We start from the raw sequence: 56868 nt of genomic DNA, 5'->3' as shown, positions 1-56868 counted from the left end.
TGTCTCGCAGCGGCTTCCCCGGCATCGCGGCGACAATCGCCGAAGATGAGGCCGCCATCACGGTCGAGACCGCCTTCTACCGCATCCTGGTGCAGCGGGCGCCACTGCGGCTCGACTGGTTCTTCCGCCAGGAGACCGACGGAGCATGGCGGCAGGTGCTCGCCGATCGGCCGACGAGCGCCTATGTCTTCGACCGCCACGGACCACGCCTTGCGCACTATCTGGTGCGGCGGCGTGAGGAGCGCTATTACGGCTTCGGCGAGAAAAGCGGGGATGCGGACAAGCACGGCCGGCGCCTGCGCATGGGCACCATCGACGCCATGGGCTATGATGCCGAGCGTAGCGACCCGCTCTACAAGCACATCCCGTTCTATGCCACCGTGCGGCCCGATCGCGGCGGGGACAGCGTCGGCCTCTTCTACGACAATCTTGCCCGCGGCGCCTTCGACCTCGGTCAGGAGATCGACGCCTATCACGGCGACTACCGCAGCTTCGAGGCGGAGGATGGCGACCTCGACCTTTACGTCGTTTTCGGCCCGAGCCTTGCCGAGGTCACGGCCCGCTTCACGGCGCTGACCGGCCGCACGGCCCTGCCGCCGCGCTGGTCGCTCGCCTATTCGGGCTCGACCATGCAGTACACAGACGACGCCGACCCGCCGGCGCGGTTCGAGGAGTTCCTTGCCCTGCTCGCCGAGCACGGCATCCCATGCCGCTCGTTCCAGCTGTCGTCCGGCTACACCATGATCGGCGACAAGCGCTACGTCTTCCACTGGAACCGCGACAAGTTTCCGGATCCGGCCGGATTCGCGCGCCGGCTGCGCACGGCGGGGCTGGAGATCGCCGCCAATATCAAGCCTGCCCTTCTTACCGACCACCCGCTCTTTGCCGAGGTCGAGGCCTTTCGCGGCTTCGTGCGCGACAGCGAGGATGCGGCAAAGCCGCATCTTACGCAGTTCTGGGGCGGCACGGGCGCCTATCTCGACTTCACCAATCCGCGGACGTCGGCATGGTGGAGCGCCAAGGTGAAGACCAGCCTTCTCGACAACGGCATCGGTTCGACCTGGAACGATAACAACGAGTTCGAGATCTGGGACGATAAGGCAGGCTGCGACCTCGCTGGCGCCGGCACCACCATCGCCACGCTGCGCCCGGTGCAGACCAACCTGATGATGCGCGCCTCGCATAGGGCCCAGACGGCGCATGCCCCGGGCAAGCGGCCGTATCTCATCTCGCGCTCGGGCGGGCCGGGCATGCAGCGTTACGTGCAGACCTGGACGGGCGACAACCGCACCGCCTGGAAGACGCTGCGCTACAACCTGCGCATGGGCCACGGCCTGTCCATCTCAGGTCTCTTCAACTTCGGCCACGACATCGGCGGCTTCGCCGGACCGAAGCCGGAACCCGAGCTCTTCGTGCGCTGGATCGAGCACGGCATATTCTGGCCGCGCTTCACCATCCATTCCTGGAACGACGACGGCAGCGCCAACGAGCCGTGGATGTACCCGCAGGTGCTGCCACTCGTGCGCGCGGCGCTCGCCTTCCGCGAACGGCTGACGCCCCTTCTCTACACCCTCCTGTGGCGAGCGCATCGGGAACACGTGCCCCTGCTGCAGCCGACCTTCTTCGCCTTTCCGCACGACCCCCTGACCTACGAGGAGGACGACAGCTTCCTCCTCGGCGACGACCTCCTCGTCGCGCCCGTGGTCGATCCCGGCCTCACGGCGCGCACGGTCTATCTGCCGGCCGTGCCGGAGGGCTGGTTCGATTTCCATACGGGCGCGTGGCATCCCGGCGGCAGGCGCATCGAGGTGGCGGCGCCGCTCGGCCGCTGTCCCCTTCTCGTGCGCGGCGCCACCATCCTGCCGCTCGGCCCGGCGCCGGGCGAGCCCGCAACACTCGCGCTGCGGCTTTTCTCCCACCACGGCGGCCTTCGCCCGCGCGTCGTCTTCGACGACGACGGCGAGAGCATCCTCGATACGGCAAACCACGTTCTCCTCAATTGCGCTATGCTGCCCGATGGGCAGGTGGAGGTCCTGCGCCGCGGCCGCCATGCGCCGCGCTGGACGCATCTGCGCCTTGAGGACCATGCGGGGGCAACGCTCTCCGAACGGTCGATGACAGACGTGCGGATCGTATCCGAAACACCGTGATCCCGAGCCTCTTGACGAGGCGACGGCCCGGCTGTTGCGACAGGTGGGCGCCGGGAAGGTCCCGCGCCCGCCCGGCGTCGCGGACGGCGCAAACGCACCCATCAAGGTCCAATCGAGCCTCGTATCCAGCGCGGCTCCGAGACCCTTCGACGATCGGAGGATCGAACCGTTTGTCCGAGGCGGGCTGTTCGGGCTATACTTCTATTCCTACGGGTCGCGGCAGGTCTCGGTGCTGCCGGAAGTAGATGTCCGGCGGCGAGGGGCTGCGACGTCTCGAACTGCGGTTCGGGAGGGACGGATATGGCACGGCGAGCCACCGGGCGGTGTGGAGCCTCGGCCCTTGCGCGAGGTCTGCCGCGTGCGGTCCTGACATTGTTGGCAACCCTTGGCGCATTGATCGCCCTCTCGGAAGTCGCGGCCGCTCAGGACGCGGCCGCCGGCGAACGCGTCTTCGCCCAGTGCAAAGCCTGCCACCAGGTCGGGCCCAATGCGCGCAACGCCGTCGGGCCGGTGCTCAACGGTCTCTTCGGGCGCAAGACCGGCATGGTCGAGGGTTTCCAATATTCCGGCGCGAACAAGGGCGCCGATATCACCTGGACGGAAGAAACCTTCGCGGAATACATCCGCAATCCGCGCGAGAAGATTCCCGGCACCAAGATGGTCTTCGCCGGAGTGAAGGACGAGCAGAAGATCAAGGATCTCATTGCCTATCTGCACAAGTTCGACGAGGCGCCCGTCGCGCTGACGCAATAGGCCATGGGCGCGGCCGTGCGCCCGATGGAACCCGCGAGGTGAAGGGGCCATGTACGTCGCTCTCGCCTTGTTTGTCATCGCCATCGGCTCTGTGGTGTTCCATCTCCTGAGCCCATGGTGGTGGACGCCGATCGCCTCCAACTGGAGCTACATCGACCACACCATCACCATCACCTTCTGGATCACCGGGCTCGTCTTCGTCGCCGTCGTCCTCTTCATGGCCTGGTGCGTCTGGCGCTACCGCCACCGGCCGCAGCAGGCCGAGGTGCTCTACGAGCCGGAGAACAGGCGCCTCGAATGGTGGCTCACGGTCGTCACCGCCATCGGCGTCGCTGCCATGCTGGCGCCGGGGCTCTATGTCTGGCGCCAGTTCATTACCGTTCCGCCCGATGCCGACGAGGTGGAGATCGTCGCCCAGCAATGGCAGTGGAGCTACCGGCTGCCGGGGCCGGACGGCAGGCTGGGCGCCACGGCCATCCGGCATGTCTCCGATGACAACCCGCTCGGCCTCGACCCGGACGATCCGCGCGGGGCGGATGACGTCATGGTGCAGGGGGGAGAGCTTCACCTGCCCGTCGGCCGGCCCGTGAAGGCGGTGCTGCGCTCGCTCGACGTGCTGCACGACTTCTACGTGCCCGAGTTTCGCGCCAAGATGGACCTCATCCCGGGCATGGTCACCTATTTCTGGCTGACGCCGACGCGAACCGGCACCTTCGAGGTGCTGTGCGCCGAGATGTGCGGCGTCGGCCACGCTTTCATGCGCGGCTTCGTCGTGGTGGCCGAGGAAAGCGACTACCGCGCCTGGCTGGAACAGCAGCAGCCGGCGCGCCCGGCGGCGCAGCGGGCGGTGCCGGTGATAGCCGAGCGGTGAGATGCCGGCCGCGCGGCGGCCGGGCAAGGGCGGAGGGTTGAAGCGATGGCCGACGTTCCCCTCGACAGGGTGGCAGAAACCGCAGCGACCGAGGTGGAGGACCTCACCCTCCACCATCCGCACAGCTGGCTGACGCGATACGTCTTCAGCCAGGACGCCAAGACCATCTCCATCCAGTACACGGTGACGGCGCTGGCGATCGGCTTCATCGCGCTCTTCCTGTCGTGGCTGATGCGCCTGCAGCTCGGCTTTCCCGGCACCTTCGCCTTCATCGACGCCGCCGCCTATTACCAGCTCATCACCATGCACGGCATGATGATGATCGTGTACGTGCTCACCGCAGTGCTCCTCGGCGGCTTCGGCAATTACCTCATCCCGCTCATGGTCGGCGCGCGGGACATGGTCTTCCCCTACGCCAACATGCTGAGCTACTGGTTCTACCTGCTCGCCGTCGTCATCCTCCTCGCCAGCTTCTTCGCCCCTGGCGGCCCGACGGGGGCGGGCTGGACGCTCTATCCACCGCAGGCGATCCTTTCCGGCACGCCCGGCCAGGAGAGCGGCATCATCCTGATGCTGGTGTCGCTCATCGTGTTCATCGCCGGCTTCACCATGGGCGGCCTCAACTACGTGGTCACGGTGCTGCAGGGGCGCACCCGGGGCATGACGCTGATGCGCATGCCGCTGACGGTCTGGGGCATCTTCACGGCGAGCGTGATGGCGCTGCTCGCCTTCCCGGCCCTGTTCGTCGCCTCGGTGATGATGCTGTTCGACAAGATCTTCGGCACCAGCTTCTTCATGCCGTCGCTCATCGAGCTCGGCACGCGGCTCGACTACGGCGGCGGCAGCCCCATCCTCTTTCAGCACCTGTTCTGGTTCTTCGGCCACCCGGAGGTCTATATCGTTGCCCTGCCGGCCTTCGGCATCGTCTCCGATCTCATCGCCACGCACGCGCGGCGCAACATCTTCGGCTATCGCATGATGGTGTGGGCGATCCTCGCCATCGGCGCGCTCAGCTTCGTCGTCTGGGCGCACCACATGTACGTCAGCGGCATGAACCCGTGGTTCGGCTTCTTCTTCGCCACGACAACCCTTATCATCGCCGTGCCGACAGCGATCAAGGTCTACAACTGGATCTTGACCCTGTGGCGCGGCGACATTCATCTCACCGTGCCGATGCTCTTTGCCCTCGGCTTCATCGTCACCTTCGTCAACGGCGGCCTGTCTGGGCTCTTCCTCGGCAATGTGGTGGTCGATGTGCCCCTGTCGGACACCATGTTCGTCGTGGCGCATTTCCACATGGTGATGGGAATCGCGCCCGTGCTCGTCATCTTCGGCGCCATCTACCACTGGTATCCCAAGGTCACCGGGCGGATGATGAACGAAGTACTCGGCAAGCTGCACTTCTGGATCACCTTCCTCGGCACCTACGCCATCTTCTTCCCCATGCACTATCTCGGTCTCCTCGGCGTGCCGCGGCGCTACCACGAGATGGGGGAAGCCAGCTTCTTCCCGGCCTCGGCGCAGATGCTCAACGCCTACATCACCGTCCTCGCCCTCGTCGTCGGGGCGGCACAGCTCCTCTTCCTGTTCAACCTCATCTGGAGCATCCGGCACGGGCGCGAAGCCGGCGGCAATCCGTGGCGGGCGACAAGCCTCGAATGGCAGACGCCCGAAACGCCGCCGCCGCACGGCAACTGGGGCAGGGAACAGCCCACCGTCTACCGCTGGGCCTATGACTACAACGTGCCCGGCGTCGCCCAGGACTTCATTCCGCAGAACATGCCGCCGGAGGCCGTGCCATTGGGGCCCCGACCCGCGCCGGGAGGCATGTCGTGACCGCGGCTGTCGCCTTCCTCGTCCTCCTTGCCGCGCTCGCAGCCTGGTGGCTGTACGGCCAGCGGCTGATGAGCCGGCCGTGGCTGGCGGCCGGTATCGTCGAGGACACCGGCGGCCTCGCGCACATGCCGGCCGCCAAGGTGGGGCTCGGCGTCTTCCTCGCCGTCGTCGGCGCCCTGTTCTCGCTGTTTCTCAGCGCCTACACCATGCGCATGCAGCTGGCCGACTGGTCGGCCCTGCCGGTGCCGCGCATCCTGTGGGTGACCACCCTGCTCATCCTCCTCGCCAGCGCCGCCCTCGTCTGGGCCGTCCGGTCGGCCCGGCGCGGCGAGAAGGAGCGCGCGCTCGACGGGCTCCTCGCCGCCACGGGCTTCGGCTCAGCCTTCCTCGGCGGCCAGCTCATCGCCTGGGACGAACTCGCGGGCTCGGGCTACCGGCTGGCGGACAATGCCGCCAATTCCTTCTTCTACGTGCTCACCGGCCTGCATGGCGCGCACATCCTCGGCGGGCTCGTGGCGCTCGTCGCCGTGACGGTGAAGCTCTGGCGCAGCCCCGATGCCGCGGCGGCGCAGCTGCCCGTCGAGCTCTGTGCGCTCTATTGGCATTTCCTCGCCCTCGTCTGGCTCGTCCTCTTCGCCGTCATCACCGGCTGGGCGGGGGATTTCCTCGCCGTCTGCCGCCAGTTGCTGTCGTGAAAGGAAGGCGCGATGAACACCGCGTTCACCGAGCATCGCACCCGCGAACCCGAGAGCGGCCTGGCGACGATCGTCACCGACTTCTCCGCCGATCAGCGCGCCTTCCGCAACGTGTCGTGGGGGAAGGCCATGATGTGGATCTTCCTCCTCAGCGATACCTTCATCTTCGGCACCTTCCTCATCGGCTACATGACCGCGCGCATGTCGACCGCCGAGCCCTGGCCCAATGCCAGCGAGGTCTTCGCCCTCGAGATCGCCGGGCATCATCTGCCGCTCATCCTCATCGCCATCATGACTTTCGTGCTCATCTCGAGCAGCGGTACCATGGCCATGGCGGTGAACTACGGCTACCGCCGCCAGCGCCGGCCGACGGCGGCGCTTCTGGTGGTGACCGCCCTCCTCGGCGCCACCTTCGTCGGCATGCAGGCCTTCGAATGGACGAAGCTCATCAGCGAGGGGGTCAGGCCCTGGGGCAACCCGTGGGGGGCGGCGCAGTTCGGCTCCGCCTTCTTCATGATCACGGGTTTCCACGGCACGCACGTGACCATCGGCGTCATCTTTCTGCTGATCGTCGCCCGCAAGGTCATCCGCGGCGATTTCGACCACGGACGGCCGGGCTTCTTCACAGGCCGCAAGGGACGCTACGAAGCCGTCGAGATCATGGGCCTCTACTGGCACTTCGTCGATCTCGTCTGGGTCTTCATCTTCGCCTTCTTCTACCTCTGGTGAGGAGGACGCCATGAGTGAGATCGCCCGCAGCGACGCGGCTCACCGCATCGTCGTCAAGGCCCACCCCATCCGGCTCTATCTCGTCGTTTGGGGCTGGCTCTTCGTGCTGAGCGCCTTCTCCTATCTCGTAGACTACTTCCACCTCACGGGGACGCTGCGCTATTCGCTGATCCTGACCTTCATGATGCTGAAAGCGGGGCTCATCGTGGCCGTTTTCATGCACATGGCATGGGAGCGGCTCGCCCTCGTCTATGCCATCCTCGTGCCGATCGGCGCCATTCTCGCCTTCCTCGCCGCCATGGCCGTCGAGGCGGACTACACGTTGCTGACGCGGCTGGCCTTCTTCAGTGCGGGCCAGTAGGCCACCGGTCGACGGGCTCGCCGCCCCTCGGCCGGCATCCATCGCCTCTTCCCTATCGCGCCGCGCCGTCCGCCACGGCGCTTAGGATGGCGTGCGCGGCACGGACGCGGTCGGGGTTAGGATAGAACCGGTTGGCGAGGAGCACGATGCCGAGGCGCCTGCCCGGCACGACGGCGACATAGGCGCCGAAGCCGTTGGTGGACCCGGTCTTGTTGAGTAACACGTCCGGCCGTGGCAGCGCGGGCGGAACGAGCCAGGTGGCGGCCTTCCCCTTGCCGCTCGCCTGCGGTGTGTTGCCGGCGACCAGCGTCTCGAGCGACACGGGATAGTCGTATCGCTCCCAGCCGAGGCCTTGGGTCATCTCGCCGACGCGGACATAGCCCGTCTGCGTCGCGGCGATGGCCCGGCGCAGCCGCGCGTCCTGCGGCGGCGCGATGTTGGCGTCGAGAAACTTCAGGAGATCGGCCGCGCTCGTCCGCACGCCGTAGGCCGCCGCACCGAGCACGTCGAGGGAAATGCGCCGCGGCTTGCCTTCCCTCGTGTAGCCGAAGGCATAGTCTGCCATGCGCTCCGGCGGCACGCGGACATGGGTGCTCGCCATACCGAGGCTGGGCAGAATCGTGGCTTCAAGGATGTCCTCGTAGGAGCGGCCCATGCCGGCAGCGGCGAGATGGCCGAAAAGGCCGATGCTCGGGTTCGAGTAGACCCGCTGCGCTCCCGCCGGATAGGCGGGCTTCCAGCTGCGGAAGTAGGAGACCATGCTCGCCTCGTCCCTGACCTCGGGCGGGAACTGCAACGGCAGGCCCCCGGCCGTGTAGGTGGCGAGCTGCAACAGGGTGATCCTGTCGAAGCTGGAGCCGCGCAGCGCCGGCATGTAGCTGCTCGCCGGCGCCGTGAGCGAGACTTCGCCCTCCACGGCGCCCCAGGCACCCACCAGCCCCGCGAAGAGCTTGCTGACCGAGCCGACCTCGAACAGCGTCGTCTTCGTTACCGGATGCCCGCTTTCCTTCGACGCCACGCCATAGTTGAAAAAGTAATGCTTCCCGTCCACCGTGAGGCCGACGGCCATGCCGGGAACGGCATGCTCTCTCATGACCGGCTCGATGGCAACGTCGACGATGGCCTTCAGCAAGCCTCTATCCAGTTCTGCCGCACAAGCGCCCGCTGTCGCAAGAAAAATGGACGAGCACATGATGTATATGGATACGATATATTTGATTTTCATCGATTATGCTCCTATAAATCACATGCCTTTCTCGCAGATTAATCGCCTTTGTATGATTAATCGCGCGCGGGATAGTCGAAATACAATTCCATGACCGTCTCTCGCAAACGATAATATCTCGGGGGAGCCATTAGAAAATTTGGGGCCGCCATGGTCCGCCGCTATCTGCCACTCAATGCCTTGCGCGCCTTCGAGGCGTCGGCCCGCCACCTGAGCTTCACCAAGGCCGCCATCGAGCTGCGGGTCACGCAGGCAGCGGTGAGCCATCAGGTGAAACAGCTGGAGGCGCAGCTCGATGCGACGCTCTTTATCCGCCTGCCCCGCGGCCTGATGCTGACGAGCGAGGGCGAGACCCTGCTGCCGGTGCTGCAGGGCTCGTTCGACCGCATCGCCACGGCACTGGAGCGTTTCGAGGGCGGCGGCCGCGAGGTGCTGACCGTGGGCGCAGTCGGAACCTTCGCCGTCGGCTGGCTGCTGCCGCGGCTCGACGCCTTCCGCGCGCGCCATCCCTTCGTCGACCTGCGCCTCTCCACCAACAACAACCGCGTCGACATCGCCGCCGAGGGCCTCGACTACGCCATCCGCTTCGGCCAAGGCGCCTGGCACGGCATCGATGCCCTGCCGCTGCTGGAGGCTCCCCTGTCCGTTCTGTGCGCGCCGGAGGTCGCCCGGTGCCTGACAAAGCCGGAGGATGTGCTCGCGCACCGGCTGCTGCGCTCCTACCGCAGCGATGAATGGCCGCAATGGCTCGCCGCCGCGGGCGTCGGGGCCGGCCCGGCCGTGCCCGAGAGCGTCGTCTTCGATTCCTCCCTCGCCATGATGGAAGCCGCCCTGCAGGGTTTCGGCATCGCGCTCGCCCCGCCGCTCATGTTCGCGCGGCATCTCGAAACAGGTGCCCTGCGACAGCCCTTCCCCGTCACCGTGGCGACCGGCCGCTACTGGCTGACGCGGCTGCAGTCGCGCAGCGACACGACGGCCATGGCGACCTTCCGCAACTGGTTGCTGGATGAGATCGGCGTGGAAAAACCGGCCTCCGAATGAAAAGGGCCGGCTTGCGCCGGCCCCTCGTTCTTCACGGCAGGTTCCTGCGGCTCCGCTCAGATCTCCTCGTCGCCCCCGAAGAAGCCATCGAAGAAGCCGCCACCCTCGTCCGCCGCTGGCTCGGGCTCCGCCTCCGGCGTCGTAGCCTCGGCAGCCTGGGCCTCGTTGCCGCCGAACATGCCGGCGATGGCATTGCCCAGCAGGACGCCGCCGGCGACACCCATGGCGGTCTGCGCCGCGCCGGCGAGGAAGCCGCCACCGCGGCCGGGCTGCATCCCCGCCGGCGGCACCGCTGCAGGCGCCACGCCGCCCGGGGCGGCCGCACTGCGCGGCATCGGCGGAACGGAACCGGCGCGGCTCGTCTGCCCGCCGCCGAAGAGGCCCGACAAGAGGCCGCCGGCCGGGCGCGACGCCTGGCGCTCCAGCTCCTCGATGCGCCGCTGCGCCTCCCGCAGGGCGTAGTCCTGCATCACGATGGTCTGGGCCATGAAATAGGGCGCCCCCGGCTGCTGCGCCATGCGCTCGCGGATGAAGCTCTCGGCCGCCTGATCCCGCGGGCCCGCCTGGCGCTCGACCTCGCCGAGGCGGGCGAACAAACCCTCGATGGCCTGCCGGTCCTGATTGTCCATTGTCACGAAGCTCCGTTGCTCGAACGAATTCAGCCTTCCCGCTCGCCGGTGAAATTCAACAGCAGCTGGAAGATGTTGACGAAATTGAGATAGAGCGAGAAAGCGCCGAAGACAGCGAGCTTCTGCTGCGATTCCGCATCGAAGTTCTCGGCATAGCGCTCCTTGATCGCCTGCGTGTCCCACGCGGTCAGGCCGACGAAGACGAGGATGCCGATGACCGAGATGGCGAACTGCAGCGCGCTCGATCCGAGGAACAGGTTGACGATGCTCGCGATGATCACGCCGATGAGGCCCATGATCAGGAACGAGCCGAACTGCGACAGGTCCCGCCGCGTCGTGTAGCCGTAGAGGCTCGTCGCGCCGAACATCGCGGCAGCGATGAAGAAGGTGCGGGCGATGCTCGTGCCGGTGAAGACGAGGAAGATCGAGGCGAGCGACAGGCCCATGACGCCGCAGAAGGCCCAGAACAGGCCCTGCGCGCCGGCCGCCGACATGGTCTGGATGCGGAAGGAGAAGAACAGAACGAAGGCGAGCGGCGCCAGCATCACCACCCACTTGAGCGGCGTCGAGAAGATCGGCACGTAGAGCGCCGGCGTCGTGCCAACGATGAAGGCGACGACGCCCGTCAGCACGAGGCCGAGGGCCATGTAGTTGTAGACGCGCAGCATGTGCTGGCGCAGGCCCTCGTCGAAGAGTGCCCGATCGACGCGGGCACCGCCCGCCTGCCAGCCGTAGCCATAGTTCGGCATGTTCATCGCTTGGTTCTCCTGGGGTGGATCAGTTGCTTGGGTTTGCACTCAGTAGAGGGCTCGGACCAGCCGGTCGGCGGCCCGGTCGAGTTCCTTGGAATCGGCGCGCGCCACGAGCGCATAGGCGACCTCGCCCATCTGCCAGTAGGCGGCGGCGAGATCGCCGTGGTGAGCGACCGTCGCCGGCACGACATCGAAGGCGCCCGGTCGCACGGCAAAGAGCGACACCGTCCCGAGCGCCTCGGTGCGGATCGCCATCTCGACGCTCGGCCCGAAGGTGGAGGGGAAGATCTGCACGTCAGCGACGGACCAGCCCTCGGGCAGGGGCGGCAGGCCGATCGCCGTCGCCGAGCGGATCTCGGCCGGGTCGTAGCGCGGTACGGCGGGCTGCGACGCCATGCCGGCGCGTACCTCGGCCGTGCGGTGTGCCTGCATGGCATCCACCACATAGGCTGGCGGGATCGCCGAGGCGACGACCTCGCCGACGCGCAGGGCACCGAACTCGGCGTGGGCGAGCCAGCCGGTCCCAACGAGGACGGCGACAGCCGCCACCTTGCGCAGCTGGCGCAGGAAACGGTCGCGCGACAGCCCCCGCTCCAGCCGCAGGGCCGCTTCGGCCGTCGCGCTGCGCCCAACATAGGGCGGCCCGGCGAGGGCCAACCGCAACTCGTCGCGGATCTTGAGGTCCGTGATCACGCGGACCGCCTCGTCCGGATGCCGGACGAGGTGCGCTTCCACCTCGATCCGGCGGGCCACGGGCAACTGGTCCTCGACATAGGCCTCGAGATCGGCCTCGGTGATCGGATCAATGGGACGGTCCATCGGATCCTCCTACGATTTTGAGGTCTGGCGCCTTGCCCCGACGGGCGCCGGCTTCCCCCTCCTCGAGTGCCCGGAGCGCCGCGCGCGCCCGGGCAAGGCGCGACATCAGCGTGCCGGAGGGAATGCCGAGGGCTTTCGCGGCTTCGGCGAAGCTCATGCCCTCGATGGCGACGAGGTGAAGCGCCGCGCGCTGCTCGTCGGGCAGGTCCATGAAGGCGCGGCGCAGCTGGGCGAGGCGCAGCTGCTGGTCCTGGACCGCCGGCTGGTGCTCGGGATGGAGATCGGCCACGAGCGCCTTGCGGCGCTCGTCCGCCCGCCGGGCCCGCTGCCCGTCCACGAAAAGGTTGTGGAGGATGGAGAACAGCCATGCGCGCAAGCCGCGGCCGGCCTCGAAGCTGCCGCGCCGCTCGTAGGCGCGCAGCAAGGTATCGTGCACGAGGTCCTCGGCAGCGACATCATCGCGCGTCAGCGACCGCGCATAGCGGCGCAGCGCCGTGAGCTGTCCGAGGGTGTCGAAGCGGGACCGTTGCGACGTCATCAGCTCCATATACGGAGCCGCCGACCGAATTCGTCCCTTGGACGTCGAAATTTTTGCGGCCCCGCGCCCCCTACACCACGCCGGCGTCGACGATGAAGTTCTGGCCCGTGCACATGCGTGCCTCGCCCGACAGGAGGAAGACGATCATCGCCGCGACGTCCTCGGGCAGGATCTCGCCGGGCAGCGCCTGGCGCTCGGCCGCACGGGCGAGCCGCTCGGCGGTCGCGGCGGCGCGCTGACGCTCCGTCATCACCCAGCCGGGCGTGACGGCGTTGACGCGCACGCCGCCCGGCCCGAGTTCACGCGCCAGCGAGCGCGTGAAGCCGATGACGGCCGATTTCGCCGTCGTATAGGCGATGAGGTTGACCGCGCCCTGCATCCAGGAGGTGGAGGCGAGGTTGACGACCGCGCCGCGGCCGGCGCGCAGGCCCGGTGCCACCGCCTGGGTGACGAACATGAAGTGGCGCAGGTTCACGGCGAGGCGGTCGTCCCAATAGTCCGGCGTCACCTCGGTGAAGGCATGGCGCTCGTCATGGCCGGCGTTGTTGACGAGGAGCGCGACGGGGCCGGTCGCCTGCTCGCCGTCCCGGATCGCGGCAACCGTCGCCGCGACGTCGCGCAGGTCCGCCCGGCGGAAGACGACGCCCGGCGCCTCGGCCACGAGCCGCTCGCCCTTGTCCGCATCGATGTCGAGCACGAGGCAGCGGGCGCCCTGGCGCGCGAGCGCCATGACGGTTGCCCGGCCGATGCCGTCCGCGCCGCCGGTGACGAGCGCGACGCGGCCGGCGAGATCAGGGTAGAGCGCGCTCATCCCGCAAAAGCCGCCGTGGGCAGGCCCGGCACGGCGACCGGCAGCGCGAAGAGCCCGCCCGAGAACGGCGCCTCGGTGAGCACGCGCGAGGGCAGGCGCACGCGCGCGGAGGTGATAAAGAGTGTCTTCAGGTCGGCGCCGCCGAAGGCGACGCTCGTCGGCCGCGGCACGGGCAGGCCGACGTCCCGGTCGATCCGCCCGTCGGGCGCATAGCGGCGCACGCGCCAGCCGTCCCACAAAGCGCACCAGACGAAGCCGTCGCTGTCGACGGCAAGCCCGTCCGGCCTCCCCTCCTCGGGCGGCACCTCGGCGAAGACGCGCCGGTTCTCGACCGTGCCCGTCTCGGGATCGCAATCGAAGGCATAGATCCGGCCGGGCACGGAATCGACGAAATAGAGCGTGCGCCCGTCCGGGCTCCAGTCGAGCCCGTTGGCGGCGGTATAGCCGGAGGAGACGCGCCGCCAGGAAAGGTCCTTCTCGATGACATAGAGCGAGCCCGAGGTGCGGCTCGCGTCGAGGCGCATGCTGCCTGCCCACAGCCGCCCCCGCCGGTCGCACTTGCCGTCGTTGAAGCGGTTGTCAGGAATGTCCGCCTCGGGGTCGACGAGCGGCGTCGTCGCGCCCGTCGCGAAGTCGAGACCGACGAGGCCCGTCTGCGTGAGGGCCACGAGGCCCCCGCCACGGCGCGGCAGGAGCGCGCTGATGAGCTGCGGCAGGCGCAGTTCCTCGTTCTCGCCCGTCACCGGGTCGAAGCGGTTCGCCGAGGGAGCGAGGATGTCGACCCAGTAGAGCCGCTCGTGCCCGGCGATCCATACCGGCCCCTCGGCGAGATGGGCGCCCCACGGCAGGACGCACGCGACGGCGGGATCAGCGCCGTGGCCGGGACCGAGCTGGGAGGTGATGTTCATGGGCGCGGCGCCGACATTGCCCGAGACCTGCCGCGCCGCCGCCATGAGATCGCGGCCGAGCACGTGCAGGCGGTCGTTGGGAAGGCGCGCGCTCGGGCCGAAGACGCCCATCACCGCGATCGCCTTGCCGGTATGGTCGAAGATGGGCGCGGCGGCGGAGGAGACGCCCTCGACATGCTCGGACACCGAGATCGCATAGCCGCGGGCGCGGATCAGCGCGAGCTCCGCCGTCAGCGCCGCCTCGTCGGCGATGGTGTTCGCCGTGTGCCGGGTGAGCCGGATGCGGTCGAGGAGCGCCCGCTGCTCGTGCGGTGCGGCGAAGGCGAGGAGCGCCTTGCCGCCCGCCGTGCAATGGAGCGGCGCCCGGCGGCCGACCTCGATGCGAAAGCCGAAGGCACCGCCGCGGCTGCGCTGGTCGATATAGAGCACCTCGTCCGCATCGATGGTGGCGATGGCCACCGTCTCGGCGATCTCGTCGGCCAGGCGGTCGAGGACCGGAGCGGCCGCCCCGCGCAGGTCGAAGGATTCCCACACCCGGTGCGCCAGCTCGAAGAGCCGGTGGCCGAGCCGATAGGTGCTGTCACTCTCCTCGTGCCGCACGAGGCGGAAGAGGACGAGGGTGTTGAGCATGCGCGCCAGCGTGCCCTTGGGCAGGCCGGTCGCCGCCTGCAGGTCCTTGAAGCGCGGCGGCGTCTCCGCTTCGCCGATGACCTCGAGCAGGTAGAGCCCCTTGGCGAGTGCGGCCGCGCCGGTGGGGACGTCCCGCTCCTCCGGCCTTACGACCGCTGCCGCGCGCTGCGCGCCGCGACCGCCTCGTCGATCATGCGCTCGATGGTCCATGTCGGCGTAAATCCCAGTCGTTCCCGGATCTTGCGGTTGGCCGTCCGATAGTGGACGCCCGGCCCCGGCAGGTTGACCTCGCGCAGAGGCAGGCCCGTGCGTTCGGCCATGAGCGGCAGGGCGCGCGCGAAGTCAACCGGCTCGCTCGCCCCGAGGTTGAAGACCTCCCTGGCCGCGGCCGGATGGCGCAAGGCGAGCAGGATGCCCTCCACCATGTCGCGCGTGTCGGTGATGTGCATGGCGAAGGGCCGGCCGTTCTCGTTGCGCGACAGGACGAGCGCCTCGCGCCCGTCGTCCACCGCCTCGAGCGCCGCGACCGCCGCCGCGTTGCCGAAGGCCTCCTGCTGGCGGATCTTGGGGTGCAGGAAGAAGCGCGGACCGGAGAAGAAGCTGTCGGGATCGAGCAGCTCGGCCGCATCCTGCGTGTGCGAGAAGCGCAGGATCACCGTCTCCATGGCGCCCGTGCGGCCGAGAAAGCGCACGATCTCCTCGCCGAGGAGCTTGGTGAGGCCGTAGGGCGTGCGGGGCGCAAGCGGATGGTCCTCGTCGATGGGCTGATAGGCCGGCACGTTCTCGGGATAGACCTCGCCGGACGAGGCGAAGACGAAACGCCGGCAGCCGGCGGCCGCGGCCGCCTCGGCCACCATGCGCGTGCCGGTGACGTTCGCCTCCCAGAGTCTGTCGGCATCCTCGCGCCGCCACGACATCAAGGCGCCGAGATGAAGAACGGCCTTAGCGCCCTCCGCCGCCTGCCGTGCGGCGGCCGGGTCCGAAAAGGCGCCGATGACCTCGCGGTAGCGGGGATGATCGATGCCGGCCGGGCGCAGGTCGAAGCCGACGACCGCCTCGCCTTCGTCGAGGAGGCGGCGCGCGACCCGCGATCCGATACGGCCGGCACTGCCGGTGACGACGATGCTCATCGGAGGATCCTCATGGGACGATGCTCATGGCGAAACCTCAGCGGATGGCCCGGTGCGTGTCGGCGTCGAAGACGTGCAGGCGCGCCGGGTCGAAGGACAAGGTGATGGGCTCGCCCGTGGCCACCGCGCCGGCATCGACCAGCCGGGCGATGAGGGCGTCGCCCCGGCGCTCGTCGTCGGCGCCCTTGGCGTCCGCCGGTGCGCCGCGGTTCTCGTGCGGCAGGTCGACATAGATGTATTTCTCGCTCCCCAGGCTCTCGACCAGCCGCGGCCTCACGGCGAAGGAGACGGGGCCGTGCGCCGGCCCGATGTGCTCGGGACGCAGGCCGAGGATGACCGGCCGGCCGGCGATGCCGGGCACCGCCGCGAGCGGCACCGGCAGGGAGACGTCCTGCCCGAAGAGGCTGACGCGCGCGCCGCGCTCGTCGGCGGTAACGTTGCCGAGCAGGAAGTTCATGCCGGGCGAGCCGATGAAGCCGGCGACGAAGAGATTCTCGGGCCGGGCGAACATGGTGTCGGGATCGGCGATCTGCTGGATCTCCCCGTCACGCATGATGACGATGCGGTCGGCCATCGTCATGGCCTCGATCTGGTCGTGGGTGACGTAGATGGTGGTGACGCCGAGGCGCTTGTGCAGGGCGCTGATCTCGGCGCGCATGTGCACCCTGAGCTTCGCGTCGAGGTTCGAGAGCGGCTCGTCCATGAGGAAGGCCTGCGGCTCGCGCACGATGGCGCGGCCGAGGGCGACGCGCTGGCGCTGGCCGCCGGAGAGCTCCTTCGGCCGCCGGTCGAGCAGGTGGTCGACGGCGAGGATCTTCGCCGCCTCCTTCACGCGCCGGTCGATCTCGCCCCGGTCCATGCCGCGCATCTTGAGGCCGAAGCCCATGTTGCGGGCGACGGTGAGGTGGGGATAGAGCGCGTAGTTCTGGAACACCATGGCGATGTCGCGGTCGCCGGGCGCGAGGTCCGTCACGTCCCGCTCGCCGATGAGGACGCGGCCGCCGCTCGCCTCCTCGAGGCCGGCGAGGATCTTCAGCATGGTCGACTTGCCGCAGCCCGACGGACCGACGAAGACGACGAACTCGCCGTCGGCAATGTCGAGATTGAAGTCCCTGAGCACCGTGACGGCGCCGTAGGACTTGCGGACGTTCTCGATGCGGATACCGGCCATAAATCGCTGCTCCGGATTACTTCTCCGCGCCGGCGGTCAGGCCGCCGACGAGATAGCGTTCGAGGAAGAGGTAGATGACGAGGATGGGCAGGGCGACGAAGACCGCCGCGGCCGAGATCTCGTTCCAGTCGGTGACGTATTCGCCCTTCATGGTCGTGATGCCGAGGTTGGCCGTCCAGCTCTGCTGGGCATTGGTCAGGAAGGTGCGGGCATAGGCATAGTCCGACCAGGACAGCACGAAGCCGTAGAGGGCGGTGGCCGCGAGCCCCGGCGTCGCCACGGGCAGGATGACGCGGAAGAGCGCGCCGAGCGGCGAGCAGCCGTCGACCATCGCCGCCTGCTCGAGCTCGCGCGGGATGGTGTCGAAATAGCCCTTCAGCATCCAGGTGGTGAAGGGCACGATCAGCGTCGCGTGGGCGAGCACCACCGACCAGAGGCTGCCGATGAGCCCGACAGAGCGGAAGATGCCGAAGAGCGGGATGACGAGCAGCGTCGCCGGCAGCATCTTCGCCGTGAGGATGAAGAGGCCGAGGGACTGGCCGCCGCGCACCCTGAAGCGCGACAGCGCGTAGCCGGCAAAGACCGATACTGTCATCGACAGGGCGACCGAGCCGAGCGCCGCGAGCGTCGAGTTGGTCAGCCACAGGAGCATCGGCCGCTCCTCGGCGATCCGCGAGAAGACCTGCCATTGCGGCACGTCCGGCCAGAAGCGCGGCGGCAGCGAGCGCAGGTCCGCCGGCGGCGAGATGGCCGTCACGAACAGCCAGTAGATCGGGAACAGCAGCACGGCGCAGGTGGCGGCGACGCCGAGATAGAGCGCGATGCGCGAGGACCGGAGCTTCATCGCCGCCTCCTCAGTACATGGCTTCGGCGCGGCGGCCGACCATGAGAAGGCTCGCCAGCACGCACAGGACGAGCGTGACGATGCCCACGGCCGAGGCGTAGCCCATCTTGAAGAAGCCGAAGGCCTGCTCGTAGGTCATGATCGACAGCGTCTGCGTCGCCTTGAGCGGCCCGCCGCCGGTCAGCACGTAGATGATGGAGAAGTCGCGGAACACCCACAGCATGACGAGCACGATGGTGACGCCGAGCACCGGCATCAGCGTCGGGATGGTGATGTTGGTGAAGCGCTGCCAGGCATTGGCCCCGTCCACCTTCGCCGCATTGTAGAAATCCTCCGGGATCGACTGCAGGCCGGCGAGCGCCATGATGGAGACGAAGGGATAGCCCTTCCAGATCATGGTGATCGCCACCACGGCGAAGGCGGCGTCGGGGTCCGAAAACCAGTTGATCGTCTGGCTCGTCAGCCCGAGCGTGATGAAGAGCCAGTTCATCAGCCCGAAGGAGGAATCGAAGATCCAGGCGAAGATGACGACGGCGATCACCTCCGGCACGGCCCACGGCAGGGCGACGAAGAGCCGGGCGATGCTGCGGCCGCGGAACCTGTTGTTGACCAGCAGCGCCGTCGCGAGCCCGAGCACGAAACAGGCGCCGGTGACGATGACGAGCAGCTTGAACGTCACCCAGCAGGCCATCCAGAACTCGGCCGAGGTGAAGAGGCGCTCGTAATTCGCCAGCGTGAAGGGCCGCCGCGGCTGGTCGAGCCGGGCGATGCCGACGTTCTGGAACGACAGATCGAGCGAGATGAAGAGCGGATAGACGATGATGAGCGCGATCAGCAGCACGGCCGGCGCGAGCAGGAGATAGCCGAGCCAGTGCCGCCGGCTGGGACGCGCGAGATCGAGGCCGAAGCGGCGACGACGGCCCGGCGCGCGGGCGGCAAGCGGCTGCGCGGGGATGGACTGCGTGGACATGACGATAACCTTCTCACCGCGCCCGGGGTGCGGGAGCCCGCCGGCGAGGCCGGCGGGCCGGTGCTCGACCTGAGGCCTTTACTGTTTCTGGATCGCCTCGGCCTTCGCCTGCATCGTCGCGGCGACGGCCTTGGGGTCGAGGTCCTGGATGATCATGCGCTGGGCCTCTTCCATGACCATCTTGGCGAATTCGTTGTACTGGATCTCGAGCCCGGTCGGGATGCGGTCGACGCCTGCCTTGGCGGCCGCCTGGGCCGCCTCGACGAGCAGGTCGAAATGCGGCGTCTCGCCCTTGGCGCCCGAGACGTCGGCCCGCGGGCTCGGTGGCGTCGAGGCGGCCATGGTGGCGTATTTCGTCTGGAAGTCGTCCGAGGTCGCGAGGGCGATGAAGTCCCACACGAGCGCCTTGCGGTCGTCGGAGATCTCGCTCGCCATGCCGAGCACGTTGGACGAGCCGCCGACCGGCGGATCGAAGGGCACCATGGCGAGCTTCAGCTTATCCTTGGCCGCCCCCTTCTGCATGATGGGATAGAGCCAGGGGCCGTCGAACTTCATGGCGATCTTGCCGTCGGCGAAGAGCTGGCGCACCTCGCCCGCCGAGAGGTCGCGCGGCGTGAGGTTATCCTTCACCACCGCCTTCCAGCGGGTGAGGCCCTCGACCATCTCCGGCGTGTCGATGGTCACCTTGCCGTTGGCGTCGGTCCAGCGCCCGCCGGCATCGAGGACATAGTTCAGCATCTCGGAGAGATACTGCCCGCCGCCGCCCTTGGTCTCGTGGCCGGTGCCGAACTGGTCGAGGATGCCGTCGCCGTTGAGATCCTTCGTGGTCTTGCGGGCCGCGGCGATGAACTCATCCCAGGTCCTGGGAACGGCGAGCCCCTCCTTCTGCAAGAGCTCCTCGTTGTAGCCCATGACGTAGCCGAAATAGAGCATCATGATGCAGACGGTGTCGCCCTGCCATTCGCAGGTCTTCTGGCCGGCCCAGCCGTCGAGGTTGAGCTTCGCCTTCTCGATCCAGGGATCGAGGTTCTCCAGCCAGCCGTTGTCGGCGAATTTCTGGAACTCGAAGGAGGCGAGATGGACGATGTCCGGCGGCGAGCCGCCGGCGAACAGCGTCGTCATCGTATCCGAATAGGCGCCGCGCTCGACCTTCGTCCACTCGATCTTGACGCCCGGGTGCTTCTCCTCGAAGGCCTTGATGAGCGCACCCCACCAGTCGCCGACGCCCCGCTCGTCCTTCTGCCAGGAGACGAATTTCAGGGTCGTGTCGGCCGCGGCGGGGACGATGGTGCCGGTCGCCAGAAGGGCGCCGGCCGCCGCGGCAAGGCCCAGGGCTTTCAGTCTCTTCGTCAGATGCATGGCTTCCTCCCGTGGTCGCCTTGGGTCTGTTTCTTATGATCGCAACAGGTCGAGTGCCTCGCTGGACGGCTCGACGCCGAGCCCCGGCCCCGTCGGCAGGGTGTAGAACCCGTCCGCGCAGTCCATGTCGCCGGTGAGCAGGCGGCGGTTGGGCTCGAAGATGGAATGCTGGAACTCGTGGCAGTCGACGGCGGCGAGCGCCGCGCTCGCGTGCAGGCTCGCCGCGAGGAACAGCCCGATGCCGATGGTCGCGTGGGGAATGACCTTGAGGTGATGCGCCTCAGCATAGCCGCCGATGCGCATGAACTCGGTCACGCCGGTGTGGCCCATCTCCGGCTGGACGATGCCGCAGGCCCGGCGCTCGACGCGCGGCACGAGATCAAAGACCGTGCGCCACTCCTCGCCGGCCGCGATCGTCGTCGACACCTGCGCGGCGACGCGGGCGAGACCGGCAACGTCCTCCGTATGCACCGGCGCCTCGGCGAACCACAGGTCGTGCGGCTCCATGGCCCGGATGAGGCGGATCGCCTCCTCCGCCGTATGGGCCCAGTGCATGTCGCAGGCGATGCGCGCCTCCTCGCCGAGGCGCTCGCGCAGCGTCGCCATTTCCCTCGCCAGGCCATCGTCGGCGACCGGCGCGGCGAACTTGAAGGAGGAAAATCCCCTCTTCTGCCAATGCGCGGCGAGATCCGCACGGGCGGCGCGCGTTCGCTCCGGCAGGCCGGAGACATAGGCCGGGATGCGCTCGCGCCGCTGGCCGCCGAGCAGCTTGACGAGGGGCAGGCCGGCGAGCTTGCCGGCAAGGTCCCACAGCGCGATGTCGATGGCGGCGAGCGCATCGAGATAGAAGCCGCCGGTATAGCCGCGCACGCGCATGAGGTCGTAGAGGTCGTCGTGGATGACGGCCGCGTCGAGCGGGTCGCGTCCGACGACGAAGGGACCGAGCAGGTCTTCCACCAGCGCCAGCACCGTGCCCGGCGCGACGATGCCGTAGGTCTCGCCCCAGCCGACGGCCCCGCCCGTCGTCTCGATGCGCAGGACGACGCTGCGATCGACGGTGGGATAGACCGTGCGGTTGCCCTTGCGCACGATGTAGCCGCGTGCGCTCGTCTCCTCTCCCGGCCGCAGCGCGCCGAGATAGGGCGTCTCCCGCGGCAGGGTGATGGTGTGGGCGGTGACGGAAGCGACGCGCTCGGCCATCAGCGCGCTCCCACGGCTTCAGCCGCCGCTGGCAGCATGACGGTGAGAAGATCCGTCACCTCCTCGAACCAGCCGTCGATATCGGCCGTGCTCCACGGGTCGAGCTCCGGCGTCGGCGCGCGCACCTCGGCGTTGTCGAGGACGCCGCGCCGGGTCAGCACGTGTTTCGTCAGGCGCATGCGATAGAGCGCCTGCAGGGCGAGGAGCGGCAGGCTGCGCATGTAGAGGCTGCGGGCGCGGATGCGGTCCCCCGCCTGCCAGGCACGGTCGAGCGCCACGTGCAGGTCCGCGAGCTCCAGCGCCGGCATGGCGCCGCAGGCGCCGCGGGCATATTCGTCGAGGATGTAGCGCGCGCCGCCGCCACCGATGACGCCAGCCAGATGCGCCGGCGCCTCGGCGAGGATCGCGGTGATGGCCGGACCGGAGGGCAGCGTCTCCTCCTTGACCCAGCGCACCGCCGGCACATCCCGCACGACCGCGAGGATCGTTCGCGGGTCGAGATCCGAGCCGCGCGGGGCCGGCGCGTTCTGCAGGACGATCTCGGGGCCCGGCACTGCCTCGGCGACGCCGCGAAAGAAGGCGGTGACCGCCTCGCGGTCCGCGCCGATGCCCCGCGGCGCCTGGATCATCACGCTGCCGACGCCGGCAGCCAGCGCATCCCGGCAATGGGCGATCGTCTCTTCGAGCGAAGCTGCGCTCGCCCCCGCGACGACCGGGACGTGCCCTGCAACGGCATCGACGACAACGGCAAGGAGACGCCGCCGCTCCTCGCCGGAGAGGCTCTCCACCTCGCTGGCGAAGCCCGGGAAGACGACCCCGTCCACCCCGCTCCGCAGCGCGAAGGCGACGAGGCGGCGCATGGCGGCTTCGTCGATGGCGCCATCGGCCCGGAACGGCGTCGGCAGGACAGGCAGGATACCCCTCAGCACAGCGCTACTCCCATTCGATCCATATATTGGATCATTTGTTGCTTATTGTGGATCATATGTCCGGGTGCTAAGCAGTGTCAACCAAGAGAGACGGGAGGAGGTCCTGGAATGGGCGCTGACGCCGCGAAACGTGAGCCGAAGAGTGAGCCCAACGTCGTCCTCGATTGGGGACCGGCGCAATTCCGCGCCCTGCTGATCGGCCCGGACGGAGAAGAGAGTGAGCGCATCGAGACGCCGCAAGGTATCCAGTCGATGGTGGACGGCGATTTCTCCGGGCTCCTTGCGCGCACCCTCACACCGTGGCGGCAACGACGTGGCCCCTTGTCCATCGTCGCCGCCGGCATGATCGGCAGCCGCAACGGCTGGTTGGAGATGCCTTACGTGCCGACGCCGGCGAGTCCGGCGGATCTCGCGGCCGCGGCACGGCGCCTCGAACTCGAAGGGGGCGACACCGTCACTTTCCTGCCCGGGCTCACCCATCGGGCGGCCCGGCCCTATCCGGATGTCATGCGGGGCGAGGAGACACAACTCGTCGGCTTCGGCCTCGGGCGTGACATGACCGTCGTCCTGCCGGGCACCCACGCCAAATGGGCGCGCATCGCCGGGGGGCGCATCGAACGCTTCCAGACCTTCGTGACCGGCGAGATCTTCGCGACCCTGTCGCGCCACTCCTTCCTCGCCAAGGTCGCGGCGCGGCCCGCCGTCCCCGACCGCCAGGCTTTCGCGCGCGGCCTCGCCGCAGCGCGCGACGCGCAGCCGGACGCCGGCGGTCTCCTGACCCGCCTCTTTTCCGTCCGCACGGGGTGGCTCGCCGGAAAGATCACGCCGGGCGAGATGGTCGACTACCTCTCCGGCCTCGTCATCGGCTGGGAATTCGTCGAGGCCGAGCGCGGCGGCTGGTGCAGGGCCGGTGACACGGTCGCCGTCGTCGGCGACGACGACCTCGTCGATCTCTACCGCCGCGCCGCCGAGGCGAGCGGGCTCGCGGTCGTCATGGGTCCCGAGGACGCCGCCGTGCGCGGGGCGCTCGCCATCACCGCGCTTGTGTGATCTAGCCGCGGCCCGGCCGGCGCCCGCCCGACAGGGCGATGACGGCGATGATGATGAGGCCGGTGAGGATGAGGCGGACGCCGGCCCCGACGCCGAAGGTGTTGAGCATGGTCACGAGCAGGTAGAGAAACAGTGACGCGCCCCAGATGCCCGGCACGTTGGAGAAGCCGCCGGCGACCGAGGTGCCCCCGATGACGACGACCGCAATGGAGGCGAGCAGGAACTCCTCGCCCATGTTGAGCGAGGCCCCGCCCGAAAAGCCGGCGAGCAGCGCCCCGCAGAAGCTCGCGAAGACGGCGCTGAGGACATAGGTGGCGAAGCGCACGCGCGCGACGCGGATGCCGGCGAGCCCCGCCGCCCGCGCATTCTGCCCGATGGCGAGCACCGAGCGGCCGTAGACCGTGCGGCGCAGCACGAGTGCCATCGCCGCCGCGACCAGGATGGCGATGATGGCGAGGATCGGCACGCCGAGAACGCGCCCCGTCGCAAGCTCGGCGAAGATCGGCGGCGGCTTGATGCGCAGGCCGCGGCCATAGGCGATCGCCGTCGACTGCACGAGGAAGCTCGCCGACAGCGTCGCGATGATGGGCGGGATGGAGAGGATGCGGATCAGCGCGAAATTGAAGCAGCCGATGGCGAGCCCGACGGCGGCGACGGCGGCGAGCCCCGGCACGATCATCGCGTTGCTGCCGTCCATCACCTTCATGGCCACGGCCCCGGCGAGCGCGATATTGGCGGGGATCGACAGGTCGACATTGCCGGGTCCCGTCGTGATGACGAACATCTGGCCGATGCCGACGATGACGTAGAAGGTGGCGAAGGTGAGCGCCGCCGTCAGCACGTCGCCGCCGCCCTTGCCGCTGGTGAAGGCGGTCGTCGCGAGGAAGATGAGGCCCGCGCCGACGAAGGACCACAGCCAGGGCCGCTCAGCGGACCAGTCGGCGAGGCGGGAGAAGGCGCTTTGCCGCATCAGCGCCTCCGCTCGAGCCGGTTGACGAGGGCGCGCAGCGCCAGGACGACGATGAGGATGGCGCCCTGGGCGCCGATCTGCCAGTCGGGCGAGATGCGCAGGAAGGACAGGAGCGAGCCCGCGAGCGTCAGCGTCATGGCGCCGAGGACCGCGCCGACGGGCGAGACGCGCCCGCCGACGAACTCGCCCCCGCCGAGGATGACGCCGGCGATGGACAGGAGCGTGTAGCGGATGGCGATGTTGGCGTCCGCCGAGGTGGTGAGGCCGACGAGCGACAGGCCGCTGAGGACGCCGAAGAAGCCGGCGAGCGCAAACATCGTCACCTTGGTGCGCAGCAGCGACCAGCCGGCCCGCGCCACCGCCACCGGATTGCCGCCCGCCCCGCGCAGGATCGCCCCCCAGGCCGAGCGCATGAGGCCGACATGGACGACGAGCGCCAGGGCGGCGCTGACGAGGATGGCGAACGGCACCAGGGGCGTCCTGACCTTCACGAGCGCCGCGAGCCAGGCCGGCGCGCTGCCGCCCGGCGAAGGCAGGAGCAGCACCGAGCAGCCCAGCCAGAAGAAGGACATGCCGAGCGTGACCACGATCGACGGCAGGTTGCGCAGGTGGATCAGCGCGCCGACGAGGGCATAGACGACGACCGCGCCGAGGAGCACCGCGACCCCGAGAAGCGGGGTCGCATTGAGCCAGGTGGCGCCGACGCAGGCGACGAAGCTGACGAAGGCGCCGATGGAGAGATCGAGGTCGTTGACCGTGATGACGCAGAGCTGCGCGATGGTCGCGAAGGCGATCGGCATCGCGAGGTTCAGCATCAGGTTGAAGCCGAAATAGCTGATGGCCCGCGGCTGCACGAACCAGATGGCGACGAGGAGCGCCGCGAGCGACAGGGCTGGCAGCGCCGCCCTGACGAGGCGCGGCGAAGGCATCAGAGCGTTCATGCCGCCTCCTCGGCGAAGGACGACTGCAGCACCCGTTCTTCCGTGATCTCGTTGGCGGCCAGTTCGGCGACGATGGCGCCGGCGCGGAAGACGTAGACGCGGTCGCAGTGGCGCAATTCGTCGAACTCCGTCGTGTACCAGAGGAAGGTGCGCCCGCGCGCCGCCTCCGCCCGGATCATGCCGTAGACTTCCTGCTTGGTGCCGACATCGACACCGCGCATGGGATCGTCCATCAGCACGATGCCGGCATCAGAGGCGAGCGCCCGCGCGAACAGCGCCTTCTGCTGGTTGCCGCCGGAGAGCGAGAGGATGCCGTTGCCCATGTCGGGCGTGCGGATGGCGATACGCTGGCGCCATTCCTCGGCCATGCGCGCCTCCGCCGCACGGTCGATGAGCCCGAACCGGCGCAGGCCCCCGAGGGACCGTATCGTGATGTTCTCCGCGATGCTCCACAGCGGGAACACGCCATCCGACTGGCGGTCGCCGGCGACGAAGGCGACCGCGCCGGCAACGCGCGCGTGCGGCTCGCGCCCCTGAGCCGCGGCATTGATGCGCACGAGAAGATCGGTCTGGCCGTGGCCGGCAAGCCCGGCGAGGCCGACGATCTCACCCCGGCGCGCGCGAAGGCTCCGCCCGTCCGCCTGCCGCGCGGGACGCGCCTCGACCACGACCTCGCCCGCCCGCTGCGCCGCCGCCGCCCGCTTTTCATCCTCCCGTGCCGCGACGGAGCCCATGGCGGCGACGAGGCTATCGCGCGTGAAGTCGCGGGCAGGGCGGGTCTCGACGACGCGTCCGTCCTTCATGACCACGACACGGTCGCTGGTCGCGAGAATTTCGCCGAGCAGGTGCGAGATGAGGATGACGCTGCCGCCCCGGGCGACGAAGCGGCGCACGAAGGCCATGAGCTGCTCGGCCACCACCTGGTCGAGCGAGGAGGTCGGTTCGTCGAGGATGACGAGGCGCAGCGGCTCGTCGGTGACGAGGAAGGCGCGGGCGATCTCCACCATCTGCCGACGGGCGATGGAAAGGTCCGCCACCACGTCCGCCGGATCGATGCCGTGGCGCGGGAAGATGTCGTCGAGCATGGCCGCCATGGCCGCGCCGGCGCGCTTGCGCCAGCCGAAGCCCCGGAAGGCGCGGTGCATGACGCGGGCGTTCTCGGCCACCGTCAGGTTGGGGCACAGCGACAGTTCCTGGAAAACGCAGACGACGCCGTGTGCCCGGGCCGCAGCCACGCCGGCGCTCGCGGTGATGTCGTCGCCCGCGACCACGAGCCGACCCTCGTCGGCGGCGAGCGTACCGGCGAGCACCTGCATCAATGTCGACTTGCCGGCCCCATTGTGGCCGACGAGGCCAAGGCATTCGCCAGCCCGCACGTCGAGGTCGACGCCGGCGAGCGCGCGCACGGCGCCGAAACTCTTGCGCACACCCTCGAGCTGCACGATGGCAGAAGCCGACGGAGCGTCCATGGACCTGTCCCGTTCGATGCCCGCGGAAGAGACGGGAAGCCGCCCGGCCTTGTCCGCCGGACGGCTCCGATCGAGGCCGTTTCGGTCTACTTGCCAGCGACGACGGCCTTGGCCTCGTCAAGCGTATATTCCTTGTTGGCGACACCACCCGGCTCGGTCGCCTCGAGAGAGGCCTCGAGGTTGTCCTGGTCGATGCGCAGGAAGGGCACCACGAGGTCCTTCGGCACGTCCTGGCCGTCGAGGATCTGCTGGGCCACCCAGAAGGCGAGCGTCGACACGCCCGGGGCGATCGAGACCGACATGGTCTCGTAGCCGTTCGCGTCCTTCTGCTGCTTCCACCAGGTCAACTCGTCATGGCGGTTGCCCATGATGATGATCGGCGTCGGGCGCCCGGCCGCCTTGAAGGCCTCGGCCGCGCCGTAGCCATCGCCGCCTTGCGTCACGACGGCAGCGATCTCAGGCAGGCTCGGCAGGATGCCCGCCACCGCCTTCTGTGCGACGGTTTGCGCCCAATCGCCATTGACGGAGCCAACGACCTTGAACTTCGGATGCTTGGCGACGCCCGCGACGATCCCCGAATGGATCTCCTCGTCCACAGAGACGCCGGCGAGGCCCCGGATCTCGAGCAGATTGCCGCCGTCGGGCAGGCGCTCGGCGAGATAGTCGAGTTGGTCCGACCCCATCTTCTTGAAATCGACCGCAATGCGCCAAGCGCAAGGCTCGGTGACGATGCCGTCGAAGGAGACGACGACGATACCCGCATCGCAAGCCTCCTTCACCGCGCCGTTGAGCGCCGTGGGCGAGGCCGCGTTGACGACAATGGCATCATAGCCCTGGAGGACGAGGTTCTGGATCTGCGCCGCCTGCTCCGTCGCCTGGTTCTCGGCGGTGGTGAAGGCGTCCGCGGCCGCCACCACCTTGTCGGCCACGGCCTGGGAGGTGACCTTCTGCCAGCTCTTCAGCATGGCCTGACGCCAGGAATTGCCGGCGTAGTTGTTGGACAGGGCGATCTTCTTGTCCGCCGTATCGGCGAGGGCCTGCGGCGCGGCGAGAAGCCCAAGCGTGGCCGAGGCAAGCAGCAACCTTGCGATTTTCATCGTTTCACTCCCCTTGACGTAACGCCCCGTTCATCGGGATCTTTGGCCGCGCGGCAACGCCGCGATCTAACCGATTTATGCCGGTGACGTAACCAGCGGTTGCAAGAACTGTCAACTCACTGCAGTCTCGATTACGAAGGGACCGAGGCCGTCACGGCCAGCTCAAGCTCACCATGCAGACGGGCGCTGCGCAAGACGGCTCGTCCGCGTGCTGTAGCTGGATAGCGGAGGCTGAACGAAGCCGAGCCTCCGGCGTTGAAGGATGGCGGCACCCGCCGGTCGCTGCGCTCCCCGACGGACAGGGACCAGACGATGAGTGAACGCGAGCATCCCCTTCGCCCGTCTCCTTGGGCGCGCGCGGCCATCGCCGTGCTGCCAGTCATCGCCGCCTCACTCCTGGGCCAGCTCGTGACCTTTCCGAGCCTGGTGCCCTGGTACGCGGGGCTCGCCAAGCCGCCATTCAATCCGCCGAACTGGATCTTCGGTCCCGTCTGGACCGCGCTCTACGCGCTCATGGCCCTTGCCGCCTGGCGCATTCTGGGCTTGCCGCCCAACACCCCGGGCAGAAGGGTCGCCCTCACGCTCTTCTTCGCCCAGCTCGCGCTCAACATCCTGTGGTCCTGGCTCTTCTTCAGGCTTCACAGCCCGCTGGCCGGGCTCTTGAACATCATGCCGCAGCTGTTGATCATCCTGGCAACGATCGATCGCTTCCGCCGTCTCGACGCGATCGCGGCCTATTGCCTGTGGCCGCTCGCCGCCTGGGTAGCCTTCGCCACGGTGCTCAACCTCGAGATCTGGCGCCTGAATGGCTGAGAGCCGGCAAAACCCCGCGAGACACGATCCCTCCGAACCCGGCCGACCGGTCATCGTCTGGTTCCGGGACGATCTGCGCCTTGCCGACAATCCGGCGCTGGCGGAAGCGGCGAGGACCCAGCAACCGCTCGTCTGCGTCTTCTGCCATGACGAGGCGAGCCCGGGCCTGAGACCGTTAGGCGGTGCCGCGCGCTGGTGGCTGCACGGCTCGCTCGCTGCGCTCGACCAAGCGCTGCGCAAGTTGGGAGGGCAGCTCGTCATGCTGCGCGGTCCTGCGCGCGAGATCATCGAGCAGCTGGCAAGCGCTTGCAACGCCGGCGCGGTCTACTGGAACCGCCGCTATGGCGCGGCGGAACGCTCCATCGACGAGTCGGTGAAAACCGCCTTGCGCGCGAAGGGCATCGAGGCCGCCAGCTTCAATGGCCATCTGCTGCACGAGCCCTGGACCGTACGCAGCCGGACGGGCCAGCCGTTCCGCGTCTTCTCCGCTTTCTGGCGCACGGCCTCGGCACTCGGCACCCCACCCCGACCCCTGGCGGCCCCACACCGACTGTCCTTCCACGCCCTCGACGTCGCGCAACTGCCGGCCGTCGGCCTCACCGATCTTCAGCTCGAGCCGTCCAACCCGGACTGGGCCGGCGGCTTGCGCGAGGCCTGGATCCGCGGCGAGCCCGGTGCCCGGCCCGCACTCGACCGCTTCCTGGAGACGGCCCTGACCGGCTACGCGGAGCGGCGCGACCGGCCCGACCGGGCGGCAACGTCGCGCCTGTCGGCTTATCTGCGCTTCGGCAACATCTCGGTGCGGCAGGTCTGGCACGCGGCCTCGGCGGCAGCGGCAGCGCAGGCGCCCGCGGCCCAGCGAGGACTCGAGAAGTTCCTCGCCGAGCTTGGCTGGCGCGAGTTCTCCTATCATCTCCTGTTCCACAATCCCGAACTGGCCTGCCGCAACCTGCAACCCCGCTTTGACGGCATGCCATGGCGACACGATCCGCACGCCCTCGCCGCCTGGCAGCGCGGGCAGACGGGCTACCCGCTCGTCGACGCCGGCATGCGTGAACTCTGGGCCACCGGTTATATGCACAACCGCGTGCGCATGATCGCGGCCTCCTTCCTCGTCAAGCACCTCCTCATCGACTGGCGTGAGGGCGAGGCCTGGTTCTGGGACACGCTCATCGATGCCGATCCCGCGAACAATGCCGCAAGCTGGCAATGGGTGGCGGGATCTGGCGCGGACGCGGCCCCCTTCTTCCGCATCTTCAACCCGGTCCTGCAGGGCGAACGCTTCGATCCCGATGGCGCCTATGTGAAGCAATGGCTGCCGGAGCTGGCGTCCCTGCCGGCTTCCCGGATCCATCGCCCGTGGGAGGCTGGCGAAGAGGCGCTGGCCAAGCGCTATCCGCCACGCCTCGTCCTGCATGACGCCGCCCGCGAGCGGGCCCTCGCTGCCTTCCGCTCCCTGGGCTGATGCGGATTGGGCAGGCGGATGCGCCACGGATCGGGTGCGGCATCGCACATCGCACCTGTTGCGCCTCTTGACGAAGGCGAGCCGGCACGATTCCAGTGGTGTGGCTGCTGCGTCGCCGAATCCGGCACCGTCCTGTCGATGAGGCCCGTCGATGTGTCGCTTTCTCGCCTACCAGGGGGAGCCGATCTTCCTCGAAACGCTCGTGTGCGCATCGGAACATTCGCTGGTGCACCAGTCGCTGCACGCGGCCGAGTGCAAGACGGCAACCAACGGCGACGGCTTCGGCATCGGCTGGTACGGCGAGCGCGACATTCCCGGCCTGTTCCGCGACCTGCGCCCGGCCTGGTCCGACGAGAACCTGCGCTCCGTGTGCACACAGGTGCGCTCTGGCCAATTCTTCGCCCATGTGCGCGCGGCGACGGGTACCGTGACCAGCCGTGCCAACTGCCATCCCTTCGCTCACGGCCGCTGGATGTTCATGCACAACGGGCAGATCGGCGGCTATGCGCAGATCAAGCGCCGGCTCGAAGCCGCCCTGCCCGACGAGTTCTATCACGCACGGCAGGGCACGACCGATTCCGAGGTCCTCTTCCTGCTCGCCCTGGCCGAGATCGCGAAAGGCAGTCCGCCGCCCGAGGCGGTTGCCGCCACACTCGGCTTCACCAAGATGCTGATGCGCGACGCCAGTGTCGACGAGGCGCTGCGCTTCACCGCCGCGCTGACGGATGGCGAGACGCTCTACTGTTTCCGCGTCGCCTGCGACGATCGGCCGGCGAGCCTCTATTTCAGCGAGCAGCCCGGCGCAGTGACCGTTGCGTCCGAGCCGGTGGACCGGGGTGGCGATCACTGGCAGGCGGTGCCGCGCGGCGCCTTCATCACGGTGCGGCGCGGCACGGCAACGACGGTCGCCCCATTTCCCTGGGCGGCGGAAGCCGTGGCGGCCTGAGCACGGCGACCGGTCCGGTCAGACGGGTGTTCCGTCGTCTGCGGCCAACCTCGGCTTGCAATGCAGCCACCTCATCTGTGCACCGCGTTTCTCGGCCAGCATGGCACACAGCAGCGCGCGTTGGCGCTCCGTCCGGGCGAGGCGCGCCGCGGCGGTCGTCGCGACTTGCGGAGAGCAGGCCGAAACGAGGGTCTGGGCGTGGCTGCGGGCGAAACGCGCCTGCAACATGGCCGTCACGCCGGGCACGAACATCTCGTGCAGTTCGACGAGGATTTCCGTCCGCCGGAGTGCCGGCACCTGCGCCGGATCGAGAAGATCCGCCTCCGCCCCCTCCACATCCATCAACAAGAAGGCATCCGCCGTTGCGGCCAATGCCGTCTCGAGCGTCTCGGGCGTGCACGCACCGCGGACGTCGACGGCGGCATCGAGCCCGTTGAGGCTGCGATAGCGCGTGAGAAGAGCAGCGCGGGTGGCGTCCATCTCGTAGGCGATCACCGGCACGCCCGGCAAGCGGTACGCAAGGCCGAGGGCATAGTAGCCGTAGGCGGCGCCCACATCGATGACGGCCGCCGGCGCGCGCGCGATGACATCTTCGATGACCGGCACCAGCGCAGCCTCATAGCTGCCGACGAGCTGGGCATAGTACGATCCGCCGATGCCGCTGTCCGGGAAGCGCAGGCCTGCGAAGGGGCCGCCCATGATGCGGCCGCCGGCATGCCGCTCCACCGCCGCCGCCATCGCCCCGTAGCGCAGACGGTGCGCACGGCGGCGCATGGCCCGCCAGGGCCCCATCAGAAAGGGCGCATGTTGCTTGAGGGTGGCACGGATCATGGTGTGACCCCGGCTGTGCTGGTTGCGAGACGCCGGTCGGCGCCGGCGAGAATGGCGGTGACCCGTTCGCGAACGGGCGACGACTGCCGCGCCACTGCCCGGTCGACGACGGAATGCACCGGTGGAACTCAGGCCCCGCCATCGGCGCTCCCAATGCCGCAACAGTACCGGTAGCCCTCCGTCGTCACCTTCGAGAGGACGGCGCCGATCACGCGATCGGCATCGGCCGCGAGCGTGCGGATCGCCGCCTGCGCGGCGGCAGGATCGATCCTGCCCCATTCGACCACCAGCAGGGCGCCGTCGACACGGCCGATGATGGCGCGGCTGTCGACCACGGGCAGCAGCGGCGCCGCATCGACGATGACACGGTCGAAGGCCAGCCGCAGCCGCTCGAGCACGGCGTCGAAATGGTGGGTTTCGACGAGCTCGGCGGCATCGGCCACCGCTCCGGTCCGTACGGTCGGCAGGAACGTGAGCCCCGTCGCCTTGTCCTCCATGAGGATGGCGTCCAGCGGCTGCTCCCCGCGCAGGACCTCGATGAGACCCTGCTCGGCGTGTGGCGCCAGGACGCGGGTAAGCGCCGGATTGCGCAGGTCGCCGTCCACCAGCACCACGCGTTCGCCCGCGACTTTCAGGGCAAGGGCCAGATTGGCGGCGATCGTCGACTTACCCTCCCCCGGCAGGGCCGAGACGACGACGAGCACCCGGACACCGCCGCCTTCGGCTGAGCGCAGGCCGACGCGGACCTTGCGTACGGCTTCCGCGAAAGCCGACAGCGGCTGCTCCACGAGAATGCGCATGAGCGCATCCGCTGGCCGGTTCGCTGACCACAGCCATGATCGGGAGGCGTCTCGCCCGGCTGCCTGCGGCGCCAACGGCATCGGCCGCGGCCGTTCCTGGACGACGGGCAGAACGCCGAGGCATGGCACGCCGAGACAGGCCTCGACCTGCCCGATGCTGCGGAAGCCGACGTCGAGATGCTCGAGCGCGAAGGCGAGCGACAGGCCGGCAAGGATGCTGCCGGCACAGGCCACCGCAAGCACCAGCCCCGTCCGCGGGTAGCTCGGCCGCGTCGGCACGATGGCCGGAGCGACGATCTCCGCATCGGCGATCTGCAGGCTCTCCTGCTCCAGCGTTTCCTTGGAACGTGTCAGGAATTGCTCGTAGACGGAGCGCAGGGCCATGGCCTCGCGCTCGAGCTCGCGCAGCCTCACCGTCGACTCGCCCCAGCGGGCGGCCTCCTTCTTCAGTTCGGCGAGGCTCGCCTCGAGCGATGCCTCGCGCCCGACGGCAACCTCGTATTCGTTGCGCACGCCGGCCAGAATGCGCGCGAGCTCGGCGTCGATCTGGCGCTGCAGGTCATCCACCTGCGCCCTGGCGGCCGTGACGCTCGGGTGCTGGCTGCCGTAGCGTGCGCCGAGCTCCGCAGTACGGCGCGCGGCTTCGGCGAACTGCGTGCGCAAGTTGGTGACGACGAGGGAGCCGAGCGCCTCCGCGATCCCTGGCTCTCCAACCCCGGCGCTGGCCGCTTCGCGGATCTGCGCGAATTTCGCCCGCGCCTCGGCGGTCCTGGCCCGCGCGAGGATCATCTGCTGGCTGATCTCGGCAATCTGCTGCTCGAGAAGGTTGTCACCGGACCCGACGGAGACGAGGTTGTGCTCCGCCTTGTAGTGCTCGACCGCCCGCTCGGCGCCATACACCTGCTCGCGCAACGCCTCGAGGCGCCCCCCGAGCCACTGGGAGGCACGCTCCGTCGCCCGATACTTGGCGGCGAGCTGGCCGGCCACATATTCGTCCGCCACTGCATTGGCGAGCCGTGCGGCCTTCTGTGCGCTCTGCGACACGACCGAGATCTCGAGGACGTAGGTTCGCCCACGCCTCTTCACCTGCATGCGCTCGCGCAGGGCATCCAGCACCGCCGCACGCCGGAAGTCCGCCTCGTCATGGACGGGAGAATGTCGACCGACGGACACCTGCTCCAGAAGACGGAGGAGGAATCCCCGCTCGGCGAATTCGGGATCGCCCTCGAGCTTCTCGCGCGCGATCACGCGCAGGGCCAGTGTCGACGATTCGATGACCTCGACCTGGCTCTCGACAGCGGCCGCGTCCGATCCGATCCCCGAAAGCACCGCCTCGGCGGAGATCACGCGCTGCTGGCGCGGATCGATCAGCACCACGGCGGTCGCGCTGTAGCGCGGCTCGATCAGCGCCAGGGTCATGACGGTGATGGCGAGAACAAGACAGACGGTCGCCGCCACCATGCCTCCGCGACGGCGCAGCACGAGCCACAAACCGCGCAGATCGAGGATATCGCCCGACGCCGGGCCGTGGGCCTCTCCCGCCGGGACCGCCGGCAGCCCCGCGCCCTCGCTGGAACGTCGCGTCAACATCGAGATCCAGGCGCGTTCTGGAACGATTGAGAAGCGAACGGTTCGCGCTGCCGGGCGTGCGACTGCCGCCGCGAGCGGACGAGGGGCGCCCGTGGAGGCAGGCACCGGTCGCGCCGCGGGGCCGGAACGGTGCCGCTGGGGGCGGCACCGTCAGGACCTCGACGGGCTGACGATTCTCGCAGCGCGCACATGGGCGCCTCCCAGGGTGATCGGAGCGGGAGCACAACCGGCGGAAGGGAAGTCCGGCGCCCTTGCATTATGCGCGGCCTTGCATGTGCACCTCGCCATCTCAAGCAGCGTAACGGCTGGAAGAAAGATCTCGACATGGCAATGCCCTCGCAGCCGTCGCCGGCCGGGTGGCCGACACCCAAGTGTCAGATATATATTTTAACTTGCATTATACTGATAATACAATTTTAAGGCGTTGCCGTCGATGAAGCAATGTGGTGGCCGGCACTTTGGTCTAGCGTCCCGTGCGGGTCATCAGCACCACGGCGGCATGGAGACTGGTGGTCGCGTAGCGGCGCAGGAGTCGCCGCGGCTCGAGCCCAAGGCGGTACAGCCATTCGAGGCCGCAGGCCTGCATCCAGACCGGTGCCCGGCTGTGGCGTCCCGCCAAGAAGTCGAAGAGTCCGCCGCTCGTCTTGAGCAGCCCCACCCGGTGCAGACGGTCGCGATTGCGGACGCAGAACAGCTGCTCGCGGGGAACGCCCATCGATACCCACACGATGTCCGGCGCCAGTGCATTGATATGCCGCGCCAACGCCTCTTCCTCGTGCTCGGCAAAAAAGCCGTGGTGGGTGCCGACGATGGTCAGCCGCGGATAAAGGGCCGCGACCTGGCGCGCCGCAGCGGCGCAGGTCTCGACCGTGCCGCCGAGAAGGAAAAAGCTCAGGCCCTCGTCCTGCGCATGGCGGGCAACGTCATGGAACAGGTCCGTCGTCGCGACTCGTTCCGGAAAGGGCGTGCGGCTCAGGAGCCGCGAGGCGAAGACGGCCGACATGCCGTCAACTGCAAGCCCGCCGCAGCGGCGGAACAGCGCGCGCACCGCTGCCTCGCGATGATAGCGCGAGATGGTCTGGCCATTGATCGACGAGAAGAACGGCGGTGGTGCCTCGCCGCGCGGACGGCAGCGGCATATCGCCCCGAACAGTTCGGCCCATTGCCGGCGGGTGAGGCGCTCCCCCGGCAGGCCGCCGACGGTCAGGCGCGGCAGGCGGCCGGCGGCAAAGGCCTCGTAAAGCGCTTCGGTATCGCTGAAAGTAACGACCGGTGGACGCGCGCTGAGGCTGCTGGACAGTCGCATCCCGACCTCTCGATAGCATGATGGAGGTTCAATAGGCGTCATGACGCCATATCTGCGCGAATGTCATCTGCAATATCTTCATATCGAGTCCGAAAGACCAGTTGTCGGCATAGAACAGATCGAGCTCTATTCTCCTGCGCATCTTCTCGATCGTATCCGTCTCGCCGCGGCAGCCGTTGACCTGGGCCCAGCCGGTGATGCCGGGCCTGACATTGTGGCGGCGGGCATAGGACCGGATCAGGGCGTCGTAGTAGTCGTCGTGGGCGAGAGCATGGGGACGAGGGCCGACGAGCGACATGTCTCCGCGCAGGACGTTGTAGAGCTGCGGAAGCTCGTCGAGGCTCGTGCGGCGCAGAAAGCGCCCGACCCGCGTCACGCGCGGATCGTGACGGCGGGCCTGACGGATGTTGCGACCATCGTCCATCACCGTCATCGTGCGGAACTTGTAGATGACGAAGCTAGACCGGTTGAAGCCGTGCCGGCGCTGCCGGAACAACGCGGGGCCCGGGCTGTCGAGACGCACGGCCACGGCGATGACGAGAAGCAGCGGCGCCAGGAGAACAAGCACCGTGGCCGCCACCACGACGTCGAAGCAGCGCTTGACGATAACCTCGCTGCTGTCGAGCGGCGGACGCGCCAGCTGCAGGAAGGCGGCACCGTCGAGAAGGCGCAATCGCGCTTCGGCGAGGCGACTGGTGATGCGGTCGGGGCACAGATGCACCGCCACGGGCAGTTCGGCCAAGCCGCGCAGGATGCGGGCGATGCGCTCGTCGTCTGTCCACGGCAGCGCGACGAAGACCTCCTCCACTGCCTGCCGGCGCGCGAAGTCGAGCACGCTCGCACGGCAGGCCGGACCCGCGTCGAACAGTGCCGCATCGACATGGCCAACCACCTCGAGGCCAAAGGCTTCCGCGTCGAACGCGGCGGCGAAGCCGGTCATGCGCCCCTGCTCGCCCACCAGCATGATGCGACTGCGGGCGAGATAGCCCGAAGCCTGCGCAAAGCGGGCGACGGCAGCGAATAGCCGGTTGGTCATCGCCAGAACACCAAGGCCAACCAGGGCGATGATGCAGGCCGCGGCCCGCGAGAGATCGCCGCCGAGCTTGGTGGCAAAGGCGATGACGATGGCGGCCACCATCACGCCGAGCCAGATGCGGCGACGCATCCGCGCCTGACCGGCAGCCGTCAGGCCGGGCATTTCATAGCCGCGGCGCTCGAAGATGAGGACAGCGGTCGTACCAGCAACGGCCGCGCAGAAGACGAGCGCCACATCGGCCGGATAGGGCGTCGCCAGCCACCAGGCATGATAGCCCCGGTAGACCGCCGTTGCAGCGACATGCAACGCCCAGAAGTCGACGAGTGCGAACAGCATGGCCAGGATCAGGCGATCGAGCGCCAGCGTGCGCCGCTTCGGCAAGGCTTTGCCGACGCGCATCGCGACGACGGGACGGCGGCGGTCCGTGCGGGGCTGGTGCAACATCGCTTCAATGGGCAATCGAGGGAGAAACCCGGCGCTTCCCCGCAGAACGGCCAATTGCGGACAGCCTGTGGACAGCCGGCATATTCGAATTCTGCGTCCTGCAGATGCGCCGTTCAATGCATGCACTGTAAGGTTGTGACGCAATTGCTGACCGGCCGGTCAGCCGAGGCGGCAATCGCCGAGGAGTCGTTCGTAGGCGGCGGCCATCGCATCAGGGCTGTAGCGTCGTTCGAGGCGCCGGCCCGTCGCGGCCAGCCGCGCCGATGCGGCGGCGTCGCAGAGCAACGACGTCGCGGCTGCACCGAAAGCGCGCTCGTCCCGCGCGTCGGCAAAGAGCCCGCAGGGCTCGCCGTCGACCTGCAGCACCTCTCGCAGCACCGGCAGGTCATGGGCAAGGACCGGGACGCCCGCCGCCGCCGCCTCGACGACGGCGAGTCCGAAGGTCTCGGCCAATGAGGGAAAGACGAAGAGATCAAGCCCGGCGAGAATATCGCCGATCGCCTCGGCGGGCTGCTCGCCAAGCAGGTGCAGACGCTCGTCGCAGCCGAGTTCGCGCGCAAGCGCGACGAGCGCCTCCCGCTCCGGCCCCTGCCCGACGAGGACGAGATGCCGCCTGGCGTCGCCCGGCAGCAATCGCACCGCCGCCGGGAGGTTCTTGAGCGCGTGCAGCCGCGACACGCAGCCGAGAACCGACGCTTCCGCGCCGAGGCCGAGCCGGGCCCGCAGGGCCTCGCGCGCCGCGTCCGGCGGCAGGCAGCCGGTGCGCGGTCGAAAGCCGTGGTCGATGCGCACGATGCGGCGGCGATAGGCGGCGGGGTGGCTGTCGTATTCGCGCGCGACCTCTCCGGAATTGACGACGATGCGTGAATAGAAGCCCAGCACGCCGAGCACCTCGTCGAGCGCGGCCAATACGGGCCGCATGGCGAGGGTGGCGGAGGTGCGGTTGGCGAGGACGCAACGGACGCCGGTCACCCGCGCGATGGGCGCGGCGATCACGTTGCCCCAGTGCTGGAAGGTAACCGCCGCATGCGGCCGCACCCTGCGCAGATGGCGCAGGAGCGCGATGAGAAGCCGCAAGAGCGCGACGGCATCGCGTGGACGGCTGGCGGCACAGTAATGCACGCGCGGCAGGCCGTCGTAGTAGCCCGTGCGCCGGTAGAGAAAGCAGTGATGAACCTCGAACCCCCGCTCCGCGAGCTTCTCGCCGAGCAGACGCGCCAGCTCCTGGGCGCCGGCACCTTCGGCCTGAGGCTGAACGAACAGCAGTCGGAGGGGGCCGTCAGCCATGTCGTTCACCTGTTTGCATGCCGCAGGAGCGCGATGACCGACGGGTCGATGCCCAGCCGGCGTCGGCACAGGCTGTTGAGGATGACGGCCTGGAGGGACGCCATAAAGGCCACCGCTGCCGCCGCGCCGACGGCGCCGAAGGTGCTGCCCAGGACGAGGACGAGCACCATCCGCAGAACGAGGACCGCGATGCCCGCCATCGGATAGGCGCGCTCGTGACCGCACAGCAGCAACAGGTGCGGCGCCGGTCCCGCGAGAAGCGAAACGGCCGCCCCCAGGGCGAGGAGGCGGAGAATCGGCGCGAAATCCCGGTAGCCGTCGCCGAAAATCGCGAGCAGCGCCGCGCCCCATACCGCAACCACGGCGAGGCCGGTGACCGCCCCGACTGCCGCAAGCGACTGGAGCCGGGCCAGCAGGCTCTGCAGCCGCTGCCTCCGGCCGGTCGGGAAGAGCGCGGCAATTTGGCCGGAGGCATAGTTGGCGAGCCCCCCGGCGAGGATCGGGAAGATCGCCGCGACGCGAGCGGCGGCGAAATAACCGGCCGCGGCCGACGGATCGAGCAGCAGCCCGATGAGCACCACATCGAGATACTGATGGCCGGCGTCGAGGATGGCTGCGAGCCACATGCCACCCATCTGCCGCCGCCAGCCGCGCCGGTCGGCAGCAACCGGGCCAGCACCGCCCCGCATGCTGGACGAGAGCCGGCGCCATTGCCAGGTGGCGCTTGCGACCATGCAAAAGGCTGCCACGGCGAGGAAGGCCTCCGGCACGAACGGCCACCCGCCGGAGAGGCACGCGATGGCGGTGCCGGCGGCCGCCAGCCGCCAGACGACCTCCCGATGCCCCTCGGCCACGCCTATGCCGAGGCCCACGCGGCTCGCATGAGAGGTCAGATGCAGCATCGCCTGCGCCACGAGAAAGGCGCCGGCAGCAGCGGCGAGGCCCGGCGACGGATCGAGACCGGCTGCATGGGTAACCGTGAGCGCCACCACGAAGAACGCAAGCGCCGCCGCGATCATGTTGCCGAGCGCGAACCGCATGAGGCCATGCCGGCAGGCGACGGTCCCGGTCGCCCAGACCTTGAGAATGAGTGTTTCCTGGCCGCACAACGCGGCGACAGCCAGAAAGGACATGGCGTTGAACCAGATGCCGAGTCGGCCGAAGGCCTCGGCATCCAAGGTGCGGGCCGTCACGGCGAACATGCCGAAAGCTGCGGCCGCCCCTGCAAACTTGAGCGCCAGCACCGGGCCTGCCCCGGCGAGAATGGCACGCACCGGCCGTGCACCGTCCATCACGGGTGCCCCTCGTACGGCGGCTGCCCGGCACGAGAGGCTTGCTGCCGCACGGCACGGCCGATTGCGAGGCCGGTCACAAGCATCAAGGCCCCCATGGCGAGCGGCGCGAACAGCGCCTCCTCCTGAAAGGCCCCGTTGACCAGCAGCGCCGGCACGGCAACAGCGACGGCAGCGACGAACGGCCCGCCCCCCGCCCGATGGAGCCGCAGGGCCGTTCCGGCGATGACGACATAGCCCACCAGAAGCGCGAGACCGCCGATCCCCATCTGGTGCAGCAGTACGCCGAGCGCGCTCTCGACCGCCTGGCCGGCCGTGCCCAGGGCCTGCGCGCGCTGCCAGTCGCGCTCCGCCGGGTCGACGGCGAGGTTGCCGCCGCTGCCGAGGCCGTGGCCGAGCGGATTGGCTGTGAAGCTCTCGAACCCTGCGACGAGGCCGAGCACGTGGTAGTCGCGCTGCTCCAACCCGACGACGAAGGCCGCCGCAGCATAGATCATGAGCAGCAGCAGGAACGTCGGCACCGCGAGCCGCGGCAGGCGGCGCAGCAGCCAGAAGCCCGCCAGCGCCATGAGCACGAACACGACGGCGCCCTTCGAGCCGATGACAGCGAGAAGGGGCACGGTTGCGACGAGATAAAGGGGGCGGCCCGCGGCAAGGAGAACGAAGGACAGGATCCCGAGCAGATAGGCGAAGCTGATCGGATGGAAGTTCGGACCGTTGAGGCGGTGCAACATCGGGCCGAAGTCGGCGAACCAAGGCACGTTGAACGGGTTGATCAGCAGCATGTCGCGCTCGTCACGCAGCACGCGGCCGCCCGCTTCGACGGCTTTCAGCCACAAGCCGCTGTCGATCATGCGCCGGAAGCGCAGGGCGATATAGCCATCGGCATTGACGAGCGCCGCCAACGCGTCATAGGCGAGGAGCTCGGCATAGCCGAAGGCGAGCACCATCAGGGTGAGAGCCGGCAGGAAACGCTTGGGCGGCACCGCCAGGCGGGCACCGGCGACGAGGCCGATCTGGAACAGCATCACCGGAAGGGCGATGTTGCGCAGGTAGACGAGGGCGGCGCGCGGGTCGGCGATCGCACCAAGGACACAATAGCCACCAGCGGCGGCGATCATCGCGAAGGAGAGCGCCATCAGGCGTCTCGCCAACGGTGGGGCGCCCGCGCACCCCCTGAGATGGAAGGCGGCAAAGCCGGCCCACAGGAGCGCGGCGGTCAGGAAGCTGTAGCCCCGCACCGTGTCGAGCTCCTCCCTGTCGGGAAGCAGCGGCAGCAGCATCGCGACGAAACTGTTCTGAAAAGTGAAGACGAAGAGGAGCAGCGGCGGCACCATCCCGGGTCCGCCCTGCAGGAGACAGAGCGCCAGGGCGAGAGACATGACCGGGCCGAGCGCCGGAAAAGCCAGATGTCCCGCCACCGGCAGCGCAGCCGCCAGCGACGCTACGGCCAGGAAGACGCACAGCATCGGGTCGGGTCGCGCCGCTGCATCCCAAGACTTGGCAACATCCCGCAGATGAATTCTTATCGATTGCAAACTTCTCTCATATATTTCTGATTTAAAATTCCCAAAACTATCTTCATAATATCCTCATCGTCTTCATTCAAAATATTATCTAGAGTTTTCATCTTGCAATCCGCGAAGGATGAACGGCGAACGGCGCCATCCCAGTGGGTCGGCACGGCCAGAGGCCGCGGGACTGTATCGTGGAGCGGACCGGCGGGCCCAGCCCTCACGCTTCTTCGCGGCGCGGCACCGGCCATGTTCGGCTCCAAAAGCCCGACGGGTTCTTGCTCTGCTCACCGGCCTGTGCCTGCTGGGCCTCGCCTGCAACGGCGCCGTAAGGCTGGGTATGGCAGCAGCCGTCCGCTTCCTCGTGCCGGCCGTCGCGCTCGGGGTGGATGGGCTCGTCGACTTCAGTCGGCAGACCCCCGCCGTCGCCATGACCTATGCCGTCCTTCCCGGCGCCGGCTGCGCCCCTCGCATCCGCTGCGTTCCGTTCCTGACACCGCTCAGAGGCCGTTGATGGTTTCGTTCCCGCGCTCCACGCCGCCTGTCCGCAATCCCGCCGCTCGCCCTGCCTCAGCGCCTGCGCTTGCGCTGGCAGCCCTTCTGTCCGGCTGCTTCGCCCCCGCTGCGAACGACGGCGGGCCGTCGGCGGCACTTTCTCCGACGGCAGCCGGCGCGACAGACGCAACGATCTCCCGGCCCGACCAGCCGGCCCCGTCGAGCTATCGCTACCGCCTCGGTATCGGCGACCGCATCCGGGTGACGGTATTCGGCGAGGAGGCGCTCTCCGGACAGTTCGAGATCGACGGCGGCGGCGCGGTCACGCTGCCCCTCATCGGCGCAGTACCGGCCGAGAACCAAACCCTCGCCGACCTGCAGGACACGCTGACCAGGCGCTTCCGTGGCGGCCTCCTGCGCAATCCCCGCATCGTCGTCGAGATCCTCGCCTACCGGCCCATCTTCGTGCTCGGCGAGGTGCGCAACAGCGGCGAGTACAAGTTCCGCCCCGGGCTGTCGGCCTTCGAGGCCGTGGCGCTTGCTGGCGGCTTCACCCCGCGGGCCGATCAGCGGCGCATCTACATCCGCCGGCGCGGCGAAAGCGAGGAGCGGGCCCATGACATGGCCCGCCCCGTGCCTGTCTTTCCGGGCGACAACCTGCGCGTCGACGAGCGCTACTTCTAGAGCTCCATTCGGATCAGATTGCATCGCAATTTGCCGGGCCGCGGCCGGCTCGCCGCCATTGCCCACGATTTGCCACAAGGCAGGAGAAATGCTTGGGGCCCGTCTGCGGCGCGTCCGGGCCTCTTCGGCCGGTCGCGCCGGGAACGTTCGACTTCCGGCGCTGTTCGGGCCCCGGACCGTTGTCGAGGCCTTCAGCGTCCAGACTGCCGTGCCCGGAGGGACGGCCGCTGCGCAGGCGTCGAAGCTGCGCGGTTCATTGTCGATGCTTCGCTCGCATGAGGAGGTTTTGCCGATGAAGGCCCTGCCGATGAAGATCGCCCAGATCGCCCCGCTCGCCGAGAGCTGCCCACCGCGCCTTTATGGCGGCACGGAGCGCATCGTTTCCCATTTGACGGAAGAACTTGTCCGCCAGGGGCACGAGGTGACGCTCTTTGCCAGCGGCGACACCCGCACGAGCGCCGAACTCGTCCGATGCTCGGACATCGCCTTGCGGCTCAACCCGGCCGTGCGCGATCACGTGCCCTACCACGTTGCGATGCTGGATCGCGTGCGCGCGCTCGCCGACAGGTTCGACGTGCTGCATTTCCACATCGACATCCTGCATTTTCCTCTGATCCGCGATTTCGCCGACCGCACCGTGACGACCCTGCACGGCCGGCTGGACCTGCCGGACCTGAAGCCCTTCTATGCCGCCTTTGCCGACATCCCGCTCGTCTCGATCTCGGATGATCAACGCCGGCCGATGCCACCGGTCAACTGGGTCGGCACGGTCCATCATGGCCTGCCGCGGGACCTCCTGCCGTTCAACGACCGGCCGAAGGGCGGCTATCTGGCTTTCCTCGGGCGCATCTCGCCGGAGAAGCGGCCGGATCTTGCCATAGCGATTGCGGCGCGGACGGGTCTGCCGCTGAAGATCGCCGCGAAGATCGACAAGGTCGACGAGGCCTACTGGAGCGAGCAGATCGCCCCCATGGTCGCGGCGACGCCGAACGTCACCTACCTGGGCGAGATCGGCGACGCCGAGAAGGCTGAGTTCCTCGGCAATGCCGCCGCTCTCCTCTTCCCGATCGACTGGCCGGAGCCCTTCGGCCTCGTTATGATCGAGGCCATGGCGTGCGGCACCCCGGTCATCGCCATGCGCCGCGGCTCGGTGCCGGAGGTCATCGAGCACGGCGTGTCCGGCTTCATCGTCGATGACGTCGACCAAGCGGTCGCGGCCGTCGGCCGGCTCGGCCTCATCCACCGGTCGGCCGTGCGGGCAGCTTTCGAGCGGCGCTTCACGGTCGAGCGCATGGCCGAGGATTATGTCGAAATCTACCGCACGCTGCCGGGGGTCAAGGCGCGCTCGCCGCTCCTTTACGTGGCAGGTGGCGAGACCGGCCTGCAGGTCGTCGCCTGACGGCCGCGCGGCCCCGGTCCATCGGCTGACGAGAACGGGATTTGCGACATGCAGACGATCGGCGCAGAAGCTGTTCCGCATGCACCGGCTCCTGCAGGGCCCGGGGCAGCGCAGATCGCGCAGTTCTTCATTCCGGCCTCCGCCTCCTTGCAGGAGCGGCGGCCGCGCACCCTGAAGCACGGCGACACCTTCGCGGTCTTCGACCACAACGGCGATGCGCTCTCCGGGCCGGGCAGCCCGGAGGGCATCTTCCACCGCGACACCCGCCATCTCTCGCATCTCTACCTCACCATTGACGGCGCACGGCCGATGCTGCTCAGCTCGACCCTGCGCGACGACAATGCCACCCTGACCTGCGACCTCACCAATCCGGACCTGTTCGACGAGAAGGGGCGGCTCGTCCTCGGCCACGACCTCATCCATCTGCGCCGGTCCCGCTTCCTGTGGAACGCCGGCTGCTTCGAGCGGCTCGTGTTGCGCAACTTCGATGCCGAGACGCGGCGCCTTTCGGTCGAAATCGCCTTCGCAGCCGATTTCGCCGACCTTTTCGAGGTGCGCGGTTCGCACCGCGAACGGCGCGGCACGCATCACCCGCCCGACATCGGCGACAACCGGGTGGTGCTGTCTTACACCGGGCTTGACGGGCACCGCCGTGCCACGACGCTCGCCTTCGATCCCGCTCCGGCACGGCTATCCGGTAGCTCCGCGATTTTCATCCTCGACCTGCCACCGCGCGAGAGCATCTCTTTGTTCCTCGAAATCAACTGCGGCTTCGAGGGCGCCAACCAGCCGCCGCGGCGAGCCTTCTTCAGCGCGTTGCGCGACGCGCGGCGCGCGCTGCGCCAGTCCGCTGCGCGCGCGGCCTCCATCGCGACGTCGAACGACATCTTCAACGAATCGGTACGTCGCAGCGTCTCCGATCTCTACATGCTGATCACCGACACCCCCGAAGGGCCATATCCCTACGCGGGCATTCCGTGGTTCAGCACGGTCTTCGGCCGGGATGCACTCATCACCGCGCTCTGCACGTTGTGGCTCGATCCGACCATTGCCAGGGGCGTGCTCGGCTATCTCGCCGCCAACCAGGCAACGACCTTCGATCCGCTTGCTGATGCCGAGCCGGGCAAGATCCTGCACGAAGTACGCCACGGCGAGATGGCCGAGCTCGGCGAGGTGCCGTTCCGCCGCTATTACGGCAGCATCGACTCGACGCCGCTGTTCGTCATGCTCGCTGGTGCCTATCTGAAGCGCACCGGCGACCTCGCCACGGTCGAGCGCCTGTGGCCGCACATCGAGGCGGCCCTCGGCTGGATCGACAGCCATGGCGACAGGGACGGCGACGGCTTCGTCGAATACGGGCGGCGCACCGATGAGGGCCTCGTCAACCAGGGCTGGAAGGACAGCCACGACTCCGTCTTCCACGACGACGGAAGCATCGCGGAGGGTCCGATCGCCCTCGCGGAAGTGCAGGCCTATGTCTATGGTGCCTGGCGGGGGGTGGCGGCGATGCTGCGCCGCATGGGCCGCCCCAAGGAGGCCGAGGTTTACGGCGCCCGGGCCGATGCCCTGCGCCGCCGCTTCGACGACGCCTTCTTCGATGCGGCGCTCGGCACCTACGTCATCGCTCTCGACGGCGCCAAGCGCCCGTGCCGCGTCCGCTCCTCGAATGCCGGGCACGTGCTCTTCACCGGACTCGCCGAGCCGGAGCGAGCGGAAGCGGTGATGCACACGCTGATGGGGAGCTCCTCCTATTGCGGCTGGGGGGTGCGGACCATCGCGGATACGGAAGCGCGCTACAATCCGATGAGCTACCACAACGGCTCGGTCTGGCCGCACGATAACGCCCTGATCGCCGCCGGCTTCGCCCGCTATGGCCATCGCGGCGCGGCGGCCCGCCTTTTCCAGGGGCTGTTCGAGGCCTCCACCTACATCGACATGCGGCGCCTGCCCGAGCTGTTCTGCGGCTTCGCGCGCCAGCGCACGCAGGGACCGACCTTCTATCCCGTGGCTTGTGCGCCGCAGGCCTGGGCCGCGGCCGCGCCGCTGTCGCTGCTCCAGTCCTGTCTAGGCCTCGGTTTCGATCCGGACGGGATGAAGATCACCTTCGACCATCCGGTGCTGCCGGATTTCCTCGACCACGTCACCCTGCGGCGGCTGTCGCTCGCCGGCAGCGTCGTCGACATCGCCCTGCGCCGGTCCCGCGCCCAGGTGGTCGTGGAGGTGCTCAACCGCTCGGGGCCGGTCCGCGTGCTGACGACGAACTGAGCGGCAAGCTGGCGGGCGACGGGTGCCCGCAACGTCCCGCAGGGTGACGGGAGGGCAAGGCGGCGTCTCCCCTCCCCGGCCGCCCCCGTCAGGTACGACTGATCGAAACCCCGCCGTCGACGAGCACCGCCGCGCCGGTCACGAAACTCGCCGCATCCGAAGCAAGATGCAGCACGCAGCGGGCGATCTCCTCCGGTTGCGCCATCCGCTTCAGGGCGTGGAGGCCCTCGACGAAGGCGAGCAGCTCGGGCTTCGCGTCAGGCGCATTGGTGATGGCAGCGGGCGTATCCGTGCCGCCCGGCAGGATGGCGTTGGCGCGCACCCCCCTGGCGCCGAATTCGGCCGCGATCACCTTCATGAGGCCGATCATGCCCGCCTTGCTGGCCGCATAGGCGGACATGCCCGGCATGCCGACCGTGTGGCCGACGAAGGTGGAGGTGAAGATGAGCGATCCCCCGCCCCGTGCCAGCATCGCGGGAACCTGCCGGCGCGCGCCGAGAAACGCCCCCGTCAGGTTGATGTCGAGGATCGTCCGCCACGCATCGGCCGAAAGCTGATCGAGCGGTGCCATGTCTCCGACGACGCCGGCGTTGTTGAAGGCGATGTCGAGGCCGCCGAAGCGCTCGACCGCCGCCGCGACGGCTGCCTCGTGCAATGCCTCCTGGCGCACATCGCCGTCGACGGCGCAAGCTTCGCCGCCGGCGGCAGCGATCTCCTCCACGAGGGCCTCGAGCATCTGCCTGCGGCGGGCCGTCACGACGACCTTCGCGCCCTCGCGCGCGAAGAGCAGGGCGGTGGCGCGCCCGATACCGGAGCTTGCACCCGTGACGATGGCAACCTTGTCCTTGAGCATGTTCATCTGCAAACCCTTCGAAATGACCGCCGGGCGGCCGGAAGGGCTGCAACCTCGCAGGCGCCGGGCCGGCAGGCACTCCGCTTCTTGCGCCTGAAATGGAACGTGCCGACGTCGCTCAGCGCTCGTAGGTACCCACCAGGGTCGCTTCCTCGAGCAGGTGCTTTCTCGCCTTTTTCCATACGTCCGCCACGCCGACGTCGCCGAGGATGCCGAGGCGCGGCTCGGAGATCGCCGCAAGGCGGAAATAGTAGTGATGCACCCCGTGGCCGGGCGGCGGCTGCGGGCCGTCATAGGCCGTGTTGCCGAAGTCGTTGCGGGCAAAGCGAAAGCTCTCGCCCGCCCCCGGGTCTGCCCCCTGCGACAGGCCGCTCTGGTCCGAAGGGATGTCGTAGATGCCGAGGTGACGGAACGTGCCGCGCGGCGCGTCGGGATCCTCCATCACCAGCACGAGGCTGCGCGTGCCTGCCGGTACGCCCGCCCAGCGCAAGGGCGGCAGCAGGTTCTCGCCGTCGCGGGCGAAAGTGCGGGGGATTTTCTCGCCGTCGGCGAAAGCAGGGCTCGTGAGCGTCAGGGCCATCGCCTCCTCCCGGGATTGTCGGCCATCCTGCGCTGGCGAACGGGAACCGCAGCGGATTGTTCCCGCGCTATTCTCATTGTCCCCTATTCGAGGCGACGGCGGAAGAGCCAGGCGGCAGACATCAGAGCCGCGGCGGCGATCAGCGCGAGCGGCAAGGTCTGGGCCACGACCTCCGCCACCGGCAGGTCCTTCAGAAACACGCCCCGGACGATGACGAGGAAGTAGCGCAGTGGATTGACGATCGTGACCGGCTGGAGCCACGCGGGCATGTTCTCGATGGGTGTCGCAAAGCCGGAGAGAAGCGTGGCCGGCACGAGGAGCAGGAAGGCTCCGAGGATGGCCTGCTGCTGGGTGGCCGCCAGCGCCGAGATGAAGAGGCCGAGGCCGGCGACGGACAGGAGATAGAACAGGGCGCTGCCATAGAGCAGGCCGATCGAGCCGCGCAGCGGAACGCCGAAGACGACAACGGCCGCCAGCACGTATAGCGTCAGGTGTACCGTGCCGACGAGCATCGGCGGGATGACCTTGCCGATGAGGATCTCGTGTGTGCGCAGCGGCGAGACCATCAGCTGGTCGAAAGTGCCGAGCTCGCGCTCGCGCGCGATCGACAGCGCGGTGACGATGAGGCCGATAAGCAACGCGATGCTGGCGACGAGGTTCGGCACCATGAACCACTGATAGATGAGATTGGGGTTGAACCAATTGCGCGCCACCACATCGACCGGCGGCGGCGCCCGTCCGCTGACGGCGATCTCCGCGCCAAGACCCTGGATGATGCGGGAGATGTAGCCGGCCACGATCTGCGACGCGTTGGATCGGCGCCCGTCGAGGATGACCTGCACCTTGGCCGGCACGCCGGCCGCGATGTCGCGCGAGAAGGTCGGCCCGATGGAGATGGCGGCGATCGCCTCCTGCCGGTCGATGGCCGCAGCAAGCGCCGCCTCGCTCTCCACCGGCACGACGCGGCGGAAGTCCGGCGCGCCTTCGAGCCGCTGCACCAGCTCCCGGCTCGCCGCGCCGGCATCCCTGTCGAGCACGACGAGGTCGATGTTGGTGACGTCGAGCGTCGCCGCATAGGAGAAGACGAGGAGCTGCACGAGCGGCGGGCCGACGAGGATGAGCCGCGCCTTCGGATCGCGCAGCAGCGCAAGCAGTTCCTTGACGATAAGGGCCTTGAGGCGCGTCCACCACATGTCAGGCAATCCGCTTTGCGGTGTTGCGCGCGGCGAGCGCGAAGAGGACGAGGCCCATCCCCGCCATGACGGCGATGGCGGGCAGGAACATCGACCAGATATCGCCGGCGAGGAACACGCTCTGCAGGCTCGGGATCAGGTAGCGCGCCGGCACGATCAAGGTCAGCCACCCGATCGGCGCCGGCATGGAATTGATCTCGAAGAGGAAGCCCGACAGGAGGAACGCCGGCAGAAAGCCGGACATGAGCGCCAGCTGCGAGGCGAGGAACTGGTTCTTGGTCACCGCCGAGATGAGGAGCCCCTGCCCAAGCGCCGGCATGAGGAAGGCGGCCGAGAGCCCATAGAGAGCGACGAGCGAGCCGCGGAAGGGCACGCCGAAGAGGAAGACGGCGAGGCCGACACAGAGCGTCATCGCGGCAAGCGCCAGCACGAAATAGGGCAGGATCTTGCCCATCAGCAGCTCCGCCGCGCTCACCGGCGTCGCCATCAGCGCCTCCATGGTACCGCGCTCCCATTCGCGCGCGATGACGAGCGATGTCAGCAGGGTGCCGACCAGCGTCATGACGATGGCGATGGCACCCGGTACCAGGAAGTAGCGGCTGGCGAGCTCCGGGTTGAACCAGAAGCGCTGCTCGACAGCGATGCCGACCGGGGCCGATGCGGTCTCGCTCGCCCGCACGGCTGCCCAGGTGGCGACGACACCGCGCGCGTAGTTCTGCACGAAGCTTGCGGTATTGGGCTCGGCTCCGTCGACGAGCACCTGGATGGCGGCAGGGCGGCGGCCGGCGAGATCGGTGGCGAAGGTCGACGGGATGACGACGATACCACGCACGCGGCCGAGCACCAGCGCCTCCTCGAATTCACGTCGGTCATGCCCGTCGATGACATCGAAATAGCGCGAGGCGCGGAAACTCGCCGCCAGATCCTGCGCCGACGGCGTCGTCTCCTCGACGACGAGGCCGATGCGGGTGCGTGTCGTGTCGAGCGATACGCCGTAGCCGAAGAGGAAGATGAGGATGAACGGCAGCACGAAGGCGATGAGGATGCTGCTCGGATCGCGCACGATCTGCAGCGCCTCCTTGCGCACGAGCGCCCCGAGCCGCCTGAGACGGCCGGTGCAGTCCGTGCTGTTGCCTTTGCTCGTCATGCCGCCTCGACCAGACGTGATCGCTCGATGAGGGCGATGAAGGCATCTTCCATTGTGGGATCGGGCCGCTCGGGGCATGCAACGCTCGCCCGCAGCGCGTCCGGCGAGCCGAGCGCGATGGCCCGCCCGCGATAGATGAGCGCGATGCGATCGCAGTATTCCGCCTCGTCCATGAAATGGGTGGTGACGAGGACCGTCACGCCCTTCTCGACGAGGCCGTTGATATGGGTCCAGAACTCCCGGCGCGTGACCGGATCGACGCCGGACGTCGGCTCGTCGAGGAACAGCGCGGCCGGATCGTGCATGACAGCACAGGCAAGCGCGAGGCGCTGCTTGAACCCCAGCGGCAGATCCTTCGCCGATATGCCGGACTGGGGGGACAGGGCGAAGACCTCCTTCATCAGCGCGATGCGCTCACGGCGACGCGGACCGGCGAGTCCGTAGGCCCCGGCGAAGAAGGCGAGGTTCTGATCGACGCTGAGATCGCCGTAGAGTGAGAATTTCTGCGCCATGTAACCGAGCTGGTTGCGCGCCTCGGCCGACTCGCGTCGAAGATCGAAGCCGGCGACCCGGCCTTCGCCGCTCGTCGGCTTCAGGAGGCCGCAGAGCATCTTGAAGGTGGTCGACTTGCCGGCCCCGTTCGGGCCGAGCAGGCCGAAGATCTGGCCGCGCGGGATGGAGAAGCTGATGTCGTCGGCCGCGGTGAAATCGCCGAAACGTTTGGTGAGCCCCCGCGCCTCGATGACGGCCTCGTCGCCGCCAGCGGCCCGCATCGGGCTCGCCTCCGCCAGTTGCGAGCGCCCGCCGGGCCCGCCGCCGAGCATGTCGATGAAGGCGTCCTCGAAGCGCGGCGGCGTCGGCCGCACCTCGGCGCCCACCCCGGCCCGGCTCCTGGCCTCAGTGATGGCCGCGTCCCTCTCCTGCGCACCCTCCGCGACGACGAGGCGAATGGCCTCGCCCTGGATAACGCCGTCGACGATGCCGCGACCGCCGAGCACCTCGGCAAGCACCGCGCGCCTGCCCCGCCCGACGCCGGTCAGCCTGAAGACACGGCCATCCACCTGTCGGGTGAGATCCGCCGGCGGGCCGGAGAAAAGCAACTCGCCGGCGTTGAGCAGCAGCACGCGGTCGCAGGCCTCCGCCTCGTCGAGATAGGCCGTCGACCACAGGACGCCGATGCCATCGCCGGCAAGTTCCCTGACCATTGCCCACAGGTCGCGCCGGGATACCGGATCGACACCGACGCTCGGCTCGTCGAGCAGCAGCAGCCGCGGCTTGGTGAGGAGCGCGCAGGCGAGGCCCAGCTTCTGCTTCATGCCACCGGACAGGCGGCCTGCGAGGCGCCCGGTGAAGCGCCTGAGATCCGTGAAGGACAGGAGCCGCTCGAAGACCTCCGCGCGCTCGGCGGGAGGGAGCCCACGAAGGTCTGCATAAAGATCGAGGTTCTCCGCGACCGACAGGTCCTCGTAGAGCCCGAAGCGCTGCGGCATGTAGCCGATGGCCGCCTGCACGGCCGCCGCTTCGCTGCGCGTGTCGAACCCGAGCACCGAGAGCCGCCCCTCGTCCGGCAGGAGCAGGCCGGTCATGAGGCGGATCAGCGTCGTCTTGCCCGCGCCGTCCGGCCCGACGAGGCCGGTGATGCCGCCCTCGACAAGGCCGGAGACATTCTGCAGTGCCGGTGCTCCCTGGCCGAAGTCCAGGGTCACGTTCTCGATGCGGACGACGGGCTCGGCCATCTCATCCGCCTCCCGCCTCCGCCGCCGGCCGGGGCACCCTGACCGTGACAGGCATGCCCTGCCGAAGACTGCCGTCCGGCGCGTCGACGACGATGCGCAGGCGGTAGACGAGATCTGTCCGCAACGCCGGCGTCTCCACCGTTTTCGGTGTGAACTCGGCTACCGGCGAGACGAACCCGACTGTGCCCCGGTGCGCACGCCCCGGCTCCGTGTCGTTCGTCACCTCCACCGGCAGGCCGGGCCGGATGCGGCCGAGGTCCGGCTCGCCGACGTAGGCGCGCACGAAGACGGGCGCTTCGAGCGACAGCACGTAGACGACGTCGCCGCTTGCCACGATGGCGCCCGGCTCCTCGACGCGAGAGAGAATGACGCCCGCGGACGGCGCATGAAGCTCGGTATCGGCGAGAGCGGTTCGCGCCGCCGCCAGGCTCGCCCGCGCGGCATCGAGATTGGCCCGGGCGGCGGCGATATCCTCCGGCCGCGTGCCGTCCTCGAGGAGTCGCAGGGCGGCGCGGGCCGACTCGACCCGTGCCCGGGCCATGTCACGGGCCGCCGTCGCCTGATCGAGATTGGCCTGCGAGGCGGCGCCGCTCGGCCTGAGCTGGTTCTGCCGCTCGTAGGCGAGCTGAGCATTCTCGAAATCGGCCTGCCGTTCAAGATAAGCCGCCCGTGCCTGCTCGATTTCCGCCCGTCGCGGCCCCGCCATGAGTTTGTCCAGCACGGCCTCGAGACTCGCGACCTGCGCCTCGGCGGCGCGAACGGCATCCGCGGCCGGTCCGGCATCGAGGCGGGCGAGCGGCTGCCCGGCCTCGACCCGATCACCCTCGTCGACCAGCACCTCGGCGATTCGGCCGCCGACGCGAAAGCCAAGGCGCGCCTGCCGGATGTCGACATTGCCGTAGAGGGTCAACACCTCGCCGCGGCTCTCCCGCCAGCCGACCCGGCCCGGCAGGTCGAACCACCAGCCGGCGGCAGTCGCGGCAAGGGCAAGAGCGAGGAGGATGGCCGCCTTGCGGCCTCTGCTGCCGCTCACGGGGCACCTCCCGGCCTGAGATCCGCCACGAGCGTGCGGGCGAGGCGCCGCACGCGGCCTGTCTCCTCCGGACCGATCGCCTCCCAGCCGAGCTGGTGCAACACCGCCGCATGTGCCACGCGAAACACCATCACGCCGCCGAGCAGAGCAAGGGTTCTGAGACGCACGCCGTCGGAGTCGGGATCCGCCGCGACGAGGATGCCGACCAGCCGGCGGGCCACGTCGAGCGTCGGCTCCATGACACCTCCGTAGATGCGCTGGAAGGCTTCCGTCGGCGCCATCTGCTCGCGGATCAGGAAACGCGCCCAACGCTCCGAGTGCGGGCTGACGAAGAGCGCCGCCATCGCCTCGAGCATCTCGGCAAGAAGGGCTTGCGCCTCCTCCCGCCCGATCGAAGCCCCTGCCCCTTCAGCCTCCGAGAGCCTTTGGCGCAGCCGCTCGCGCAGGGTGGCGACATGAGCCTGGATGAGCCCCGCCAGATGCTCGGCCGTCGCAAGATAGAGCCCCTCCTTGCTGCCGAAATAGTAGGGAATAGCCTGGAGGTTGACTTCGGCCGCATCGGCTAGCTTGCGCGTGCTGGCGCCGTCGAAGCCGAACAGGCCGAAGACATCGATGGCTGCGTTCAGCAGCCTTTCGCGGGCGGCATCGCCGCGCCGCGGCGGCGGATCGTGCGTCGTTGACATGGAGACAGCATATGGTCAACCGTCGAACAAGTCAATCGAATGAATGACGATTACTGGCTGCCTCGCACCCCTCAAGGCTGCGGCGGCGCCATGCATTAACCATAGATCTCTGAAATATATACCGCCCGTGTGCCGTCGTTGACTTTTTGTTAACCGCTCCGTTAAGTGGTTCAGTTGTTTCTTTCGGGGAAAATCTATGCGTATTCTGTTCGTTGCGGGGGCACTCGCGCTAACCCTGGCCGCTTGCCAGACGGCCCAGGAATCGGCGGTCGATGCCGAGTTCACCTGTCGTGAAGCCGGCCTGCGGCCGGGCACGCGCTCTTACGACCGCTGTGTCAATGCAGCCTATAACAGCAACCGCCGTCAGGCGGACCAGGCGGCCTCACAGGTCGCGGTCGGAACGGCCGCTGCCCTCGTCGGCGGCGCCGTTCTGGGGGCGGCGACCGCTCCGCGCGGCTATTACTATCGCTGCAACGCCTGGGGTTGCTGGTAACAGCCGAACGAAGCCGCAAGTAAAAGCCCGGCAGGAGGCCGCTCCAGCCGGGTTTTCTTTGCGAGGCGCCGATCCTCAGTCTTCCTGCGGGATCGGCAGGGGGAAGAGGGGCCGATAGGGTCTGGCTTCGTCCACGGCGCGTGCGAAGGACGGGCGCGCCAAGAGCCGGCTGCGATAGGCGTGGACGTGGGCGCAGGCCGCCGGGATGGGATGCGTCCAATGAGCATAGAACAGGAACGGCGCCGCCCCGCAGTCAGCTAGGGTGAATGCCTCTCCCGCCGCCCAGACCCGCCCGGCCATCACGCCGTCGAGCCAATGATAGGCCCGATCCAGCATCTCGCGCGCCTCGGCGACGCCGCGGCCGTACTTCTCCGCTTCGCTCCGGAGGGCGTCGAGGACGATCTTCTGCTGGGGCGTCGAGATGTAGTTGTCGAAGAAGCGATCCATCAGCCGCGCCTCGAGCGCCACCCGCGGGTCGTCCGGCACCAGTCGATGCACGCCCGAATGATAAAGATCAAGATACTCGATAATGATGCTGGCTTCCATTACCGGCCGGCCGTCATCAATCAGCACGGGAAAGCGCCGCAATGGCCAGATGGCCGTCAGATCCGCCATCGCCTCGGGCCCATCCAGCATGCGCAGCGCGAAGGGCACATCCTTCTCGTAGAGCGCCACCAGCGCCTTCTGGCAATAGGAGGAAAAGGGATGAGCAAAGAGCGTCAGCGTCACGGCCGGCCTCCTCGTTCTCGTAAGGCAGATGGCCCAGCCGAAGCCGGATCATCCCGATCAGCCACCGTGCCCGCCAGAAACTGATTGCGCATTGCAATCGGTTCCCTTCTCCTCCATCTGATTGTAGTTTGCAAGCAGATAGTGAGGTCCCGCGTTGAGCAACGCCCGTCGGTCCGGCTGCCCCATCAACCTGACGCTGGAGCTGCTCGGCGATCGCTGGAGCCTTATCGTCATCCGCGATCTCATGTTTGGCAATCGACGGCACTTCCGCGAGTTGCTCGCCCTGTCGGAAGAAGGAATCGCCTCGAACATCCTCGCCGACCGCCTGAAGCGGCTTGTCGCGGCGGGGCTCCTGACGAAGAGCGCCGATCCGGCCCACCGGCAGAAGGCCGTCTATTCGCTGACCGAATCGGCGATCCAGCTCGTGCCATTGCTTGCGACGATGGGTGCCTGGGGCTGCCGCCACACGCCAGCGTCACCCGAATTGGCCATCCGGGCCAAGCTGCTCGAGGACGGCGGCCCGCCCTTGTGGGAGGCCTTCATGGACGAGTTGCGCAGCCTGCACCGTGGCTTGCCGGCCACGGGCCCATCCGTGCTGATGCGGTTGCAGGCCGCCTATGAGGCAGCCGTCGCTCCTGGCACAGTCGGCAGTCCTTGAAGCAGGGTGCCGACCACCCCGCCCTACAGCGGCCGCTTCAGCCTTCTGGCGAGGACACCGATGATGCCCTCGCGGAACAGCATCACGCAGATGACGAAGATGACGCCCTGAATGACCGTGACCCATGCACCGAGATGGGCAAGGTAGTTCTGCATCGTCACGATGACGGCCGCCCCGACCATGGGACCGAAGACCGTGCCCATGCCGCCGACGAGCGTCATCAGCACCACCTCGCCCGACATGGTCCAGTGCACGTCCGTCAGCGAGGCGAGCTGGAAGACGATGGCCTTCGTCGCCCCCGCGAGGCCCGCCAGCGTCGCCGACAGCGTGAAGACGACGAGCTTGTAGCGGTTGGTGGCGTAGCCGAGCGAGATGGCACGCGGCTCGTTGTCGCGAATGGCCTTCAGCACCTGGCCGAAGGGCGAGTGGATGACGCGGTAGATGAAGAGCACCCCAACGAGGAAGATCACCGCGACGACATAGTAGAGACTCGTGTCGCGCGACAGATCGATGAGGCCGAACAGGTGCCCGCGCGGCACGGCCTGGATGCCGTCCTCACCGCCCGTAAAGGGAGCCTGCAGCGAGAAGAAGAAGACCATCTGAGCGAGCGCCAGCGTGATCATGGCGAAATAGATGCCCTGCCGGCGAATGGCGAGCGAGCCGAAGACGAAGCCCAGCGCGGCCGCGGCCGCCGTGCCGAGGAGGATGGCGACTTCGGGCGGCATGCCCCAGACCTTGGCCGTGTGGGCGCAGATGTAGCTCGCCGTGCCGAGATAGGCCGCATGACCGAACGACAGGAGGCCGCCGTAGCCGAGCAGCAGGTTGAAGGCGCAGGCGAAGAGCGCGAAGCACAGCACCTTCATGAGGAAGACCGGATAGAGCAGGAACGGCGCCACCGCGAGGAAGATCGCAATGCCGACGAAGATGGCCCGATGCAGATGAGCGGCGTCCACCGCCGCCCGCGCGCTCGGCGCCGCTGCCATTCTTTCGCTGACGCTCGCCATCACGCGGTCCTCCCGAACAGTCCGGCCGGCTTGACAAGCAGCACCACGACCATGACGACGAATATCACGGTGGCAGCAGCCTCCGGATAGAACACCTTGGTCAGCCCCTCGATGAGGCCGAGTCCGAAGCCGGTGACGATGGAGCCGAGGATCGAGCCCATGCCGCCGATGACCACGACGGCGAAGACGACGATGATGAGGTCGGCTCCCATGTTGGGGTTGACCGAATAAATCGGCGCCGCAAGGACGCCCGCGAGCGCGGCGAGACCGACACCGAAGCCGTAGGTCAGCGTGATGAGCCGCGGCACGTTGATGCCGAAGGCCTGCACCAGCGTCGGGTTCTCGGTCGCGGCACGCAGATAGGCGCCGAGCCGCGTCTTCTCGATGACGAACCAGGTGGCGAGGCATACCGCGAGCGAGGCGACCACCACCCAGCCACGATAGTTGGGAAGGAACATGAAGCCGAGGTTGCGGCCTCCGGCGAGTTCCGGCGGTATGCTGTAGGGTAGACCCGAGACGCCGTACTGATTGCGGAACAGTCCCTGGATGATGAGAGCGAGGCCGAAGGTCAGCAGCAGGCCGTAGAGATGGTCGAGATCGCGCAGGCGCGCCAGGAACAGCCGATCGATGACGATGCCCATGGCGCCGACGATCACCGGCGCAAGGAGAAGCGCCCACCAGTAGCCGATGCCCGCGTAGTTGAGCAGCATCCAC

The 56868-nt window shown here is 68.4% G+C and carries 53 protein-coding genes (2 of these 53 running past the window's edge); 18 read left to right on the top strand and 35 right to left on the bottom strand.

Annotated features, from left to right (window positions below):
* The 7 genes from P2T65_RS05515 to P2T65_RS05485 form a co-directional block, all read left to right on the top strand.
* Positions 1-2150, top strand: the 3' portion of a protein-coding gene (locus P2T65_RS05515) for a TIM-barrel domain-containing protein (protein ID WP_276199364.1). Its footprint begins 223 nt before the window's first position; 2150 of the gene's 2373 nt are visible here — the last part of the coding sequence; its start codon lies off the left edge, out of view; the stop codon is at positions 2148-2150.
* A gap of 375 nt (positions 2151-2525) precedes the next feature.
* Complete coding sequence (locus P2T65_RS05510; protein WP_082464745.1) at positions 2526-2903, top strand: cytochrome c family protein; 378 nt, start codon at positions 2526-2528, stop codon at positions 2901-2903.
* A 49-nt stretch (positions 2904-2952) separates the two neighbouring features.
* Complete coding sequence (locus tag P2T65_RS05505; RefSeq protein WP_055458613.1) at positions 2953-3774, top strand: cytochrome c oxidase subunit II; 822 nt, start codon at positions 2953-2955, stop codon at positions 3772-3774.
* 45 nt (positions 3775-3819) lie between these two features.
* Positions 3820-5610 (top strand): cytochrome c oxidase subunit I, encoded by a 1791-nt coding sequence (locus P2T65_RS05500; protein WP_276199363.1) that lies wholly within the window; start codon positions 3820-3822, stop codon positions 5608-5610.
* Complete coding sequence (locus P2T65_RS05495) at positions 5607-6305, top strand: cytochrome c oxidase subunit 3 (protein ID WP_055458615.1); 699 nt, start codon at positions 5607-5609, stop codon at positions 6303-6305. Before P2T65_RS05500 ends, P2T65_RS05495 begins: the two co-directional genes overlap by 4 nt.
* A gap of 12 nt (positions 6306-6317) precedes the next feature.
* Complete coding sequence (locus tag P2T65_RS05490; RefSeq protein ID WP_055458616.1) at positions 6318-7034, top strand: heme-copper oxidase subunit III family protein; 717 nt, start codon at positions 6318-6320, stop codon at positions 7032-7034.
* Positions 7035-7044: 10 nt separating this feature from the next.
* On the top strand, positions 7045-7395 hold the full coding sequence (locus P2T65_RS05485) for a cytochrome C oxidase subunit IV family protein (protein WP_055458617.1): 351 nt from the start codon (positions 7045-7047) through the stop codon (positions 7393-7395).
* Between the two features lie 52 nt (positions 7396-7447).
* Here the strand turns inward: P2T65_RS05485 and ampC are convergent, their stop codons facing one another.
* A complete protein-coding gene (gene ampC / locus P2T65_RS05480; protein WP_276199362.1) occupies positions 7448-8620 on the bottom strand; it encodes a class C beta-lactamase in 1173 nt (390 codons plus the stop codon).
* Positions 8621-8770: 150 nt separating this feature from the next.
* On the opposite strand from ampC, the gene P2T65_RS05475 reads away from it, so the two are divergent.
* Entirely contained in the window at positions 8771-9661 is an 891-nt protein-coding gene (locus tag P2T65_RS05475; protein ID WP_276199361.1) for a LysR family transcriptional regulator, read from the top strand.
* A 56-nt stretch (positions 9662-9717) separates the two neighbouring features.
* Here P2T65_RS05475 and P2T65_RS05470 read toward each other — a convergent pair whose 3' ends face one another.
* From P2T65_RS05470 to P2T65_RS05410, 13 genes are all read right to left on the bottom strand, one after another.
* Complete coding sequence (locus tag P2T65_RS05470; protein ID WP_055458620.1) at positions 9718-10290, bottom strand: DUF2076 domain-containing protein; 573 nt, start codon at positions 10288-10290, stop codon at positions 9718-9720.
* A gap of 29 nt (positions 10291-10319) precedes the next feature.
* Positions 10320-11045, bottom strand: a complete 726-nt coding sequence (locus tag P2T65_RS05465; protein WP_019400518.1) for a Bax inhibitor-1 family protein — start codon at positions 11043-11045, stop codon at positions 10320-10322.
* A gap of 42 nt (positions 11046-11087) precedes the next feature.
* Positions 11088-11861: an anti-sigma factor gene (locus tag P2T65_RS05460; protein ID WP_055458621.1), complete on the bottom strand. Its 774-nt coding sequence runs from the start codon at positions 11859-11861 to the stop codon at positions 11088-11090.
* On the bottom strand, positions 11845-12408 hold the full coding sequence (locus P2T65_RS05455; RefSeq protein WP_096335256.1) for a sigma-70 family RNA polymerase sigma factor: 564 nt from the start codon (positions 12406-12408) through the stop codon (positions 11845-11847). The genes P2T65_RS05460 and P2T65_RS05455 overlap by 17 nt, the downstream gene beginning before the upstream one ends.
* Positions 12409-12469: 61 nt before the next feature.
* Positions 12470-13210, bottom strand: coding sequence for an SDR family oxidoreductase (locus tag P2T65_RS05450; protein ID WP_019400521.1), 741 nt, complete (start codon positions 13208-13210; stop codon positions 12470-12472).
* Entirely contained in the window at positions 13207-14958 is a 1752-nt protein-coding gene (locus P2T65_RS05445; RefSeq protein WP_276199360.1) for an SMP-30/gluconolactonase/LRE family protein, read from the bottom strand. Before P2T65_RS05445 ends, P2T65_RS05450 begins: the two co-directional genes overlap by 4 nt.
* Positions 14895-15878 carry an NAD(P)-dependent oxidoreductase gene (locus tag P2T65_RS05440; protein ID WP_276199359.1) on the bottom strand — a complete coding sequence of 328 codons (984 nt, stop codon included), beginning with the start codon at positions 15876-15878 and terminating at the stop codon, positions 14895-14897. The genes P2T65_RS05445 and P2T65_RS05440 overlap by 64 nt, the downstream gene beginning before the upstream one ends.
* A gap of 37 nt (positions 15879-15915) precedes the next feature.
* On the bottom strand, positions 15916-17049 hold the full coding sequence (locus P2T65_RS05435) for an ABC transporter ATP-binding protein (protein ID WP_055458625.1): 1134 nt from the start codon (positions 17047-17049) through the stop codon (positions 15916-15918).
* Positions 17050-17065: 16 nt separating this feature from the next.
* Positions 17066-17893, bottom strand: a complete 828-nt coding sequence (locus P2T65_RS05430) for a carbohydrate ABC transporter permease (protein ID WP_019400525.1) — start codon at positions 17891-17893, stop codon at positions 17066-17068.
* 10 nt (positions 17894-17903) lie between these two features.
* Complete coding sequence (locus P2T65_RS05425) at positions 17904-18863, bottom strand: sugar ABC transporter permease (RefSeq protein WP_019400526.1); 960 nt, start codon at positions 18861-18863, stop codon at positions 17904-17906.
* A 78-nt stretch (positions 18864-18941) separates the two neighbouring features.
* Positions 18942-20204: a sugar ABC transporter substrate-binding protein gene (locus tag P2T65_RS05420; RefSeq protein ID WP_198300638.1), complete on the bottom strand. Its 1263-nt coding sequence runs from the start codon at positions 20202-20204 to the stop codon at positions 18942-18944.
* Between the two features lie 51 nt (positions 20205-20255).
* On the bottom strand, positions 20256-21422 hold the full coding sequence (locus tag P2T65_RS05415) for a mandelate racemase/muconate lactonizing enzyme family protein (protein WP_276199358.1): 1167 nt from the start codon (positions 21420-21422) through the stop codon (positions 20256-20258).
* The gene (locus P2T65_RS05410) at positions 21422-22351 is read right to left on the bottom strand and encodes a dihydrodipicolinate synthase family protein (RefSeq protein WP_276199357.1); all 930 of its coding nucleotides are present in this window, start codon (positions 22349-22351) and stop codon (positions 21422-21424) included. Before P2T65_RS05410 ends, P2T65_RS05415 begins: the two co-directional genes overlap by 1 nt.
* A gap of 108 nt (positions 22352-22459) precedes the next feature.
* On the opposite strand from P2T65_RS05410, the gene P2T65_RS05405 reads away from it, so the two are divergent.
* Positions 22460-23401 (top strand): 2-dehydro-3-deoxygalactonokinase, encoded by a 942-nt coding sequence (locus P2T65_RS05405; protein ID WP_055458630.1) that lies wholly within the window; start codon positions 22460-22462, stop codon positions 23399-23401.
* Between the two features lies 1 nt (position 23402).
* Here the strand turns inward: P2T65_RS05405 and P2T65_RS05400 are convergent, their stop codons facing one another.
* The 4 genes from P2T65_RS05400 to P2T65_RS05385 form a co-directional block, all read right to left on the bottom strand.
* Complete coding sequence (locus P2T65_RS05400; protein ID WP_055458631.1) at positions 23403-24371, bottom strand: ABC transporter permease; 969 nt, start codon at positions 24369-24371, stop codon at positions 23403-23405.
* Positions 24371-25312, bottom strand: coding sequence for an ABC transporter permease (locus tag P2T65_RS05395; RefSeq protein WP_055458632.1), 942 nt, complete (start codon positions 25310-25312; stop codon positions 24371-24373). Before P2T65_RS05395 ends, P2T65_RS05400 begins: the two co-directional genes overlap by 1 nt.
* Positions 25309-26781 carry a sugar ABC transporter ATP-binding protein gene (locus P2T65_RS05390; RefSeq protein ID WP_276199356.1) on the bottom strand — a complete coding sequence of 491 codons (1473 nt, stop codon included), beginning with the start codon at positions 26779-26781 and terminating at the stop codon, positions 25309-25311. The genes P2T65_RS05395 and P2T65_RS05390 overlap by 4 nt, the downstream gene beginning before the upstream one ends.
* A gap of 86 nt (positions 26782-26867) precedes the next feature.
* On the bottom strand, positions 26868-27878 hold the full coding sequence (locus tag P2T65_RS05385; protein WP_055458634.1) for an ABC transporter substrate-binding protein: 1011 nt from the start codon (positions 27876-27878) through the stop codon (positions 26868-26870).
* A gap of 312 nt (positions 27879-28190) precedes the next feature.
* Here P2T65_RS05385 and P2T65_RS05380 point away from each other — a divergent pair, with 312 nt between their 5' ends.
* The 3 genes from P2T65_RS05380 (at position 28191) to P2T65_RS05370 (ending at position 31102) form a co-directional block, all read left to right on the top strand.
* Positions 28191-28691 (top strand): TspO/MBR family protein, encoded by a 501-nt coding sequence (locus P2T65_RS05380; protein WP_276199355.1) that lies wholly within the window; start codon positions 28191-28193, stop codon positions 28689-28691.
* On the top strand, positions 28684-30156 hold the full coding sequence (locus P2T65_RS05375) for a deoxyribodipyrimidine photo-lyase (RefSeq protein WP_276199354.1): 1473 nt from the start codon (positions 28684-28686) through the stop codon (positions 30154-30156). The genes P2T65_RS05380 and P2T65_RS05375 overlap by 8 nt, the downstream gene beginning before the upstream one ends.
* 151 nt (positions 30157-30307) lie before the next feature.
* Positions 30308-31102, top strand: a complete 795-nt coding sequence (locus tag P2T65_RS05370) for a class II glutamine amidotransferase (RefSeq protein ID WP_055458636.1) — start codon at positions 30308-30310, stop codon at positions 31100-31102.
* Positions 31103-31120: 18 nt separating this feature from the next.
* Here the strand turns inward: P2T65_RS05370 and P2T65_RS05365 are convergent, their stop codons facing one another.
* The 7 genes from P2T65_RS05365 to P2T65_RS05335 form a co-directional block, all read right to left on the bottom strand.
* Entirely contained in the window at positions 31121-31933 is an 813-nt protein-coding gene (locus P2T65_RS05365; RefSeq protein WP_071924682.1) for a hypothetical protein, read from the bottom strand.
* Between the two features lie 128 nt (positions 31934-32061).
* The gene (locus P2T65_RS05360; RefSeq protein WP_169790091.1) at positions 32062-34320 is read right to left on the bottom strand and encodes a polysaccharide biosynthesis tyrosine autokinase; all 2259 of its coding nucleotides are present in this window, start codon (positions 34318-34320) and stop codon (positions 32062-32064) included.
* 466 nt (positions 34321-34786) lie between these two features.
* Entirely contained in the window at positions 34787-35629 is an 843-nt protein-coding gene (locus P2T65_RS05355) for a WecB/TagA/CpsF family glycosyltransferase (RefSeq protein ID WP_055458639.1), read from the bottom strand.
* 28 nt (positions 35630-35657) lie between these two features.
* Positions 35658-37109, bottom strand: a complete 1452-nt coding sequence (locus P2T65_RS05350) for an undecaprenyl-phosphate glucose phosphotransferase (RefSeq protein WP_055458640.1) — start codon at positions 37107-37109, stop codon at positions 35658-35660.
* A 159-nt stretch (positions 37110-37268) separates the two neighbouring features.
* On the bottom strand, positions 37269-38396 hold the full coding sequence (locus P2T65_RS05345; protein ID WP_276199353.1) for a glycosyltransferase family 4 protein: 1128 nt from the start codon (positions 38394-38396) through the stop codon (positions 37269-37271).
* 5 nt (positions 38397-38401) lie between these two features.
* On the bottom strand, positions 38402-39691 hold the full coding sequence (locus P2T65_RS05340) for a hypothetical protein (protein ID WP_276199352.1): 1290 nt from the start codon (positions 39689-39691) through the stop codon (positions 38402-38404).
* Positions 39688-41157, bottom strand: coding sequence for a hypothetical protein (locus P2T65_RS05335; protein ID WP_276199351.1), 1470 nt, complete (start codon positions 41155-41157; stop codon positions 39688-39690). Before P2T65_RS05335 ends, P2T65_RS05340 begins: the two co-directional genes overlap by 4 nt.
* A gap of 385 nt (positions 41158-41542) precedes the next feature.
* Between P2T65_RS05335 and P2T65_RS05330 the strand changes: the two genes are divergently transcribed.
* The 4 genes from P2T65_RS05330 (at position 41543) to P2T65_RS05315 (ending at position 46045) form a co-directional block, all read left to right on the top strand.
* The gene (locus P2T65_RS05330) at positions 41543-41716 is read left to right on the top strand and encodes a hypothetical protein (RefSeq protein WP_169790092.1); all 174 of its coding nucleotides are present in this window, start codon (positions 41543-41545) and stop codon (positions 41714-41716) included.
* A complete protein-coding gene (locus tag P2T65_RS05325) occupies positions 41716-42381 on the top strand; it encodes a polysaccharide biosynthesis/export family protein (RefSeq protein WP_055458644.1) in 666 nt (221 codons plus the stop codon). Before P2T65_RS05330 ends, P2T65_RS05325 begins: the two co-directional genes overlap by 1 nt.
* Positions 42382-42688: 307 nt before the next feature.
* Entirely contained in the window at positions 42689-43780 is a 1092-nt protein-coding gene (locus P2T65_RS05320; protein ID WP_055458958.1) for a glycosyltransferase family 4 protein, read from the top strand.
* 48 nt (positions 43781-43828) lie between these two features.
* Positions 43829-46045, top strand: coding sequence for an amylo-alpha-1,6-glucosidase (locus P2T65_RS05315; protein WP_063188826.1), 2217 nt, complete (start codon positions 43829-43831; stop codon positions 46043-46045).
* 88 nt (positions 46046-46133) lie between these two features.
* Here P2T65_RS05315 and P2T65_RS05310 read toward each other — a convergent pair whose 3' ends face one another.
* The 7 genes from P2T65_RS05310 to P2T65_RS05280 all read right to left on the bottom strand — a co-directional run bounded on the left by P2T65_RS05310 (position 46134) and on the right by P2T65_RS05280 (position 53270).
* Positions 46134-46904 carry an SDR family oxidoreductase gene (locus P2T65_RS05310; protein WP_276199350.1) on the bottom strand — a complete coding sequence of 257 codons (771 nt, stop codon included), beginning with the start codon at positions 46902-46904 and terminating at the stop codon, positions 46134-46136.
* Between the two features lie 112 nt (positions 46905-47016).
* The gene (locus tag P2T65_RS05305; RefSeq protein ID WP_055458647.1) at positions 47017-47478 is read right to left on the bottom strand and encodes a YbhB/YbcL family Raf kinase inhibitor-like protein; all 462 of its coding nucleotides are present in this window, start codon (positions 47476-47478) and stop codon (positions 47017-47019) included.
* An 83-nt stretch (positions 47479-47561) separates the two neighbouring features.
* Positions 47562-48671, bottom strand: a complete 1110-nt coding sequence (locus P2T65_RS05300; protein ID WP_055458648.1) for an ABC transporter permease — start codon at positions 48669-48671, stop codon at positions 47562-47564.
* A 1-nt stretch (position 48672) separates the two neighbouring features.
* Positions 48673-49818, bottom strand: coding sequence for an ABC transporter permease (locus P2T65_RS05295; RefSeq protein ID WP_276199349.1), 1146 nt, complete (start codon positions 49816-49818; stop codon positions 48673-48675).
* Entirely contained in the window at positions 49815-51554 is a 1740-nt protein-coding gene (locus P2T65_RS05290) for an ATP-binding cassette domain-containing protein (protein WP_276199348.1), read from the bottom strand. Before P2T65_RS05290 ends, P2T65_RS05295 begins: the two co-directional genes overlap by 4 nt.
* Position 51555: 1 nt before the next feature.
* Positions 51556-52587, bottom strand: coding sequence for a secretion protein HlyD (gene hlyD, locus P2T65_RS05285; RefSeq protein ID WP_276199347.1), 1032 nt, complete (start codon positions 52585-52587; stop codon positions 51556-51558).
* Positions 52584-53270, bottom strand: coding sequence for a CerR family C-terminal domain-containing protein (locus P2T65_RS05280; RefSeq protein WP_071924676.1), 687 nt, complete (start codon positions 53268-53270; stop codon positions 52584-52586). The genes hlyD and P2T65_RS05280 overlap by 4 nt, the downstream gene beginning before the upstream one ends.
* Positions 53271-53466: 196 nt before the next feature.
* On the opposite strand from P2T65_RS05280, the gene P2T65_RS05275 reads away from it, so the two are divergent.
* Positions 53467-53763 carry a hypothetical protein gene (locus P2T65_RS05275; protein ID WP_055458652.1) on the top strand — a complete coding sequence of 99 codons (297 nt, stop codon included), beginning with the start codon at positions 53467-53469 and terminating at the stop codon, positions 53761-53763.
* Positions 53764-53838: 75 nt separating this feature from the next.
* On the opposite strand, the gene P2T65_RS05270 is transcribed toward P2T65_RS05275, so the two are convergent.
* Positions 53839-54492, bottom strand: a complete 654-nt coding sequence (locus P2T65_RS05270; RefSeq protein WP_276199346.1) for a glutathione S-transferase family protein — start codon at positions 54490-54492, stop codon at positions 53839-53841.
* Positions 54493-54646: 154 nt separating this feature from the next.
* Between P2T65_RS05270 and P2T65_RS05265 the strand changes: the two genes are divergently transcribed.
* Positions 54647-55150, top strand: a complete 504-nt coding sequence (locus P2T65_RS05265; protein WP_071924673.1) for a helix-turn-helix domain-containing protein — start codon at positions 54647-54649, stop codon at positions 55148-55150.
* 23 nt (positions 55151-55173) lie between these two features.
* Here P2T65_RS05265 and P2T65_RS05260 read toward each other — a convergent pair whose 3' ends face one another.
* Complete coding sequence (locus tag P2T65_RS05260; RefSeq protein ID WP_245280508.1) at positions 55174-56133, bottom strand: branched-chain amino acid ABC transporter permease; 960 nt, start codon at positions 56131-56133, stop codon at positions 55174-55176.
* Positions 56134-56153: 20 nt separating this feature from the next.
* Positions 56154-56868, bottom strand: partial view of a branched-chain amino acid ABC transporter permease gene (locus P2T65_RS05255; protein WP_055458656.1) — the 3' portion only. 173 nt of this gene lie beyond the right edge of the window; the window shows 715 of its 888 coding nt (coding positions 174-888); the start codon falls outside the window, past its right edge; the stop codon is at positions 56154-56156.

Origin of the sequence: Chelatococcus sp. XZ-Ab1 (genome assembly GCF_029309855.1) — a bacterium.
Classification (GTDB): Bacteria; Pseudomonadota; Alphaproteobacteria; order Rhizobiales; family Beijerinckiaceae; genus Chelatococcus_A; species Chelatococcus_A sambhunathii.
This window is presented reverse-complemented; position numbering and strand designations above follow the sequence as displayed.

Coding starts and splice junctions, on each gene's coding strand:
- P2T65_RS05505 (WP_055458613.1), top strand. CDS start 2,953: ATGTACGTCGCTCTCGCCTTGTTTGTCATCGCCATCGGCTCTGTGGTG.
- P2T65_RS05500 (WP_276199363.1), top strand. CDS start 3,820: ATGGCCGACGTTCCCCTCGACAGGGTGGCAGAAACCGCAGCGACCGAG.
- P2T65_RS05490 (WP_055458616.1), top strand. CDS start 6,318: ATGAACACCGCGTTCACCGAGCATCGCACCCGCGAACCCGAGAGCGGC.
- P2T65_RS05485 (WP_055458617.1), top strand. CDS start 7,045: ATGAGTGAGATCGCCCGCAGCGACGCGGCTCACCGCATCGTCGTCAAG.
- ampC (WP_276199362.1), bottom strand. CDS start 8,620: ATGAAAATCAAATATATCGTATCCATATACATCATGTGCTCGTCCATT.
- P2T65_RS05475 (WP_276199361.1), top strand. CDS start 8,771: ATGGTCCGCCGCTATCTGCCACTCAATGCCTTGCGCGCCTTCGAGGCG.
- P2T65_RS05470 (WP_055458620.1), bottom strand. CDS start 10,290: ATGGACAATCAGGACCGGCAGGCCATCGAGGGTTTGTTCGCCCGCCTC.
- P2T65_RS05465 (WP_019400518.1), bottom strand. CDS start 11,045: ATGAACATGCCGAACTATGGCTACGGCTGGCAGGCGGGCGGTGCCCGC.
- P2T65_RS05460 (WP_055458621.1), bottom strand. CDS start 11,861: ATGGACCGTCCCATTGATCCGATCACCGAGGCCGATCTCGAGGCCTAT.
- P2T65_RS05455 (WP_096335256.1), bottom strand. CDS start 12,408: ATGGAGCTGATGACGTCGCAACGGTCCCGCTTCGACACCCTCGGACAG.
- P2T65_RS05450 (WP_019400521.1), bottom strand. CDS start 13,210: ATGAGCGCGCTCTACCCTGATCTCGCCGGCCGCGTCGCGCTCGTCACC.
- P2T65_RS05445 (WP_276199360.1), bottom strand. CDS start 14,958: ATGGACCATCGAGCGCATGATCGACGAGGCGGTCGCGGCGCGCAGCGC.
- P2T65_RS05440 (WP_276199359.1), bottom strand. CDS start 15,878: ATGAGCATCGTCGTCACCGGCAGTGCCGGCCGTATCGGATCGCGGGTC.
- P2T65_RS05435 (WP_055458625.1), bottom strand. CDS start 17,049: ATGGCCGGTATCCGCATCGAGAACGTCCGCAAGTCCTACGGCGCCGTC.
- P2T65_RS05430 (WP_019400525.1), bottom strand. CDS start 17,893: ATGAAGCTCCGGTCCTCGCGCATCGCGCTCTATCTCGGCGTCGCCGCC.
- P2T65_RS05425 (WP_019400526.1), bottom strand. CDS start 18,863: ATGTCCACGCAGTCCATCCCCGCGCAGCCGCTTGCCGCCCGCGCGCCG.
- P2T65_RS05415 (WP_276199358.1), bottom strand. CDS start 21,422: ATGGCCGAGCGCGTCGCTTCCGTCACCGCCCACACCATCACCCTGCCG.
- P2T65_RS05405 (WP_055458630.1), top strand. CDS start 22,460: ATGGGCGCTGACGCCGCGAAACGTGAGCCGAAGAGTGAGCCCAACGTC.
- P2T65_RS05400 (WP_055458631.1), bottom strand. CDS start 24,371: ATGCGGCAAAGCGCCTTCTCCCGCCTCGCCGACTGGTCCGCTGAGCGG.
- P2T65_RS05395 (WP_055458632.1), bottom strand. CDS start 25,312: ATGAACGCTCTGATGCCTTCGCCGCGCCTCGTCAGGGCGGCGCTGCCA.
- P2T65_RS05390 (WP_276199356.1), bottom strand. CDS start 26,781: ATGGACGCTCCGTCGGCTTCTGCCATCGTGCAGCTCGAGGGTGTGCGC.
- P2T65_RS05385 (WP_055458634.1), bottom strand. CDS start 27,878: ATGAAAATCGCAAGGTTGCTGCTTGCCTCGGCCACGCTTGGGCTTCTC.
- P2T65_RS05380 (WP_276199355.1), top strand. CDS start 28,191: ATGAGTGAACGCGAGCATCCCCTTCGCCCGTCTCCTTGGGCGCGCGCG.
- P2T65_RS05375 (WP_276199354.1), top strand. CDS start 28,684: ATGGCTGAGAGCCGGCAAAACCCCGCGAGACACGATCCCTCCGAACCC.
- P2T65_RS05370 (WP_055458636.1), top strand. CDS start 30,308: ATGTGTCGCTTTCTCGCCTACCAGGGGGAGCCGATCTTCCTCGAAACG.
- P2T65_RS05365 (WP_071924682.1), bottom strand. CDS start 31,933: ATGATCCGTGCCACCCTCAAGCAACATGCGCCCTTTCTGATGGGGCCC.
- P2T65_RS05355 (WP_055458639.1), bottom strand. CDS start 35,629: ATGCGACTGTCCAGCAGCCTCAGCGCGCGTCCACCGGTCGTTACTTTC.
- P2T65_RS05350 (WP_055458640.1), bottom strand. CDS start 37,109: ATGTTGCACCAGCCCCGCACGGACCGCCGCCGTCCCGTCGTCGCGATG.
- P2T65_RS05345 (WP_276199353.1), bottom strand. CDS start 38,396: ATGGCTGACGGCCCCCTCCGACTGCTGTTCGTTCAGCCTCAGGCCGAA.
- P2T65_RS05335 (WP_276199351.1), bottom strand. CDS start 41,157: ATGCTGTGCGTCTTCCTGGCCGTAGCGTCGCTGGCGGCTGCGCTGCCG.
- P2T65_RS05330 (WP_169790092.1), top strand. CDS start 41,543: ATGGCAGCAGCCGTCCGCTTCCTCGTGCCGGCCGTCGCGCTCGGGGTG.
- P2T65_RS05325 (WP_055458644.1), top strand. CDS start 41,716: ATGGTTTCGTTCCCGCGCTCCACGCCGCCTGTCCGCAATCCCGCCGCT.
- P2T65_RS05320 (WP_055458958.1), top strand. CDS start 42,689: ATGAAGATCGCCCAGATCGCCCCGCTCGCCGAGAGCTGCCCACCGCGC.
- P2T65_RS05315 (WP_063188826.1), top strand. CDS start 43,829: ATGCAGACGATCGGCGCAGAAGCTGTTCCGCATGCACCGGCTCCTGCA.
- P2T65_RS05310 (WP_276199350.1), bottom strand. CDS start 46,904: ATGAACATGCTCAAGGACAAGGTTGCCATCGTCACGGGTGCAAGCTCC.
- P2T65_RS05305 (WP_055458647.1), bottom strand. CDS start 47,478: ATGGCCCTGACGCTCACGAGCCCTGCTTTCGCCGACGGCGAGAAAATC.
- P2T65_RS05300 (WP_055458648.1), bottom strand. CDS start 48,671: ATGTGGTGGACGCGCCTCAAGGCCCTTATCGTCAAGGAACTGCTTGCG.
- P2T65_RS05295 (WP_276199349.1), bottom strand. CDS start 49,818: ATGACGAGCAAAGGCAACAGCACGGACTGCACCGGCCGTCTCAGGCGG.
- P2T65_RS05290 (WP_276199348.1), bottom strand. CDS start 51,554: ATGGCCGAGCCCGTCGTCCGCATCGAGAACGTGACCCTGGACTTCGGC.
- P2T65_RS05280 (WP_071924676.1), bottom strand. CDS start 53,270: ATGTCAACGACGCACGATCCGCCGCCGCGGCGCGGCGATGCCGCCCGC.
- P2T65_RS05275 (WP_055458652.1), top strand. CDS start 53,467: ATGCGTATTCTGTTCGTTGCGGGGGCACTCGCGCTAACCCTGGCCGCT.
- P2T65_RS05260 (WP_245280508.1), bottom strand. CDS start 56,133: ATGGCAGCGGCGCCGAGCGCGCGGGCGGCGGTGGACGCCGCTCATCTG.